Origin of the sequence: Sedimentibacter sp. MB35-C1 (assembly GCF_030913635.1) — a bacterium.
Taxonomy (GTDB): Bacteria; Bacillota; Clostridia; order Tissierellales; family Sedimentibacteraceae; genus Sedimentibacter.
This window is the reverse complement of the sequence record NZ_CP133188.1, coordinates 461,371-519,041: the sequence shown is the minus strand read 5'-3', so window position 1 is coordinate 519,041 and position 57,671 is coordinate 461,371. Positions and strand designations below refer to the sequence as shown.

The following is a 57,671-nucleotide window of genomic DNA, read 5'->3' as shown; positions in this document are numbered from 1 at the left end:
TCACTTGAAACTATTATAAAACCACCGTATTCTTCATTGAGAGATTTTTCAACAATAAATGAAACTTCGTGTATTTTTTCAACATCATCATTATCAGTGGCTTCATCTACATATACGTTAAAAATAGGCCCGCTGCATCCTACTCTATCCAGTCCTATCCTTATATTATAGGATTCAACATTTGCATCATCTAAAAGAGCTTTAAACTCTTTATAAGCTTGTTCATTTATAAATATCATTATAACAATCCTTTCTACATACTTTTAATATAATAATAACATATTGCAAAATTATTGTATATAAAAAGTTAATGTTACAATATGTGACTGTAACATTAACCTATAGCTCGCAACTATTTCATACTTACTATTTCTATATCAGTAAAATAGTGTTTTAATATTTCTCTGTAATCATAGCCTTTGTCGGCCATTCCTTCAGCTCCCCATTGGCTCATTCCAACTCCATGGCCGTAGCCGGTTGTAATTATTTCAAGTTCATTGCCGGATTGTATGAAGCTGAAATTTGTTGAGTTTAAATTAAAAAGAGATCTCATTTCCCTCCCGGTGACCTCAGTATTATCTATGTATATAGATTTTATTTTTCCGCCTTCGCTTATCTCTCCCAATTTAATCTTGTCGTTAAGGTTATCGCGCGAAAGATTTAAATTTCCATATATAGAGTTTAATTTGTTTATGAATTCATCCACAGATATTTTAATAGAATCATGAAGTTTTGGAGCTTCGGATTCATATGGACTTTCAACACTTCTTAGGTATGGAACTGCTGTTGAGAATACATCCTCAGAATTTTCAGTCCTTCCTCCGCTTGTTGAATGAAAAAGCGGTTCAATTATTTTCCCTTCGTAAGTTAATATTTTTCCTTCTGTAGATTCAACGGCTTCTTCAATTTTCCCCCAATATTGTTCATACCAGCCTTCTTCGTGAGATGCAATAAGATTCTCTTTAGACGTCCATACCTGGCAATGAGTGCCGGTGCATACTGGTGCACCCGGGTGATCAGGATGCCCATTAGGATATTTTTTTAATCTATACAGCAAATACGTTCTTGCCGTAACTCCTTGAGCTTTTAGCGCTTCAATATTAAATTCTGCAGGCATTTCAGAAGCAACAACACCTTTAATATACTCCTCAAAATCTATTACCATAATCTCCTGTGTCTTTAAGTTGTATACTTTAATCAGCTCAGGTTCTTTAATATTTACTTCTTTAAATTCTTCCTGATTATCATTGCTTGTTACCTCTTCATATGTGCTTGATTGCTCATTATCTACAATTTCTGCTGCACTTGGCATATTCATTTTTTGTTCTAGAAATGCAAGGCTCAAGTTGGGTATGGTCAACAGCAGTATAAATATAATAAGAGCATAAATCAGACGGTTTAACATTAAACTAACCCCCTTTATCATAAGTTTTACTATTATTTTATGAACAATCAAAAAAAATAGAACATTTTTGTATTAAATAAAAAAAATGGGACACACTATCCTCAGATAATAAAGAAGCATAAAAACAGGAGGATTAAATGAAAAAAAATAGATTTAAAAATGCAAAGATGAAAATGAAAAATTTCTTTATTAGGCTGAAACATAAGGATACAAGTTTCTTTATAATTGCTCTTTGTATTGTTCTCTTAGCAACTGCAATAGTTTGGAGATATACATCAAGTCCTGATCCTGACGGAAACAATATGGCAGGGAATAGTTCAGATAGCGAAAATATAGGAGCTAACGTTGACCCTTACAAGGACAAAGTTGAAGAAATAATAGAGGACTATGAAAATGCACAAAAAGACAATGATGAGGAAAAAGACCAGCCGGGAAATGAAAGCATAGATTTAAAAATGATGAAAACTCCATTGGCAGGGGAAGTATACAGGGAATTTTCAATGGAGGATTTAGTTTATTATGAATCTATAGGAGAATGGAGAGTACATAAGGGCGTTGACATAAAGCCCAAAGATACATTGCTAATTGAATCGGCATTTGCAGGAACGGTAGAATCTGTAAACACATCTGACCTGACAGGAACAGAAATTGTTATAGACCACGGAAACAATATTAAAACATTATATAACAATTTAGTATCAGCAAGTGTTAAGACTGGAGAACAAGTGCAACAGGGTCAGACCATAGGAAATGTAGGGAAAACAGCAAGCATTGAGGCAGCTGACGGAGCACATCTTCACTTTGAAATAATTGTTGATGGAAAAAATGTTAACCCAATGGACTATATTAATTAGTGTATAAAGGTTCTAATAGGACAAAGAAATGCATAAAAATTAAAATAAGACGGTATAATGCCAAAGGGGGTTAAACATGAAAGATTACATAGAACGCAGAGCCATGGAAATCGCGGAATATATTATAAGTACTGAATCCACTGTAAGGCAGACGGCAAAGAGATTTGGCGTCAGCAAAAGCACAGTCCATAAGGACGTTACAGAACGACTTCCCAAACTGAACCCTCCAGCTGCGAGCGAAGTAAAGAAGGTTTTGCTTAAGAACAAGTCCGAAAGACATATTCGGGGAGGTAAAGCTACTCGCTTAAAATATAAAGAAGCACATGACCATGAAAAAGTAAGCAATATGTAATTAACCACTTGATGAGAGGCACTGACTGAAATAGGTTGGTGTCTTTTTAATTTTTTTTTCAAATTGTAATAGCGTTTAAATATGGGGTGCAAAAATGTCACAAAAGAGTGTTGGGACATTTTTGGGACAAAATAATTATTTATGCCTTGAAATTATGTCCCATTAATATGTCCTAATCTTATTATCAATGAAATCCTGAAGCTGATTAACAGAATCCTTTTCCACTTTCTCTATTGAATGCAAATAGGTTTCTGAAACAGTTTCAATTGTGTCTCCAAGTCTTTTGGCTACAACTACAATGTTAACACCCGAATTGATCATCATAGTGGCCTGCAGATGCCTTAAATCATGAAAAGTAATATTATGAAACTCTATTCCTCTGGCCATTTTTAGAAATCTTCTGTAAATAGCATTACGGTCATAAATTAATTGTGTCTTCGGGTTAATAAAAAGAAATTGTTTATCTGGGTTAATATTTAGTATCTTTAACTTGTTTATATATAGCTCTAGGATTTCGCTAACAGCATCAGGCATATATACTTTTCTGATAGAGTTATCAGTTTTTGTTTTGGCTATTTCATGATTTACTTTACCATTCGTATAATGGGAAACATATTGTTTATTCACATCAATATAATTATTCTTTAGATCAATATCTGCAATGGTTAAACCTAATATTTTTCCTTGTCTCAATCCACAATATAAGGCAATAGAAAATATAACATTAAACATCTCAGGTTCGCTTTCTATAGCTTCTATAAGTTTTGGATATAAAGATTTTACAGCTAAAAGCATTATTCTATAATTGGCATAATTAAGAATGGCTTAATTGTTTAATAATATTTTCAATTCTATCCATCAAATCATAAAATGTCATTATATCAATTACATTTTTATGCTGTAGCTTAATAATTTCTAAATCAAATAATTGTTCTTCTGACAAACCTTTACTTCTTCCCATCAGTAGCATACCTTGTGGTCCTGCAATACGTATTTTAATTCCTGTTGGAAGCTCTGATTGTAGACTTCTTTGAAATTTTTGTTCTATCGATTTGCCGTCATGATTTAAACAATGTACATATTTTTCAATTTGTACAATAGCCCCTGAAAAATCTCTATCAGCTACATAATTATTTCTGTACTCAGTTTTTGTCATCAACCGCTGATTGTTAGGTTTTTTAATCTCCAAAACATCTACAAATCCACCAGAATCGATTAGGAGAAAATCAGGTTTTTTTCTATGCCGGCCATCATCACCTACAAACTGCTCACGTTTGGATAATATATATTTTGGATAAATCATGCGAACTATCTCACAAACCGTTTCTTGCCAATGCTGTTCACTATAAGCATCAGCTCTTTTAAGCATCTCTTGCATAATTTCATATGCACTCTGAAATAAGCTGAGTTGGAGCGAAGGAATCAGTAATCCTGGTCATGCATATACCGTATCAAGAGGCAAAACAGGAATGATAGGGGTTTATCGTTTAGAAACACAGGTTCTGCCAGGCAATGGATAATTTAAATGCAAAGGACTTGGTTTAGATAGATAAGCAAAAGAGGCTATTAATACGGCATTTAATTACCTAAAAGCTAATGGCTGCTCAATCAGCAACTCTATCAGTACCACAACAAAGGATTACATAATCAATTATCAGGATTTAAATGGAATCGGGATTATTAAATACTTAACACTTCCTACATTAATTGCGATTGCGTCAGCTGCATTAAATAAACCGACTTTAAGTAGTATAGCTGTTTTAGGCGATATCAGCATCAATGGAACTATTTTAAAATTAGAGGAATTAGACAGTGTGTTGCAAGTATGTCTGGATAGTGGAGCAAAGAAGGTATTAATTCCTATTACATCTGCATAAGAGATGGGAACAGTGCCGGCAGATTTAATGGGTGCTTTTAGTATTATATTTTATTCAACACCACAGGAGGCGATATTTAAAGCATTAGACGTGGAGTGGGGAGAGACAAATAACAGGATATAACAAGACTCTTATATGACTCTTATTAAAGCCAGTGCTTTTACTTTTCGTATGTGACAATGCTATTATGAACAAAAAGATCACTATATGGGTGATAGTATGTATAATAGGGATAATAATCTTTAAATCGATAGATTATATAGACATAATATGTAAAATATGGTATATTTAGAGCAAATTACGTTTGGAGGTGTTTGTATGGGCTCTTCAGTTAGAAAGACTTCTGATAAAATAAAAAAATTATTGAAGGATACAATCGACGTAAATCCATCAATAGAGTGCAAGGAAGTAATTCCTCAAATTGCATTGGAAACCCTACGTTCCAAAAAAACTAAAGGGTATTTTGCAGACAAAGATTTTGCAGTACTTGCTGGAGGCGGTTTTGCGTGCTTTAAAAAAGCCAAAGAAATAGGTATTGATAAGTTTTTACAAGAGTATAATATACAATATGAGAAACTGACGGTCATTGAGGTTCAGAAAATCATAGAATCCATCTTAGATAATATTGTAGATGAAGATGGAGAAATAGATTCAGTATTAATTTTAGCTGCTTTTAAAAGTGCTATGACAAGTATGATTTTGAATAAATTCGAAGACCCTGCAGAATTTTTGAATGTATTTTGCGAGAAATTTATTAGTATGATAATCAGAGAAGATGCAAATGAAGCCCTAATTAGCATGTTTAAAGACACCTCAGCAGAAATTTTAAATAATAATATTGAGAAATTTTCAAAAAATTATGTAAAAAAGAACTTTTCTGAAATAATAATAAAATGTAATAGTGGAGATATTCAGATAAATGAATTGATACAAAAATTACAAGATGTATTAAAAGAGTAAGGAGTAATAAACATGATTATTGCTCATGCTAAAAATGGTGATATTGAACTGAGGTGTAATCAGTTAATCCCAAACGAGTCATATATATTAACGGATAAATCTATTGCTATAGATTTGTTAAACATATTTTTAGAGATTTATGTGGCTGATATATCTATAAAAAGGGTATCGGATAGTCCTAGAAATATACAGATTAATACATATGTTGATGCTAAAAATCATAGTCTGTGGAAAGAAAATCTTGAATTAATAGAAAGATTAGCTAATTTTGTTACAGAAGGTGATGGAGACAGGTGGCAATTAAATATAGAGCCAGTAGAGTATGAAATTGGATCTCAGCAACTGACTTTTATTAATACTCAGGCTGATAATATATCCTTATTATCAGGAGGTTTAGATTCATTTTGCGGGGCTTATCACAATGAAATTGAAAACAGGAATACTTTATATTGTGGATATAAAACTAGTAATGTAGATACATCAGCTATAAATTGTGTATATAGTTTCTTGAAAAAAAGAATTGGTATTGCCGGAATGCGAACTTATTCGAAAGTTGAGAAAAATAAAGTCACATATACACAAAGAACAAGATCATTGCTCTTTTTCTCATTAGCAATTATGACTGCTATAAAAGAAAATATTGACATTGTTAATATTAATGAAAACGGAATTATGACTTTAAATCCTTCTTTTCAGTCCCGTGGAACCACTAAAACGACACATCCTAAAACCATTCATTTATATCAGACTATAATGGATAATGTAGGAATTAAGGTTCAATTAAATCATCCATTTTTATTTACAACAAAAGGTGAAATGGTAAATTCATTAAGCATTGATTATAAAAAAAATATTATTAACACGCGTTCTTGCAGCAGATCAATGCAAGACAAACGATACGATGTAAGTACAAAGGTATCATGTGGTACTTGTGTACCATGTTTATTAAGAAAAATTTCTATGTCAGCATATGATTTAGAAGAATTTGATAATGAATATGAGATACCATATGTAGGAGATATGAATGATGATGAATATAGATCCTCATTAAATTATTATACAACATTTTATCAATATATTAATTCTGACCAAATATTTTCAGAATTAGATATAAAACGTAAATATTATCATGAAACAGATTATTATGAAAGGACATATAAAATGTTGAATAAATTTTCATCAGAATTTGAGGTATTTGCTAGAAAGTATATAAGGTGACAATAATGATAGATGCGCATATCCATATTGATTTTTATGACAAACCGACAAAAATAATTAAAGAAATTATGAGTGAAGATATTTCAGCTATTTTTGTCACCCATTTACCAGAATTGTATGAAAAACAGAAATTAATGATGAAAATCATACCACAAATATTTTTAGCAGTTGGTTTCCATCCTATTTTGATTAATGAATATGAGTTTAATAAAGATTTGTTTGTTAATGCCATAAAAGAAACAAAATTTGTTGGTGAGGTAGGTTTGGATTATTCTATAGCTAAGACAGAAAAAAGTCAAGTCAAACAAAAGAAAATTTTTGAACAGATTTGTAAATCTGTGAATAAGCATATTTTATCAGTGCACAGCAGACAGGCTGAAATAGATGTGTTAACTCTTTTATTAAAGTATAAGGTGGAAAATGCGATTTTCCATTGGTATACGGGACCCAAGGAACTGATTCCAGATATAGTGGGGGCAGGATATTATTTTTCTTTAAACCAAGCGATGCTTAGGACAAACAAAGGAAGAGGAATTTTAAAAGAGATACCATTAAATAGAATTTTAATTGAAACAGATGGACCGTTTTCAAAGTACGAAGGTAGTATTGTTGAGCCATTATGCCTAAAAGAAATATATTCAGCATTTGGAGAGTTCTATAATGTAGGTGATATGGAGGATTTAGTGTTTCAGAACATGTCTTCATTGATTGAATAAAGACTTGTTATTAAATTATATGGAGATTTTGTAATGTGAAACCTGAGGTAATTATAATATTTGTCTAAAGGTAAGTTTTATATTTTTCAGTCAAATGTAACATTATTACTTGCAATGTAACATTTGATGTGTTATATTTAAAATAAAAGTGTTACATTGGGAGACGATACTATGTTATATAAAGTCAATGAGTATTTAAAAGAAAATATTGATGAAAATGTAACTATAAATACTTGGAATGACGAAAATAAGTTACCGCTATTTCTATTAGAAATATACGATTTTTATGATCTTAATATACTTGGGAATCAATGTATTTTAATAAAGTTTATTAATGATGTTCCTAAAATAAATGATATAAAAAAACACATGAAAACTCTTAAAGCGATTAGTAATGATAATTTGGTTTTCTTGTATAACAATATTTCTCCATATAGAAGAAAAGCGTTAATTCAAAATCGCATTCCATTTATAGTTGAAAATGGACAAATGTATCTTCCGTTTTTAGGATTGGATTTAAAGAAGATGATTGATAAAAACTCAAAATCTATTGAAAAATTTTCTTCTACTGCCCAACTTGTATTTTTATATTTTTTATATAATAAGGATTTGACTTTAAACACAACTGAATTGGCTAAAAAATTAAACACAACAGCAATGACAGCATCGAGGGCTTTAAATGACTTATACTCGTTAGGAATATTAAAGTATGATATAGGCGGAAAAACAGGAAAAAGCAAAAATTATAAAAGAATTGCTGATACAAAATATTTTGACATCGGAAACAAATATTTAAAAAATCCAGTTAATAAAGTTGTTTATATGGATCAGTCAGCTTATAATATAGCATATGATTTTCCAATTGCTGGATTAGAGGCGTTGTCAATGAATTCTATGATTAATCCGTCAGCAAGATCTATTAGAGCTATATCAAAACAAAAATTATATGACTTAATGGATTATATTGAAAAGGATATATATAAGATTAAGGACATGAATTTAATGGAACTACAGATTTGGGATTACGATCCAATGATATTTGCTAAAAATAATGTGGTTGATTTAGCTTCATTAGCAGCATCATTTAGTGGAACTTCTGATGAAAGAATTGAGCAAGCAATAGAAGAAAGTTTGAAGGGTGAATTATGGTACAAGGGTTAGATAAATTTAAAGAGTATTTTGGCGATTATGAAGGACAATATGTATTTATAGGCGGAACAGCTTGTGATGTTTTATTGGATGATATAGGTGCTTCTTTTAGAGCAACTAAGGATTTGGATATGGTTCTATTGATTGAGGCATTAGATGAAACCTTTGGTATTGCATTCTGGAAATTTATCGAGGATGGAGGATATCAACATAAACAGAAAAGTACAGATAAAGATCAATTCTATAGATTTTCAAAACCCATACGTACTGATTTCCCAGCAATGATAGAACTATTTAGTAGAAAGTCAGAAAGAATGAAACTACACTTTGATTCTTTGCTTACTCCAATACATATAAGTGATAATATTACTAGCTTATCAGCTATTTTACTTAATGATGCATATTATGAACTATTGGTACAAGGAAAGACAGTTATTGATGGCGTATCAGTTTTATCAATTGAATATATTCTGCTATTTAAAATGAAAGCGTGGATGGATCTTTTTGAGAGAAAGAAAAACGGTGAGTACATAGACTCAAAGGATGTAACTAAGCATAAGAATGATATTTTTAGATTATTGATATATATTTCACCTTCTGTTGAAGTCAAAATAAATGATGAGGTTCAAGAAGATTTGATTAAATTTATGGATATGATTTTAAAAGAAAAAGTTGATTTGAAAAATCTTGGTATTAGTAATGTAAGTTTTAATGAATTGATAAACAGAATAAAAAATATATATTATCATGATACAGTGGAAGAAACTATATAAAACGGTGTTAGTAAATTAGGTGCATTTTTAAAACAATGAGATAACGTAACAATGAAGTATGAGATTAAAAGAAAAATAATTGAGTTGTAATAGGTAAAGGTCAAGGGCATGGTGTCAAAATCATGTTCTTTTTTGTTAAAATGGTGTAATAGTATTATGTTCTATTAGAGTTAAGACGGGTTGTAATACGTCTCATAATTGCTTTTAATAGTTATATGGGACGGTTAAATTGTAATTTTTATTATGCCAATGAAGTATACTTTATTGACATATATTAATATTACTTTTTAAAAAGACAAAATGTATAAAATGTTTGTAAATGGTAATGACAAATCATTAAATGACTTTTCAATAGCTTTTCTGACTAATATATATATGATTTAAACTATTAATATATTTTTCATAAATCAACATTTATATAAAAACATATGGAATTTTTTGTAATAATAAGTTATGATTGTTTTAATAAGCCAAAAATAATTTTGTTATACATTTGTAGTTAATCGGTTGTATGAATGATATAAATTACTTGATAGTTAGGGTTTTGACAATAAAGGAAAGATTAGGAGAACAGGAGGTATGGAATATGGAGATTAGTCAATATGAATTTGAACGTATTGTACATGAGGTTGCAAAAGAACGCTTTTGGGATGTTGAAATTATTGGAACGGATGTTTATCTGACATATCACACGCACAAGCATACTTATAGGAGGTATTTTGATTATAATAATCGTGTTGAAATCACTGGAAATTGTATAACAGATATGGGAATCCAACCTAATGATGTAACACCGCGTATTTTTGCTAGTATGGTTGGAAGCAGAGTTGAAAAATTTCTCAATGAATAAAGGCTGAGGCAACTTAAAACTTGTTTATTTGCGACAATATTAAAAGGTTCTGAGTATGATGTTATACTCATAGGTGCTAAGGATATTAAGGACTTGTTATTAAACCTAGGTTTAAATACGAACGAAGAACATAAAATAGTCTATGTTAGAATGAGCAGAGCTGAAAGAAATTTTTTTATACATATTAATGAGCTTACAGTGATTAGAAAAAAGAAATGTTAGAGAAATATGAATGCTAAAATACCCAAAGATTGTAGTGTTATACCAGAGATATTTGAAAATGTAATGTTTTTATTATGGCAATGGAGGAAGATTATGAATAACTTAGTACAAGCAGTAATGAATTTTAAAAATAAAGAACTAAAGAGTTACGAAAAAAAGTATAAGATTTGTGAGAAAGAAAGATTAAAATTCATTCAGCTCTTTCCTAAAAATCAGATTATAAATATGGAACTCGATGATTATGTAGTTGGAAAAGGCAAAGAGTCTTTCTGTTATTGGCTTGAAACCAAATTAAGTGAGCTCGGAAGTATTAAAGGTGGGTCTACAGCGGATAAGAAATTTGGATTATATTATAACAAAGTGGAACAAGCTTATAAAACAATTCAAAAATGGGATGAGACTTTAAATGTCGAGGGTGCTTTTGATAACATTAAAGTGTCAATTAATGAGTTATTAAAAGCCGGGGAAATAGTTGACGTAGAATCTATATCCAAAAACTCTCTATCCCCTATGTTTAAGAGCAAAATTTTAGCTACATATTACCCAGAAAAATATCTTAATGTATTTGCTCCTGAGCATGTAGATTATTTCATTCACAAGCTAAATCTTCCAACAAGTGAAAATAGTACTGAGGACAAACGTCAGTTGTTAATAGAATTTAAAAACGAACATAAACTCTTCAAAGATTTTAATAACTATATATTTATGACGTTTCTCTATAATTGGAGCAATCCAAAGTTTAAGGAAATTCGGATATTACCTATGAGTGCAAAATATGAATTCCCTAATATGACCTATCAGGAAATACAAAAGAAGTTCTTTTTAAATGAGTTGGCTAATAAAAAACATGGTGAATATCTTTTTAGGACTTCTGGGATGGCTGCATCAAAAGGTACGTTAGTCCTATTTCAAATTGATAACCAAATAATAGCAAGTGCAAACTTGATACAAGTTAAAAAATTCAAAGAGCCAATACAAGGCATCTATATGGGTGCATATTATTTTAATGTCAACACAATTAAAGTATTTGAACCAATTAGTGCAAAAGAACTCTCTGAAATAGATGAAAATTTCACTGCATTTTCCCAATCAAAGCAAAAGATCGATAGTTCAAAACAGGATCTAGTTATATCATTAATCAATTCTAAAGAGCAAGTGAGAATACCTGAAGAAGTTATTGAATCTGAATCAGGTAAATATGTTGAAGGATGTAAAAAGCAAATTGTTGTAAACGCATATGAACGCAACTCAAAAGCAAGAGAAGAATGTATTAAAATACACGGAATAAAATGTAAAATTTGTGGCTTGGATTTTGGAGAATTCTACGGTCAGGCTTTTGAAGGTAAAATTCATGTTCATCATATCAAACCATTAAACGAAATAGATGATGAGTATGAGGTAGACCCAGAAAAAGATTTGATACCGGTTTGTCCCAATTGCCATATGATTTTGCATTCAAAGGTTGGTGGAACCTATACTGTTAAAGAGGTAAAACAGTTTATTATGCATGGAATTTAGATGGATGCTACAAAATGTGGAGAAAGAACAGCCTAGTTATAAGGACGTGCGAAAAACACAGTGGTTTTCTATATGATTGCGAGAGTATATGGCAGATAAAAGAGATGATTTTTAATTACTACGGTGCATGACGACATGTTTTATAGAATTTTAACAGATTTTTATGTGGAATTTTGTGGAAGATTGCTGTATAATGATTTATTATATAGTGCCATTGTTTGGTTTTAAGTAAATCTTTTAATTATATGCAGAAACGCAGGAGGAAGTTATGAATAAGAATAAATTGTATAAATTTTCACTCGAAATAAAGCAATTATTAAATAATCAAAACACATCAGAGGCTGAACGAAAAATAAAAGAAGCTGACTTGACCCAAGAAGAATTAGATTTTCTATTTATGTGTTTACACTCGGATGGCTATGACCCTAAAACAGATAGATTTCTTCTCTTTGAATCGGACAACTCAGCTTTTTTACAGTTGGTGAATTTGGTTCAAAGTAGGATTAAGGATAAAAAGTAGGTGACTTGATGGATATGGCGATGGTGATATTAACTTCACTTACGGTAATTGTTAGCGTTATAGCTCTGACAGTAAGCTATAACGCTGCTCAAAAAGGAAACGCTTTAGCTGGCACCGCAAATGATTTGACCAAAATGGCTAATGAAATGCAAAAAGGTCAAGTCGAAATGCAAATACGAGAGATGATTTCATCTGCAAGAAGCCGTTATCAAGATAAAGTAATACAGGCGATAGGTAACGAAGATGACCAAGTATACGCTGCACTGATTGCATCTGCACACGAAGATGTACTCAATGCTTATGATGAAGCTTGCGCGAAATATATTGATGAAAAAGTTGATAAGAAACGATTCAAAAAACTATATCATGACGAAATCAGACAGTTAGTAAATAACTCAGCAAATATAGAAAAATACCGTGAACCGCATACAAAATTTCACGCAACCAACAAAGTATATACCGAGTGGAATAACCTTGAGAATTGATTCTCGAAATAAATATCTAAGAAGTATATCTCGATACCTAGATCTTAGCGATTTTGACGAAATAATGATAATTCAATAAACACACTAACCCTAGTTGGATATGCAGGATGCTTTAAGATTAATCCATTTGATGAGAACAATCTTGATTTCTATAATAAATTGAAACAAATTGATATTGATAAATTATTAATAGATACGACAAAAATTTATATTAAATCTAAATAGTCGAGTGGTTGTGAAATTCTAATTGATGCTGGATAGAATAGTACAAAAAAATGAATTAAAGACAAAAGAAGAATATAAGGAATTTAGATTATTGTATTTAGAAGATGTTTCAAAGGTTGAGAAGATTATATAAATAGAATTATAATAACGATAAAGGGCAAAAAGTTTTATTTTTGAATATAGTAATACATATAAGGGTGGTGAGAGATAAATGAGTTATTGTTCTGAAAATAAGTTGCCACTTTCAACTTCAATTAAAAGACTCTTTGAGGTCATTGAATTGCTTGGTTTTCAGAAAGCAAGAGATTCTCTAAAAATAGATAATCAAATAGGGAGTTATATATGGCTTGGAAGCGACGACTGCATTACATTCGTAGAACTTGAGCTATTTGTGTTTAGAGAGGCTGATTGTATTTCTGTTCAGACACGTACAAGAGCAGGGCGTAGTTATTGGGACTTGAGTTGGCAGAATAAAACTATCAGCCTTTTAAAAAGCTTGTTTGGGGGATCATTTATAACAGATGAAGGTACAAATAGATATATTAAGGTTGATGTATTAGAACCATCAAAAGTTGCCTGTTCATTATATGTAGATAGATGGAAATTTAATAATGCAATGATTAAACCTAAAATATATCTTGAATCACGGAAATTGACTGGAGACATTGCTCGCGAGAAATCTAGTGGACTTGCTTGGTTAGATGATATAAATCCAAGAATACTTTCGGATAATATGATTGTTCCGTACTTAATTGGATGTTGGGAATCTTATTTTCGAAATTCATATATTTCTATACTGAAATATTCAGACTGTATATCAGAAAAAGCACTGAAAAATTGCAGAATTTCATCAACAGACTATTTAAAGGTTATTAAACATGAGGCTTGTTTGGAAAGATTACTTGTAGATAGTCTTTCGTTTCAAAGACCAAATGTTATTGCAGAAAACTTTCGTATGATTAATCCGAATATTGATATAAGTGCATGGTTAAGAAAGCCGTATAATAGAAGGAAAAAAACATTATTTGATTCAATTATAGAAATAGTAGATATTAGGGACGAAATCGTTCATACGGGAAATATGAATTTAAGCATATTGGATGACCAGATTTTCAAAATAATAAAAGATTTAACGATAGCGGTAGATCGTTCTTATCAAGGCTTTGGAAAAGTCTTTGGTTTTGAACCAAAGTATGATTATTAAATTATCGAAAACCATATGTAGTATGAATTTAGAAAATTACTTAATTATGCTTTAATATCTTAAGTAATTCTTATAATTAATATAAAAAAGTGAGCAATATTTAAATTAGATAATTGTTTTTGCGATTAAAATATGGTAGGTGAAAATATTGGGATATGATGATTTTAAAAACAAAATTTGCATGTACTATAATTCCTTTGAAAATACAAAAAATAAGGTAGAGTCACTTAAATCTACTCTTAATAATATTGTTACCAATATACTTCCTCAGAGAGACAGTGAGTGCCTTTTCTTAATTCGAGATTTTAAAAACACATCAAACCTAAATATAAATTTTATTTATCACAATATGATGTGCTATTATTCAGATGAGGAGAATGCTCTCGTGGTAGGAGTAGTTTGTCCTAATTGGAGTAATGGATGGAAAAATATTTCAAAGAACAATTTTATTTCCAAACAAATAGATATTCTTTTCCATTTTATATCACAATATATTTATAGAAGTTATCAAATTAATATGATTGGAGCCATAGCATTGTCTACTGATATACCTACAGATTTTAGAGGAAATACATTAAAAAGTACATGTGATGAATACGCGATACAAGAAATAGAAAAGTTTAAAACTTTCATAGAAGAAAATACTTCAGAATTAAGCCTAAAAACCTTAGGATATTTGAGATTGATTAATGCACTTGATCCTTTTATAAATAAATCCATATTCTATTATACAAGGTCTTTGGAATTATACAGTTCAGAATTTACAGAAGAAGCATTGACCGCAGCTGACAATATGGTTGATGTGATATTTCAATCTATAAAAAATCGAATAAATGCTCCTACACAAGAGCGAAAAGAAATGTGCAAATATGTTTATAAAGAACTTAAATTTTATGATGAAACTGATAAGCATAACTTGGAACGTCTTTACTTACTAAGGTGTAGATTTACAGCGCATCCTTCAAAATCAAAATGGTGGGATTTTTATGAAATATACGAAGATGATATCGAACAAATAAAATTATCAGTGAGGAAATTATTAATAAAGTATTTGAAATACGAAAATAAGAATCGACTAATAGATGCACATCCTACTTTGTGGAGTCAATGGTTCATAGAAAACTGTGATATTGTTTATGATGCAGTATGGTTTCACGAGATACCTTGATTTCATTCTAACTTGTACTTTATTAAATGAAGGAAATCTATAGATAATGTATAATTATAAAATATCAGTTTATATGTTGTAATTTTTGCCCCGGGCAAATCTCGGGCAAATTTTTATACTTTAAGATTAACTAAAATTAATCAAAACAAAATCATTACAGATAAAACTCGTTGAAAATATAGTAAAATTGCTTAAAAGTAATCAAAACACTATTCACTGACTTGATACGCCGCATGTGGAAACAGTACTTCTGATAACCAGTAATTCCAATGGGTGTAGGGTTTAGGAGGTGTGACCTGGGCAAACCTGGGTCAAAATATTTTTTAACATTCGTTTACAACTATTTTTTTGATCCTTATATATAATTTGAATTTTATACTTATGCAATTATATTTACAACATGCGTAAAATTCAATAACTTTACGGATTTGATTTTTTTAATAGATATATAAGAGTAGCTTTGGCAAATTTTTAGCATAAATTTCAGCTATCTGATTTTCCGGTTTGCCGATTTATTATTTAACTATAATATCATTAAATTAATATGTAGAAGTTAAAAAAACGATGTTTATTTAGTATGAGTGTAAACCTGATTGTGAATACTCAAAATTAACATCTACAGCCCATTATTTAACGGAATTTGTTAAATAATGGGCTGTAGATGTTAATTATAATTTATCTAATTGTAAATTATTGCATTCAGACCAGTAAGTAATTCTTATCTGAACGCAATATTTTTATAGATGTTCTAAGGTTTCTAATTTATTAAACTATTAAAAAAATATAATTTTGTAATATGTTTTAATTCTTAATTATTTTATGATTTTTGAAATTTTATAAAAAAGCATTAAATTTTTTATTATTGTTTATCTACATTAGACACTATACTATTTTTAGTTTTGCGAAATTAGTTTAATATTAAAGGCTTAAAGGCTTATTTCAACTACTGCATAACTTGAACCTAAAACACTTAAAAAGCCATCTTCCCTTAATCTTATTAAACATCTTTCAACAATATTTTCAATTTTGATTGTAATTTCTTCGAACATATCACCTAATTTTTTAATTATGTCATTATAGGTGAATTTTTCTGTTTGAGATAGTATCAGATTTGATATTATTAAATTATAGTTCCTCTCATTAATTTGAATCGAATTTTCATACATAATATTTGCCTCCATTAAATTTTCATTAATTTAGTTAATTCTCCTATAATCACTGATGCTACATCATCACCAATCATAGTACCTAATTCAATTTTTATTTTATTAAAATCCATATATTCATGTCCATTATTTTTAAATACATATAGATAAAACAATGGCATTAAATTCATTTCCATAGTAATACTTTTTCCAACATTAGATAAATCTAAGAAACTTTTCACTTCAAAGTACTCACCAACTGAGGTATAAACTCCTAGTCCACCTTGCTTTGCATTTTTTCCGCCATTAATTCCAACTTTTACCTTTTTTATTACCACAAATGCATCTTTTATATTATAAGTAGTATCTTTTTTCATCTTATTTACACAATTTAAAATTATATCTGACAACCAGTCATCATTAAATAAATTGGAATATACTTTATCGATTTTCCTTAATATGAATCCATCATTTGGTAAAGGAGATTCATATGAGGCATTTTTAATTGTTTCTTCTAATTCTGACGCATATTTCAATATTTTGTCTAAAGGGACTTTAATATTTTTATCTTCTTTTTGTTTTTTATCAATTTCATTAATTAATCTATTTATTTTATGATATTCCTTTTGCATTGATATGGCTACAGCCTTATCTATATTTATAAAATCTTCGGTTCTTTTTATAAGTGAGTAATAATATTTTTTATTAGAAAGTAATTCTTCCAATTTATAAGATATATTATTTTCGAAATTTTCTGAATATTCATCAAAATAATGTTTTTTTAAAATGGCCATTAACCAACCATCATCCCATTGTATTAATCTATTAAAAAAGTAGAAATATGAAGGCTTATCTTCTATAGCTTTCCATATACTTGAAATATTATAATCTAAAATCTTAACATTCTCACATGGACTGTTTTCATCTTTGGATTTAGAATCATCTACATTTAAATATGATTTAGCAAGTTCCTTAATACAATCCTGTAATAAAAAGTCTGTTTTTATTACTCTGTGATGATAAACAATCTGTTTGTATAATTTCCATCTTCTATTAAAAAAATCTTCAATAGTATCAATGCTTTTAGTTGAAGGTGAAAATAAATAGTTATCCCCTTCTTTAACTAATTTCATACTTTCTATTATTCTATCATATTCAATACAACCAACATTTAATCCTGAATTTAATGGATCTCTACTAACATAATCTAATCTGTCCCCATCAAGAGTGCCATCAATTATTCTATGTAAATCAGAAAAAATTGGTTTCTTTTCTTCTAATATTGCAGAAGTTATTTCAGCTACTATTACTTTAAACAATTGTTGTTCAAGTAATGTAGTGTCTTTTGATTGTTCCTCGGTTAAGTTTTCAATAATATCATTAATAACCTTACTTGTAATTTTATTCCCAATTTGTTCATGTAAATCTTGTCGTGTATCAAAATATTTTTTCATTATTGAAACATATTCTTTTTGTCTTTTATTTCTAGTCTCTTCATCAATTTCGATGATATCATTCCAAACATCTTTTAATGCAAATTCTGTAATATGGCTAAATGGAGGATGACCAACATCATGAAGTAATGCGCTTAATCTAATAGCTTGAAATAAAATTATATATAAATTTTTATGGGTATCTTTAACGTTAATAGGGATGTATTTATTATATTCTTCATTAATTTTTGCTTTTTTATATTTTATAATTTTTGACTTATCAAAATTTCTATCGCCTATTTTAATTTTATAGTTTGTATATTTATCTAATGATGTGTTAATCTGTTCATCAATTATACTTTCGATAGTAACAAAAAAATTATCTATAATTTCTTCTTTTGTGTTAGCAACACTAGACATAAACATATTACCACAAAGTTGCATAGTCCCTATTGAATGTTCAAATCGTTTTGTTCTATTAGTAGGATAAGTTAAATAAGCAGTAGAATTTTGAGATATATTGTGCAGTCTGTTAAATATTGGTGTAGATATAACCTGTTTCTCGAGTGAATTGAGTTTAACAGAACCATGAATAGTATCCGCTATTTGAATTGTTTTATTCCCCATAATACCAACCTCATATAATATTAAAATATTAATAATAAATAATATTATATACCAAAAAAAGTAAAATGTAAACATTTGCTAAACAATATATTTTCATTTTACAAATGTCTTTATGATTAGCAATAAAAGATTTTTTATTAATTTTATACTATAGTTCATTAAAAGTAAATAATAAAGGATAATTTCTGTACTTAAACTATACCTTTTATAATAATTTAAGTAATCAACAAGTATTCAATTAGTATTTTTATTAACCAAAAAACAGTAAATAAAATACATTGCAGATAAACCCCGTTCTTGAAAAGTAGATAAAATAAAAACATATCAGGAAAGAAAAATAGCAAGTTTATTTGAAAATTGTTTTCCTTGTGGATAAACTGTGAAAAGCTATGTGGAAATTTATTTCATTATGGGAATATATTGTAAGTATGAAAAGAACGTGATATACTTAAAAACGAGCAAATGTTTGGATGATGATGTGGATATTTAATTAAGGAATAAATTATCAGTAATGTAAACAGAGTGGAAGTGTTTGATTTAAAAAGATAGGCCGCATACTGAAAACGTTAGAAGTTGGATTTAGATAAAGGAATTCATATATAGTATTATTAGAAGGTATATTGTTAAAATAAAGTATATGATAAATTTTTAATTGCAGAAAAAATATATTGAGGAGTGATATATTAATGATTAATAGGTTCAATAGAAAGGGTAAAATTATTAGAGATGTTGTTCATGGGGATATATTTATTCCGAATGAGTTTTTAGAGGTAATAGATACTCTAGAATTCCAAAGATTGAGAAGAATTAAGCAATTATCAATTGCAAATATGGTTTTTCCTAGTGCTGACCATACTAGATTTTCACATTCTATAGGTACATTTTACATTATGACACAAATGATTATTCACTTTAGAGAGAACTTTGAAACTTTACATATTAATATTACGAAAAATGAAGAAAATATCATTCTATTAGCTGCATTATTACATGATTTAGGGCATGGCCCCTTCTCACATGCTTTTGAGGGTATTTTGCCTCAAATACACGATAATATAAAACATGAGGAATGGACGAAAAGAATCATAGAATCAAAAGATAGCAATGTAAATAAAGCTATAGTAAAGAACTTCGGAGAAGATATTCCTGAGAAAGTCATAGAATTGATTAGCAACCAAAAGAAAATAAAAAAAGAAGAAGATGTTTATATACTAGAAAAAGTAGATATGTTTAATGTTTTATCATCTTTAATTAGCAGCCAGTTAGATGCAGATAGAATGGATTATTTATTAAGGGATAGTATGCAGTGTGGTGTTACCTTTGGTAATATTGATATTCAAAGAATTATTACTTCGTTAGAAATAACTGTGCAAGATGATAAATATTATGTTTGCGTGCCAGAAAAATATGTACAAGATATAGAAACGTATATTCTAGCTAGATATCAAATGCAAAAAGTTGTATATTACCATGACTTTAAAATCCAAATGGAACAGCTTATTAAAAAGATATTAAGTAGGGCATATGAATTATTTGGCCAGAAAAAATTGAATTATTGCCCTGAACTGATAAGAAAATTATTTAAATGTGAAATTACGGTTAAGGACTACGTAGAAATGGATGATTCACTTTTTCAATATGCTTTTTCTGTATGGAGGAATGAAGATGATGTAATTTTGAAACAATTATGCAATTCGCTTATGACACGGAGTAAAGCAAAGAAGGTAGACGCATTAGATAATAGTGATAAATATTTACAAATGTTGAAAACGGATATAATGAAATTATTTAAGCAATATGGGTATAATATTATAGATTTAAGAGAAGAATATTTTTGGATTGAGAATAAACCAGGATTTTCTGCATATAAAAAAAACAAAGAAAATATTTGGATTCGTCAAAGCAACGGTATTATTAGCGATTTATCTCAAGTATCAATTATTTTTAATAAGTTGGAAGGGGATTCTATAATTTGGAAAGATGATAAAAATATTATTTTTATTAATTATAATATTTTAAGGAAAATGCCGATTGAAAATATGTGTGAACTTATAGAAGATTTAAAAATGATTCTAAATAATTATGATTTACGAAATACGATTGAAATAGAGAAAAAATATATTTTAAATTCCAAGTCTGTTTTTAAAGAAGTTGATAAATTTATTAATAATCAAGAATTTTATGTGGTAAAAAAATTGGATGAGAAAAATCAAATTGATTATTACTATGATACGGAAGACTTGCAACTGAAAAGAAATGATTATACATTAAGAATTCGCGAAAAGAATGAAAAATATGAGTTAACAATTAAAATACCAGTACCAATGAATAGTGATACAGATTCTTCTCAGAGCGAAAGGTTTGAATTTAAGAAAATAGTTAAGGGAAAAGACGATTTAGATGTTGACTTTATAAAAGAACATATAATTGAATTGAGTTCAATTAGTGATTTGAAACCAAGCATTATAATCAAAAATTTTAGAGTACCAATAATAATGGAGCATGATGACATTAAATTTGAAATGGTTTATGATAACGTCAGATATTGTGAAAACATGAATGATGAAGGAGTAGAAGATTTTCAAATAGAAATAGAATTGAAATCTGAATATCAACATCGAGTTAATTTAAAGATATTAACTGATGAAATGGAGAGAGAAATCAAAGAGCTAAAAATTTCTGATATTTCTAAATATAAAAGAGGAATGTCATTATTAGAGAGTATATGAGTTGAAAAAATTATAGAAATTGATGAAATGGCTTTCTATGATTAAATAAGGAATCATAGAAGGCTATTTTTATGGCAAAGAGAAAAACAAAATTAGTAGAATGAAATAAGTTAAAGTTTATTTTTCATTTTTAAGACTAAAGAATTTTTTAGGTCTGCGTTCTATAAAAGGTTAGGATATTTTTGGGACATTTTTTATTATAAAATGGTATAAAATGTAGTTATTCAATAAAGATGCATTGCCTTAAACACATTGAAATAACAATAAAGTGTTAATTACATATTACATCCTATTATTTGGGGAGGTAAAGCTACTCGCTTAAAATATAAAGAAGCACATGACCATGAAAAAGTAAGCAATATGTAATTAACCACTTGATGAGAGGCACTGACTGAAATAGGTTAGTGTCTTTTGTATTTTTTGACTTCAACACAAATATAAGTTAAATACACTAAATTTTTTTTATTTATAATATGCGTTTTTATCCTGTCTGGGCAAATTTTAAAAAAAGTATTTTTAAATAGATGTCGAAAATTGCATATTGTATACATTATAGTATTTAATTTTATCTATATAATTAATTTATCCCTTGTTTGTTATAATTGTTTGTTAAGTTGACCAAGTTGTATAATTAAATTATAATTGAATGTAGTATTATCTTTTGGAATTTATATAGGGGAGGGAAATATTGAATTACTATAGGATAGGGATATGTGATGATGAAGAGTTTTTTTTGGAAAAGATATACCATTTAGTTGAGAGAAATCTTATAGACTTAAACTGCAATTTTGAAATATATAGATTTAATAAGTTATCAAAATATTATTAACGCATTGGAGGATGGAGAGTGAAATATGTGAAAAAACTGCTGTTTTTTATTATAATTTTAACTTGTGTATGCTCTGCTTGTGGGACTGAAACTAATATTACTGAAGAAGAGTATCTTTCTTTTATTGAACACTATACTTTCCCACCCAACGAAGAAGAGCTTTTGATGGTAATGCAAAAGGTGAACTTGAATTGGGGGATTGGAGGACTTGTGTCGAGTTTTTCATCACAAAAAGAAGATAATGATATAATAGCTATTCATCACATTAACTACCATAGGAATTTAATTGTATGTACATTAAATCTTAACTACAGTACAGGCAAATATGGCGATTTTACATTTGGATACAAATTTTTACCAATAGAAGATGCTATAACTCAAGAGCAATATGATAGGTTCCGAAATGAAGACTTACCATTAATATGGTCATTGGCAGGAGAACTTCTTCTTGAGCAAGAGGCAATTGAAAGTTTGAGAGAAGAATGTATGACATATTTTAATAAATACAAAAAAAATGGTCAACATTTAAATCATATTAATTGGTGGGGAAGACAAAATGATATTTTTTGTCATGTGGAGTTTACGTGGCATTCTGCTTTTAATCAATATATACCTTATAGTGTGACTTTCTTTGATCCGGTGGCACTGGCATTTGATTATAAAACTCAAGGAAAAATTAAATTATATAAGAAAGAAGAGGCAGTATATACTGTATCTGAAGTTGATATTTTAAATTCTACACCATCTGGTGATTTTCTCATATCAGGATATCTTGAAAACCTATGCATCAATGATGATGATATAAATCCAAGTGCATTTTATCACGGATATCCAGCTAATGTAGATTTATATCAAAAAGGATGGTTAGTGGATGAAACAGGCAAATTACCAGTTTATATTATGCCTACGCCTTTGTCAGAAAGTGAATTATCAAAGTGTAGGTTTCATATTGTTAGAATAATAGATGCACCAGAACCATACTGTGTTATTATCCAAAGTGAAATTAAGACAAGTAATTATTAGTACATTGTTTATGAGATATATAATTATGGTTATAGGAGTTACTTTTTTAAATAGGAGGTCTGGTATTTACGGAAATGTAAATTTCCACTTTATAAGTACATATATAGAAGCCTGGAACTCCTTTAATCAAAGGAATTGGCAGTTTATTATTCTGAATATATTATTATTTGTTCCACTAGGAATTTTTTTGCCTATTATTCATAAGAAATTTAATAATATACTATGGACCTTATTTGTGGGTCTTATCATTACATTAATAATTGAATGCTTACAGTATTTAACTGAATTTGGTATTTTTGATATAGATGATATTTTTAATAACATTTTAGGAACAGCCATTGGATATATTATTAAAATGAGCGCTACTGAAATGTTGCGCAAACAAAAGAACAATAGGTTAAGCATATTTCATCAGATGCAGGAAGTTATGAGTGGACTGTGGATTTGGAAAGTAGAGATGATTCTTTGGTCGATGGAATTTAGTCTTGTACATATTACAGCGATGGCGATATTAAGTATATATCTAATAATTTAGTTACTTATAAAAAAGAAAAAGATATAGAAATTATTAGTGAAGTAGAAGCTTATGATAAATTAAAAACTGGAAAATTTAAGTTAAGTAATTCATCCATTAATATTAAGAAAATTGATATAACTAAAGTAATATTAGATTACATGATTGATTCTAAAGGATTCTTACAACCGGTATATTTATTTCATACTTTATTAAATGGTGAGGAAACTACAATCGTTATTCTGGCAATGTTAAAGGAAGACCTTTTAATGAACTAATTGAGGAATTAAGATAAAGGTTTAACAAGTAAGAATATGTTCTAAGCTTTTAAAAAATATAATTGAGGAATAATATTACAATATTTGTATATATTCTAAAATAGCTTCGGGCAAATTCTGGGCAAATTTTTGTAGAGAACAGTATAAAACGGTATTAATAAAAATGTATGGAATTCTATGAAAATATTGAAATTTACACATAGTATTAATACCATTTTACCCCCTAAGATTCGGGGAGGTAAAGCTACTCGCTTAAAATATAAAGAAGCACATGACCATGAAAAAGTAAGCAATATGTAATTAACCACTTGATGAGAGGCACTGACTGTAAAGGGTTGGTGTCTTTTGTGTTTTTAATTCTAATTTAAATTAATATCAGAAAGAGGCGTACCAATTGTGCAAGATTGTTGAATAGCATATTCTCCTTTTTGCCAATTTCGTTTCTTATAATTGATACTTCAAAATCTTTATGTAGTCTCTCGTGGAGAATTTGAAAAAAATATGCTGCTTAAAATTTGCTTTTAAATTGTAAAAAAGTTACAATTATGGTATGTTGTATTACGACGGATAAGTAATATTATATCCAACTGTAAAATATTACGGTATTCTTGTATATGCAGAAGCACAGGATTTAGTTGAATTAGCTAAAAACGAACAAATAAAATTAGTAGAATTTAATGAAGCTTTGGTATCTAAAAAATATTAAATAAAGTATCCAAAATAGTGAGGGGGAAGCAATGAATATAAACAATAATATTTTTAAGAAGGTATCATTTTGGGTTGTAGCCGTAATTGTTATTGTAGTAGGTATAGTTATTGCCTTCGGAACAAATCCCATAAATGATTATCAATATCAATTTCCTTTGAAAACTGAAGATATAGAAAAGGTATTGGCTGAACAGGGAATAGATATGGTTATAGTAGATAGCAATACTATTGATGATTCAATAAATGTTCCAGCATTAAATAATGTTACAATAAATATAGCAACTTTAAGAAATGATGATAATATAACATTTGGAATTAGTTCTCAAGATAGAGATAATCATAAGGTTCTAAACTTGTCTTGGTATTTACCAAAAACATTATCATCAGAACAAGTTAATGATTTTTTTTATAATGAGCTATCAAAACAATTTGAACTCGCTGGTATATTCTATGGAAATAAAAAAGAATTAGATAAAGAATTAGATAAATTGCTTGATTATTATCTTGATGAAAAAAATTATAATAATAGCTTTTTTTGGAACAAAAGGGTAGGTAATGACCATTTAAGAGTAAGTAAAAATAATCAAACTATATCCATGCTAATTATTCCTGATGAAGGATATGAAACTTATTTAAATTCGAGAAATGAAGCTTGGAAAAATACTGCCGAAATTGATAATATTAATATATATAACAGTACTATAGTAGAAATGAAAGAGTCAGTAAAAGAAGACATACCGGTTGAAAATAAATCAGATATTGTATCACAACACTTTGTTATTAAAGGTCAATTGAAAAATATTAAAGAAAATAAAAAAGTACCAACAGCATTAATGAATATTAACTCAAACTATTTAATGCCAAACAAGGATAAGTACTTAAGCGCTAAATTAGTTGATAATACGGGTAGTGTTGATGTGTTTTTACAAATGACTTCGCTTAAACCAAATCAATTAAGTATGGAACGCAATCACAATGTTGTTGTGTTTTATAACAACAATGAACCGGTATATGTTGTTCGTTTTAGTACATTGAATTAAGTGAACAGCTACTTGATTTATATTTATATTTGTATTCTGTATTGTATTCAATATTAAATTCCAATCTGTATTTGAATTATTAGGCATAATTCAAATTATACGAACTAATTTAACGCAAAAAAGCATGTAAATTTTTAATAAATTACATGCTTTTTTGTTACAAATATTATACAAAACTCGTTACAAAAGTGACTGTAAAAATTGAATTTGCGAGATATATGTTAGAAGATATTATTAAAAATATTGTTATAGTGAATACTATTCATACAGTTAAATTAATAGCAGCATAATCACTATTAAAGTAATCAAATGTATTGATTTTAAAACAACATATTTATCATTGTCAAAAGAAGCAATTAAAGAGGATAGAAATGATGAAAAAGTTGATGAAATAATTAGTATTTTATAAAAAATAATATAAAAATAGAAAGGAGTGGTTTTAATGTTTAAATTCATTAAAAATTGGCTTGACAGATTGGCAGAAGAGAATAAAAAAACTTTTGGAACAGGTAGAATGGATTGCTGTGATTTAAATAAACCGAAAAATACAACACAAGCTAATACTAGTAATAAGAAATGAGGTGAAAAAAATATCACATATTAAAAAATTCTAATAAGTTATTAAAGAAAAATCTTAATATGGACAATTTAACAGGACTTACTTTATGTAAAACTGTATCCGCTACTTGATGTCCAAATCTTACAAATCTTTAGAACAAGATAGTAGCTTCCTCCTATTATGATGATGTAATGATGCTTATGTTGTTAGGTGATTGAAATAGTCAAGATTAGTGAGAAGGTAAATAAAATATACTTGTGAATATCTTAAATTAGATAAATCGTAAGTATAAAAACCAAAGAATTTCAAATAATACTTTTATATTAAAAATATAAAAGAAAGGATAAATATCGATGGGTATAGTAACAAATAATCATATGCAGTCATGCATAGATGCATGTAATAAATGTGCACAAGCATGCTTTGAATGCTTTAATGCATGTTTAAATGAACCGGATTTAAATGCAAGAAAGAACTGTGTTAAAATTCTGGTAGAATGCGCTATGATGTGTCAAATGTCTGCTGCAACAATGTCAATGGTGGGTAGCTTTACATCAGAACATTGTAATGTGTGTGCTAAAATTTGTGATAAATGCGCTGAAGAATGCGCTATGTTTAAAGATGATCATTGCAAGAAGTGTGCAGATATTTGCCGTATGTGTGCAGATGAATGCAGAAAAATGGCTGGTGCATTAGTTTAATCAGTAAAAAAGAGGTTATATCAAAAACAGTATTCAATAATTATTTACCGAATACTGTTTTTATATTTCATAACTTCTTAAGGGGTATTTATATTTGACAATATTTAAAATTTAATTTTTGAATAATCTTAACTGTTTATTGAAATTATATATAAAGTTATTGAATTTAGAAATTTAAAAATTAATGATAATAAATAGTAACAAAAAAGCACTTTATATAAATAATAACTTTGCTTCACAAGTTCTTCGAGGTTACTAATCTAAAAAGTGATATTTTGAAGAAAATAGTTATTCATAATTTTTAAAATTGGTGTTAAGTATAAAAATAATAATCAAATGGAGTTGGTACTATGATGGGATATGGATATGGAATGATGGGCTATGGGTGGGGCTGGTTCATAATGATAGGCGCAGTTGTATTAACGGTATTAGGAATTGTAGCTCTGATTAATTATTTTCAGCTATCAACTAAGACTAATGGCCGTTCAAATAACAATGCTTTAAATATTTTAAATGAAAGATATGCCAGAGGAGAAATAACTGAAGAAGAATACAATCAGAAAAAAACACAATTAAGAAAATAATATAATTAGTTTATAAAAAATTAATGCCACCGTAAAGGCATTAATTTTTTGTTGAATTAAAATGGAAGAGGTGCTTTATTATGAAAAAAATTTTATCTAACAGATATAATATTTTGTTTTTAATATTTGTTTTGTTAATAGGGGCTTTAGGGTACAGGTTTGCTTTAACTGTGGCAAAAGCTCTTGCTACTAAATCTGCATCTTTATTTCGGCCAGCACTATAACCAATTATTTTACGATTAAAAAGGTCATAAGCACACATATATAGTTCCAGCTTTTGCCGACTCTAATATCATATTCACTTATTATATCGCATTTTCTTTTACCGTTTTGATATAACAGTACTATTTGGCTTTTAAATTCTGTAGTAAAAGTACGACGTTGTTTTCTGTTTTTTGATTCTGGCATGGTCATGCTCCTTGTTTATTATATTCTGATTGTACATGACCTTAAAATTTCTGTCCAGTTTATTATAGCCGATCCAAAACTCGAAAATTATAGTATTTGTAAATTATAATTTGAAAATGTATAATTTATATAGTATCCTTAATTATAAGGCTTAACTGCAATACTATGGCATTATAATGCAAAGACTCAATGTTACTGACTGGTATTTAATTTTCTAATTTTGTAAGGAGGTATTATGTATAAAAAATATACACAATTAATTTTTGGTTTAATGATAATTATAATTTTTACTTCTTGCAATGATTCAAAAAAATCATTAATGTTTAATGAAATACAAACCCCTAGTAACTACTTTGATACTACCGAAGAAAATGATAAAATTTATATAGTAGATGAAAATGCAGTAAATATATTTAAGACATTTTTTCAAATAGAAAATATTGATAACAGCCTTTGTTATCTCGTTGACGATAAATTGAATATTAATGTTTACTTTAACGATAATTTAAATGCTAATGATATAAAAAATATAGAACTTTATTTTACAAAAATTTTAGTATTAAAGCAATATGGTTCCTATCCAATTCCATATGGAGATTTATATAATAAAAGGGTGAAATATGACTCGTGTGTCCTAAGGATTTTTACTATCGATAAGCTTTTAATCTACGACGAATATGATTTTAACTCGAATAATTTTGAATATTATGAAAATATGTCAATTAATATAGATTCTAGAAATTATAATGATGACTATTCATTAAATGTCATGAATAAAATTAGTAAAGAATTAAATAGAAATCTCAATATAGTTACAGTAAAACCTTTTAAGGGATATGCCATAATGTTTAAAATTATAACTAATGAAAAATTAGGCAAAGACGATATAGATTTAATAAAAGAAATTATTGAAACAAATTTAACAGATCGGGCAGATATAAACTCATATGTAGGTATTATAGTTGAATTATCGATAGATTCTGAAAAGTATGAAGAGTTTACCTATATAAATGGCATAAACAAAAGATGGACAGAAGAAAACTGGGTGACTATTGATTTTGTTAAAGAAGCTATGACCTTAGAATAATGATAAGAAAACTTGGTAAAATTTGTAAATACGCAAAAGTTCCTAAGTAATTGGGAGCTATATTGGTAAAACAATGCTGTTATAAAAATTAGAGTTCTGTGGCATTATTTTTTTAGCAAATAAATATAATCAAGTTAAGTTTACAGGTGAAATATGATTAAAAAAAATTTAGATAATTTCATTCTAGGCAATACAGATAAAATTCCGATTGTGGAATTTAATGATAACAATTTTGTACATTTGACCGAACTAAATGATATTAAAGGTATTATTAAGAAACGTTGCAGAAATTCTCACAAGGGAACATATGGCAAAGTGGGATTCATCTCCGGTTCTAAGGGAATGGCAGGTGCGGCGGTTCTTAATCTTAATGCTGCACTTAAATGCGGCTCAGGCTTGGTTAAAGCTTTTATACCGGATGAAATATATTGTGTAGTTGAGTCCATGGCATTAGAAGCAATAACATGTACTTATAATGCACACGATTTTTCTTTTGAAAAGCTTAAACAAGAGATAATTGCTTATTCTGATGTAGTGGCAACAGGTTCGGGTTGCAGTAATATAATTAATTATGACGGAATACTGAATTATCTTTTGAGTAATTGCTTAAAGCCGTTGGTTATTGACGCCGAGGGAATAAATAAGCTTGACTTAAATAAACTGTTAGGTCACGAGCAGCTTGTTGTTTTGACGCCGCACTACGGGGAAATGGCAAGATTGTTAAAAAATGATATTAGCTATTTAAGTAATGATATAATCGAAAAATCTTCCGAGTTTTCACAAAAATATAATGTATTTCTTGTGTTAAAGGGCGCACGTACAGTAATTGCATGTCCAGATGGTGAAGCATTTATTAATACTACTGGAAACCCTGGAATGGCAACAGCCGGCAGCGGAGATGTACTGACGGGAATAATTGCTTCATTAATAGGACAGCAAATAGAGATAAAAAATGCACTCAGAGCTGCTGTTTACTTGCATGGTATGGCCGGAGATATGGGAGCAGAGTGCTTGGGGGAATATTCGTTAACTGCAGGTGATATTATTAAATACTTACCTGAAGCTATAATAAAAATAATTCAATAGTATCATTAAGGAAAATGCCAGTTAACTAAGTTGGCATTTTTAAATCCTTGCAACTATCAGGTAAATTATGGTATAATGAAACGCTTTTATACTCTGCTTTGCTATTAAAAACTGAAGTAAAGCACGCAATAAAAATATGCAGGGGGTGAGAATTAGTGAGTACAGCTTCTTGCTGATACCTTACTAAGAAATATTATGAACCAAGATTTGCAAGAATTGAGTAAATGGACGGGTATTATAGGCGTAATATACATTATTTTTGGTATTATTGCTGCAATTGCAGGCTTATTTGCATTCCTTATAGGATCTGTGCCCGGTATTATACAAATAATTTTGGGCTCTAAATTATTAAAAGTTAAAAAGCATGCTGATGAAGCAATATTTTCAAATGTTGATGATTCTTCGGTTCAAGTAAGTTATATGATTTCAAAGCTGGCATCATATTTCAAGCTTCAGGGACTGCTAATGGTGGTTAGTTTTATAGTTGAGATTATATTAAGAGTGTACTAATGGATGTTTTTGCTTTGTTTGGAACAGTGCTTTAATCAATTAATGAAATTGGTATAATTGCTATGAAATGATAGTATAAATAAATGAGGTAAACAGCTCATTGAAGGAATATTATTGATCTATTTCTTAATGAGCTGTTTTATTTTACAATGCAAATTTACTTAACATATTATGCAGCTTTTGAGATCTTAGGGACAGTTCACTGCTGTCAGCGTAAGACTGCTCAGCTGCATTGGAATTTGCCAGAACTATGGTTGAAATATGGTCTATTCCTGATTTTATTTCTTTTATGGCTGACAGCTGTTCTTCGGAAGCTTTTGTAATCTCTGATATCTTAATTGTTGCTTCGTTTGAGCTTGTTACAATTTTTGACAGAGATGAAGCTGTTTCGTTTGCAAGTTTGTTTCCGTTATGTACAGCCTGTGAGGTTTCTTCAATAATATAGGCAATGTTTTTAGCAGCCTCGGAGCTGTTTAGTGCCAGACTTCTTACTTCACCAGCTACAACGGCAAACCCTTTGCCGGCATCGCCTGCGCGTGCTGCTTCAACTGCAGCGTTTAGTGCTAAAATGTTTGTTTGAAAAGTTATATTATCAATGACTTTAATAAATTTTTCTACATCACTGGATTTTTTGCTTATTTCAGACATAGTGTCCAGCATTTCATTCATACTTTTGCTGCAGCTGGTAATTTCATCATCAATTTTATACAATGTATTTCTTGCATCATGGGTGTTTTCTGTATTAGCTTTTGCATATTCAGATATTTCATCAATTGCTGTTTGTGATTCCTCTATTGAACTTGACTGATCAGCCGCTCCTTTTGAGATGGTTTGAGAATTTGTTAATAATTGGCCTGACCTTAAAGAGACTTCTGATGACAGCTGGCTTATTCCCTTGAGAGTATCTGATAAAAGGCTTACTGATGCATCAATGGATTGTCCTATTTTTTTGAAATCACCTTTAAAATTTCCGCTTGTCGTTATATCTAAATTACCTTCTGATAATTGCTTCATGGCATAATCAATTTCATTTATATATAATGCCAGGGAACATGAGGATTTTCTTAAGTCTTCAGCTAATCGGCCTATTTCATTATCTGATTCATACTCTATTTCACAGTCTAGGTTTCCCTCTGACAATGACATTGCAAAATCTTCTATTTGCATTATAGGTTTTACAATGCTGCCTGCTATGGATTTTGAAATTATCCATCCAAGAACTACTACTGCTGTTGTTGTGGCTATTGTCAGTATTAAGGTAAACTTTGATGCTTTGTCAGATTCTTCGGCGTTCTCCTGCAGTTCAGCATTTATTTTTTCAGTTATCAAATCAAGGTTTGAGTTTATTTTAATGATAATTGGATCATAAGAATTAAAAATCATTCTAGATGCGTCACTTTTGTACTTACTTGTCATTACGGCATCTCTTATTTTAGCCTCTTCTTCCAAAGCTTTAAGTATATCATTTATATTTTTTGTATCACTGTTTAAAAAAACTTTGAGGTTTTCAAGATTTTTTACGGCTTCGTCGTACAAATCTTGGCTTTCTTTTATGTAATCATCCTTTTTTGCCTTGTTGTCTGTCAGTGTTGATGCATATAAATTTTTTTCAATTATTTTTAGATTATTAGATACAGAAGATGCGTAATATACCTCGGGAATAGTAACATCATTAGCTTTTTTTAATAGTTTAACAGTTTCATTATATTTTAACATACTTACGGAAATTGGAATTATAAATAGGATTATAATTACTGCAAAGGAAACCTCCAGCTTAGTTCCCAGTTTCATATTGGCAAAAGAATTTTTTCCGTACTGTATTTTTTTCCTAGAGATTAAGCTGTCTGTCTTAAATTTAAAAAAATTTGAAACGGAAGAAAGAGCATTTATTATTTTTTTATTGATTATCTTAAATACCTTTTTGAACATAATTGTCTCCTTTATAATATTATAAAAACACTTTCAATATAATTTGCTTAGGTAATCAGTACATAAAAATTTTGTAAACGGTTTGTATTATTTACAATGTTCTATATAAATTATTTTTGAGAAATTTACTTTTAATTTACAAAGAAATTTCAATTATTTATCAAAATTATGATTTCAATAGAGTAGCATTAAGTTCATCCGAAACAATTGCTAGGAGTTGACAAGATGTCACAGAAAATTCAGGAAGATTTGAATTACATAATTGATAATAAGCTAATAAAAACAGTATTCCAGCCTATAGTATCGCTAAGGGACGGCAGTATTTTTGGGCATGAGGCGTTGAGCAGAATAACTTGCAAGGATTCAATAAAAAATCCGGATCAACTCTTTACCGAAGCAGCAAAACATAACTGTTTGTGGCAGCTGGAACTGTTATGCAGGACAAAAGCTCTGGAGGCTGCATTTGTCCACATGGTTCCACCGTACAACAAAAAACTATTTATTAATGTAAACCCATACACAATGAATGATGAGAGTTTTAAGAGAGGTTTTACAAGGGAATTTTTGATGCAATACAGTATAGATCCCATTAAATTTCGCAAACTAAATAATACGTTAAGATTTTTGATAATGAATATTTTGAAAGTTTATTAAAAACTTACAAATCATTTACATTGCGCTGATTACTTTTTTACTAACCGGCGATATAGTGAATAAAGAAAATTTATGAAGGAGAAAATATTAAATGAACGTAAAAAAAATATTATCGATAGTTTCAGCAGTATTAGTGATGTCTTTGGCATTTGTAGGATGCGCTAAGACTGAGACACAGGTACCTAACAATGAGCAGCCTGCAGGACAACAAGAAGAAGAGCAGGCACCGAGTTTTGATACTGATAAGGATATAACAGTAATTGCAAGAGATGCTGCTTCCGGAACAAGAGGTGCATTTCATGAACTTATGAAAATTAAAGTTAAAGAAGGAGACACAGAGATAGACAAACTGGTTGTTGGAGCTCTGGAATTTGACGGAACAGATAAAGTAATAACAGCTGTAGAGGGAGACGAATACGGTATCGGATATATTTCATTAGGATCTGTAAGTGAAAGAATTAAAGCATTAAATGTTGATGGAGTTGAACCTACCATTGATAACATTAAAAACGGTGAATATGCAGTAGCAAGACCATTTTTACTTGTTACAAAGGGAGAAGAGAGTGATTTAGTTAAAGATTTTATAAGCTTTACTGAATCTGTTCAAGGTCAGCAGATAGTTGAAGAAAAACACTACATTTCATCAGTTTCAGACCCTGTTGAATACACTGCTTCAAATATGTCAGGAACAATCAAAATTGCTGGTTCGACTTCAGTTACACCACTTATGGAAAAACTTCAAGAAGTTTACAAAGAACTTAACCCAAATGTTTCATTCGAAATGCAGTCAAACGGATCATCTCAGGGAATCAAGGCAGCTATTGACGGAAGCTATGATATAGGAATGAGTTCAAGAGAACTTAAAGATGAAGAAAAATCTCAACTTAACGAGCATGTACTTGCAATGGACGGTATAGCAGTTATAGTTAACAATGAAAACCCAATTTCTGATTTATCATCAGAAGATATTACAAAAGTATATACAGGCGAAATAACGAAATGGTCAGAGGTAGAATAATAAAATCCCTCCAAGAGCAAAAAAGCAATCAGCTATAGGCTGGTTGCTTTTTTATATGCTGAAAAATTTTCTTCTAGCATGTAAAAAGGAGGATGACAGTTGCGTATGTAACTATTTATATAAAAATCCATAAAATAAAGTACTAAATAGATTGGAGGTCAAAATGGATTGTTATAATAATAGATACGTTTGCTCGAAGAACTATGGATATTTAAACAATAGCCAGTACAGCAGTGCGATAGCATATGTATCCGGAAGCCAAGAGGCACCAAATATTCATGGGATGATAATTTTTACAGATGTTCCCGGCGGTACAGAAGTGTTCGCTGAATTTGTAGGGTTACCGATATATAAACCTGCTTCAGGAAATGATGCTCCTGTAGGGCCGTTTGGATTTCATATCCATGAATATGGAATGTGTCAACCAGGCGAATCAGGTGAACCGTTTGGCGCGGCCGGAGGACATTGGAATCCTACAAATCAACCACATGGAAATCATGCAGGTGATTTCCCGGTTATATTTTCAAATAATGGATATGCAAGAATGGCTTTTTTTACGGATAAGTTTAAAGTCCAGGATGTTATAGGAAAGTCAGTTATAGTTCACAAGAATCCGGATGATTACAGAACTCAGCCTTCAGGGGCATCCGGAAACAGGATAGCCTGCGGAGTGATTCACCCTCTGCTGTAATTATAATGCTTTATTTACAATTCGAAAGAAGGCACCCTAGGTGCCTTTTGTTTTATTAAATGGACGTTCTATAGAGCTTTTATCATCAGATCGAGGTATTTTTCTGCTCTTTTATATATATCAAAGCTGCCGTTGTAAAGACACCAATGAAAAATTAAGCCTCTCATACCTTGATACAGATATTCATTAATTTCATTTACCTTCATTGGAACAGTAATTTCTCCGGCATCAATTGCTTCCTCAATAATTGGGTTGAGAAGGGTCTGCATTGCTCTTCCTTCTTTTATAAATAAAGTGTTACTGTTGTTATAAAGAATTTTGATAAAATCGAATGGTTGTTCTTCAACAAATTCTATATAAAAAAGCATATAGTTTTTAATTTTTTCCTTGCTTGTACATCCTTTAATTCCATTGCTCACAAATTCGTTAAATATCTCATCAGCCTTTACGTATTGCTGAAGAAGAATATCATTTTTTGATTTATAATAATTATAGAATAATCCTACAGAAACATTTGCAGCTTTAGCAATATCTTGAATAGTTACATTGTCAAAGCCCTTGCTTTTAAATAATTTAATGCTGATATTATAAATTTTTTCTTTTGTTTTTTTCGCTTGAATTGAACGGCTGTTCACTTTGAACCTCCTGAAATTAGTAAAAGATATCAGTAGATATTATAACATAATTAAATAAATATAACAAAAAATATAAATAAAAAATTGCTTGATAAATAACAAACTATATATTATAATGAATGCATTCAATGAATGCATTTAATGAAATTTTTAATCAGGAGGGAAATATGAAATTTAAAAAAGTAATAAGTATTATCTTAGCATTATCTATGATTTTAAGTTTAGTGGCATGTGCATCGGGTACGATTGATAAAGACGATGCAGATAAGAGTGAAGCTGTTTTCACTCCCGGAACTTACGAGGGGGAAGCAGAAGGCTTCCATGGAACAATAAAGGCATCTGTAACAGTAACGGAAACAGAAATAACAGATATAACGGTAGATCATACAGAAACCTCCGGATTAGGAGATAAAGCGGTAGAAAAGATTGTGATGGAAGTAAAAGGAAACACATCTCTTAACATACCAATGGTATCCGGTGCAACTTATTCAAGCAAAGGAATACTGTCTGCAATAGCAGCTGCTCTTGAAAAAGCAGGGGCCGATATTGAAATGTTAAAGAGCAAAGAGTTAGAAAAAAACGAAACAGCAGAGGATATAGATAAGACAGCCGATGTTATCGTTATTGGCGGAGGTGGTGCAGGGCTTGCTGCTGCAGTGTCAGCCCATCAGAACGGTGCCTCTGTAATTGTTATCGAAAAAATGCCTCAGGTAGGTGGAAATACAATTATTTCAGGATCAGCTTATAATGGAGCAGATCCCAACAGGCAAGCATCATTAACGATGACTGACCTTGAGAAACAAACTGTTGAAGGCATAATAAATGCAGATCAAACAGACCTTGAAGTAAAACAATGGCAAGAAACATTAAAGAAAGAATGGGAAGAATATAAAGACTCCGGTAGTACACAGCTGTTTGACTCACCTACATTGCACAAGCTTCAGACATATAATGGAGGAGATAAGCTGGGAAGTACCAAGTTGATAGGCATACTTGCGGACAACTCTCTTCCTGCTGTTGAATGGCTTGAAAGTCTTGGAATGAAATTCAAGGATTATGTATTTACTGTCTTGGGAGGGCTCTGGTCACGTGCACATAAGCCTGAAAAACCATTGGGAACAGGATATATTGAGACCTATATGAATTATATTGAAGAAAACAGTAACGACATTGAAATTCTCGTTGAAACAAAGGCAGAAGAATTTATAGTTGAGGGTGGAGTAGTTAAAGGCGTATATGCTGACAGGAATGGAGGAAAAGTAACACTTCATGCAAATAAAGGAGTTGTCCTTGCAGCAGGAGGATTTGGTGCAAATGTTGAGATGCGTGAGCAGTATAATACTTTATGGCCTTCTTTAAAAGATATTAAAACTACAAACCATACAGGAGCAACCGGAGACGGAATCATTATGGCTGAAGAAATTAACGCTTCGATATTGGGAATGGAACATATTCAGCTTCTTCCGATGGGAGATCCTGTTACAGGAAGCTTAAGCGGAAATATTGAACAGGGAGTTCAAAACCGTATATTTGTAAATAAAGAAGGAAACAGATTTGTAGATGAAGGTGAAAGAAGAGACGTTATGACTAAGGCTCTTATGGAGCAGACAGATGCTAATATGTGGGTAATAGTTGACAAGCACTCGTATCCTACAGGAGATACAATAAATAATTTCAATGAAAGCATAGACAGCTTGGTTGAGGCAGGCAGGGCATACAAATCAGATACATTAGAAGGGCTTGCTGAGCTTATAGGAGTTGATGAAAAAAATCTTACTGCTGCAGTAGAGACTTTCAATCAGGCAGTAGATGGTACAACTGAAGATCCGTTCGGTAGAACATTATATGCTGATAAGATTGATACTGCCCCATACTATGCCGGTGCAAGAGTTCCGACTGTTCACCATACAATGGGCGGAGTAGAAATAAATGAACTGTCACAAGTTATAGGTTCTGACGGACAGATAATTAAAGGATTGTATGCTGCCGGTGAAGTTACAGGCGGTATTCACGGAAGCAACAGGCTTGGCGGAAATGCATTGGCAGATATTACCGTATTTGGTAAAATTGCAGGAGAAAGTGCTGCTTTGGCAAAATAACAATTAAAAAATATAATAGAAATCTTGATTGATTTTCATCCTATAAAGCTCTCTCACATTGCGAGAGAGCTTTTATATTTATCGGTTTATATATTAATGATTATGTAATAAACACTTAACATATTATATGATATAATGTAGAAAAATGAAAAAAGAGGTGAACAAATGAAGAAAAAGATATTTAATTGGAAAGCAGTCATTTTAATTTTAATGATTGCAACGCTCGCTAATATTAACCCCAATGTGTATGCCCAGAGTCCAATTAAGTTTATGATTGACGGGAAAGAAATTAAGGCCGAACCGGAAGCCTTTATAAAAAATGACAGAACACTGGTTCCTCTAAGAGTTATAGCGGAAGAATTAGATGCAGTGGTGACATGGGACAATGACAGCAGAACGGTACATATATCAAAAGATGACATGCAAGTTGAACTTACTATAGACAGCCACTTAATTGAATACGTTAATGATACAGAAAAAATTTATAAATTAAGTGATGTTGCGCCAATAATAAAAGATGACCGCACCTTCGTGCCTATAAGACTTGTAAGCAATGCTTTGGGGGTAGGCATTGAATGGAACGATGAAAAAAGGACGGTTGTAATTGATTCTTCTGAAAAATCTGAAATAGAATCTTTTTTTGATGTTAACATATCATCTGTTAAAGCGGGACAAGTTATAAGCGGGACAACAAGCCTTAAAGCAGACGTTGGAAGCAGTTTGGTAAGCGGATCTTCAGAGATAAGGTACTTGCTTTTGGATGCGGATACGAAAAAGGGATTCATTGTTGCGAAAGGAAGCGAATTAAATTCATCATACCAATGGATTCCTTCAATGGAAGATGAAGGAGATAAAATTCTTGTAGCAGCTATTTATGATAAAAACGGAAATTTTCTTGCGGGAGATGCAATTAATGTAAATGTAAACATATCTCCTAAAATAAAATTAACAGGTCTTGCTGAGGGAGAATTGGTTACAGCTGATAGTGTACCACTTAATGCAGAACTGAATTTCTCTGCTGCATATGTTCAATATGAAATAATTAATCCGGATACAGGAGCGTACTATATTTCACCTCAATTGGATCCTTTAGGAGGATTTACAATGATTCCCGTTATGGAAGATAACGGAAATATGTCTTTGAGAGTAATTGCTTATGATATGGACAAAACGCCATATTACGGGGATTATGTCAATGTAAAGGTTGATGTTGACAGGTATTTGTATCTTGGAGGAGTTACCTCAGGCCAGTCTGTTGATGGTTCGGTTACTCTTAGGGCCTCAAGAAACTTTAATGTTTCAGAGACAGAGTACATATTGGTGGATTCTGTTACGGGAGAAGAGACGGTTCTTTATAAAGCCGGATACGGAAGCTATACATGGTTTCCTGGACCTGAAATGGCTGGAGCCAAGGAACTTTACGTAAGAGTTAAGGATACTGCAGGCAACGTATATGAAAGCAGCAAGGTTAAGGTAAATGTTGCAGGTACACCTAAACTGTTTTTACAAAGTGTAGGACCGGGTCAGGTTGTTACCGATACTTTCAATCTCAATGTAAAAAGTAATGTAGCTTTAAGTGATGTTAAGTATATTTTAACTAACTTGAAGACAGGTGTGAGCAAGGTGCTTTCGGGACAATCATATACTCCAGGAGTTACGGACTCAGGATCTTGGAGTCTGAGGGCTGAAGCGGTTTATAACGGAGCAGTTTTGAAAACAGAAGATGTAAAATTTACAATCTATACGGAAAAAATATATACGGCACTTCCGATTGTGGCAAAAGATCAATTCCTTGATTTTGCTTCAGACTTAGCTGTAGAAACCAAAAATAATACAGGTATGTCAGCTGCACTGCAAACCGCTCAGGCTATTCTTGAAACAGGATGGGGACAGAGCGTTCCGGTAGACAAATATACCGGACAGTTGTCAAACAATCTTTTTGGTGTAAAAGGAACAGCTTCAGCCGGTTCTGTAACGTCAAACACGTGGGAGGAATACAACGGCGTTTCATTTAGAGTAGATGCTGAATTCAGAGCATACAATAATGTTAAAGAAAGCTGGAATGATCATAATGAACTTCTTTTAACAAAAGAAAGGTATGCGCCTTTCAGAGCGGTTATGTTTGACAGCACCGAGGGCGCCTGGGCGCTGAGAAGGTGTGGTTATGCTACAGATTCATCCTATGCGATTAAGCTTATTGACATAATAAACAGATATAATCTGAAAGAACTTGATAAAGTAGGTATATAAATAATTTGATAATTAATAGACAGATAAAAACTCTCCAGGAGTTTTTATCTGTTATTTTTTTAAATCATATTTATTGATTTTATTGAACAGCTGTCTTGAGCTTATACTTAATTGCCTTGAAGCTTCCGCTACATTGCCGCCTGTCTGATCTAAAACCCACTGCAGATATTCCGACTCAGCTTTATTTTTGAAATCCTGCAAGGTAATTACTTTATCATAGCTTGTAAAATCTTGAATATCATCAGTTAATTTATTAGATTTTTTACGTATATCGAACATAATAGGAATTCCATCCTTGGTTATAACACCGTCGTTGGACAGCACAACCATTCTGTCTATGATACTCTTTAACTCTCTTATATTTCCGGGATAATCATAAGAATGCAAAAATTTTTCTGCTTCGGGCTCAATATAATTTATTACAATTTCATTTTCTTTTTGAGATTTTTTCAACAAGAATTTTATTAATTCATTTAAATCTTCTTTCCGCTCTCTCAGAGAAGGGACTCTTATAACAATTGAACTTATCCTGTAAAAAAAATCTTCTCTGAAATTATTAGCCAAAACCTCGTTTGTTAAGTCTTTATTTGTTGCGGATATAAGTCTGAAGTCTATAAGCTTTTCTTTATTGCTTCCCAGACGTTCAACTTTTTTTGTTTCAAGTACTCTCAAAAGCTTTACCTGAGTGGACAAATTTATTTCGCCCACCTCATCTAAAAATAAGGTACCATTATCAGCCAGTTCAAATTTACCTTGCTTGGATTTTACAGCACCTGTAAAGGAACCCTGCTCATAACCGAACAGTTCTGATTCCAAAAGCGATTCTGTAAAAGAACTGCAGTTTACCGCTGTAAAGTTATTTGCTGATCGGTTGCTGCAGAGGTGTATATACCTGGCTGCAACCTCTTTTCCGGTTCCCGATTCACCTATTAACAGTACATTTGCCTTAGATTTTGCCACTTTTTCACATTGCAGAAGCATTTTATTATAACTGTCGTTATTGCTGGCCATCATATATGTATTTAACAAATTTTCTTTTAATTTTTCTTTGTCTTTCTTGTTTTTATGTAAATCTGCGAGTGTTTTATGGAGAGTTTCAATACCGTTTTTTATATCTATATATTCTTTAGCTCCGCCTTTTAAGGCATAGCTTTCCTCAATGTATGACGGAGTAGAAGAAACTATAATTAAATCTGTTTGAGAAAAAGCATCTGTAAAGCAGCTGATTGTATATTCTTTATTAAATGGCGATAAATCAGTAATAAAAAAATCATATGACAGGTTTGACAGTTCAATGAATGCGTTTTCCGCATTGTCAGCAAAATTAATATTATTAGTTAATTTTGCAACTGATGAAATGATGGCATCAATATAGTGCTTGTTTTTTCCCATTATCAAAATTTTAATATCCTTCATCGGAATCCCTCCTATATACATGCTTATTTTAATAATATAAGAAAATACTTTCGTAGTCAAGAACAAAACTTCACTGTTGTTTTAAAATTGTTAAAATCATAGCAAACAATATTCTGTCATGATATTTATCTATATTGAAATTTCAATACCAAAAAAATATTTATACCTAACAGAAGAGTTGGTACGTATATTGCTTAACAATATTGTAGAAGTAAATATAAGAGGAGAAGGCACATGAATAAAATTATAATAACAAACAATTCTAAGGTGTTCAAAAAATATTATAGTTTTTGTGAAGTAATTTACATGGAAAATGGAAATTACATGGATGTTCTAGAAATGACACGGGATTTAATACATACCGGATGCAAGCTTCTAACCCATCCCATGTCAGGAAGCCTAAAGCCAAACCAAACGCCATACAAATCCATAATTGTGAGCGGTAATAAAAAAACCGATTATGAATCTGTCGTCCTGATTGAAAACAGTATTGAAGCGTCCAAAAAATTTTTAAAATTCAAACAGACGCCTCTTTGGAATGAAAAAATAAAAGATGATTTTAAAACAGTTGATTTGTCTTTAATTGAAAACGTGGTAAAAAACCCTATGTTTAATGTTATATAAATGAACAGAAAGGGCTTATATAAAAAAGGAGGTAGAAAGTTTTGAAATTAGAATTAGGGAAAATTAGAATCAGCGATGTTCAGTTCGGTGAAAAGACTGAGGTTTTGCAAGGAACGCTTTATGTAAACAAAGATGAGATAATAAAGCTTGTACTTGAAGATGACAGAATAGCGTCTGCCGATGTTGAGCTGGCCAGGCCAGGAGAATCAGTGCGCATAGCTCCGGTTAAGGATGTTATTGAACCAAGAGTTAAGGTTTCGGGAAGCGGAGGAATATTCCCAGGCACGATCAATAAAGTAAAACAGGTAGGAAGCGGAAGGACAAATGCACTTGTAGGAGCAACGGTAATAACATGCGGCAGGATAGTAGGATTTCAAGAAGGCTTAATTGATATGTCAGGCCCCGCTGCAAAATATACTCCGTTTTCTGAGACAAACAATGTATGTATAGTTATCGAGCCAGTAGAAGACATTGAAACCCATGATTATGAAGCAGCAGGGAGAATGGCAGGCTTGAAGGTTGCTACTTATATCGGGGAAGCAGGAAGAAATATAGAGCCCGATGAAGTAGTTACTTATGAAACCAAGCCTATATTAGAACAGGCAAAAGAATACCCAGATCTTCCTAAGATAGGTTATGTTCATATGCTTCAATCGCAGGGGTTGCTGCATGATACGTACTATTACGGAGTAGATGCTAAGGTTATGGTGCCAACGTTTATGTACCCGACAGAAATTATGGATGGAGCCATAGTGAGTGGAAATTGTGTTGCGCCTTGTGACAAGGTTACAACTTTCCATCATCTTAATAATCCGGTAATAGAGGATTTGTATAAAAGGCATGGAAAAGATTTAAACTTTATCGGAGTTATACTTACAAATGAAAATGTATTTCTGGCAGATAAAGAAAGGTCATCAGATATGACTGCAAAGTTGTGTGAATTTTTAGGATTTGACGGCGTTTTGATAACTGAGGAAGGGTACGGAAACCCAGATACCGATTTGATGATGAATTGTAAAAAGGTTAGCCAAAAAGGTGTTAAAGTAGTTCTCATTACCGATGAGTTCCCCGGCAGAGACGGAAAATCGCAGTCATTGGCAGACGCAGTTGAAGAAGGAGATGCTCTGGTATCCTGTGGGAACGGAAATGTAATTATTGACTTTCCGCCGATGGAAAAGGTCATCGGTACTCTCGATTTCATAGAAACTATGATAGGCGGCTATGAAGGAAGCTTAAAGCCTGACGGAAGTATAGAGGCCGAATTGCAAATTGTAATAGCCTCCACAATTGCTAACGGATATAACAAGCTAGCCGCTAAAGGATATTAAGGAGGGATATTATGGAAAAGATAAAAGTCGTTCATTATATAAATCAATTTTTTGCAAGTATAGGAGGAGAAGAAAAGGCAGATATTAAGCCGGAAATAAGAGAAGGCGTAGTTGGACCGGGCCTTGCATTGAAGTCAGGGCTGGGAGATGGATACGAGGTTGTGGCAACGGTGATATGTGGCGATACTTATTTTGGAGGACATATCGATGAAGCCACAAATACAATACTAAGTTTGATAAGGCCTTATGAACCGGATTTATTTATAGCAGGTCCGGCATTTAATGCAGGCAGATATGGTGTGGCATGCGGTGCTGTTGCAAAAGCTGTTGAAGAAGAATTTAAAATTCCGGTAGTTACGGGTATGTACAAGGAAAATCCCGGAGTAGATATGTTTAAGAGTGATCTATACATTATAGAAACAGCAAACTCGGCAGCCGACATGAGAAAAGCAATGCCAAAAATCTGCAAGCTGGCAAAGAAAATGATTAATAAAAAAGAAATATTATCACCTGCAGAGGAAGGATATATTGAAAGAGGAATTCGTGTTAACTATTTTAATGAAAGAAGAGGATCAGAAAGAGCAATTGATTTGATACTAAAGAAAGTTGCAGGCGAACCATATGGAACAGAATACCCTATGCCTGTATTTGATAGAGTTGCTCCAAATCCTGCCGTAAAAGATATATCAAAAGTTAAAGTAGCCGTTGTAACATCAGGAGGAATAGTTCCTCAAGGAAATCCTGATAGGATTGAATCATCAAGTGCAACAAAGTATGGAACTTATGATATAACCGGGCTGGAAAGCTTGACAAAAGATAAATTCATGACCGTTCACGGTGGATATGACAGAGCATATGTGCTTGAAAACCCAAATCTAGTAGTTCCGCTGGATGTATTGAGAGAAATGGAAAAGGAAGGCATTATTGGAGAACTTGCAAATTACTTTATTGCCACAACAGGTACTGGTACATCCGTTGGCAATGCAAAAGGGTTTGGAGAAGATTTCAGCAAAAAATTAGTTTCGGACGGAGTGGGAGCAGTTATCCTAACATCTACCTGAGGCACCTGTACACGTTGCGGTGCAACGATGGTAAAAGAAATTGAAAGAGTTGGAATTCCAGTTGTTCATATGTGTACTGTAGTGCCTATATCACTTACCATAGGAGCGAATAGGATAATACCAGCCATAGGAATCCCGTACCCATTGGGAGATCCAAACCTTGGAGAAGAAAAAAGCAAGAATTTGCGAAGAAAGCTTGTAGAAAGAGCTTTAAGAGCTTTACAGACAGAAGTGACTGAACAAACAGTATTTGAAGAATAATACAATAGTCAGGTAATACGGACTTATTGTATTATCTGACTATTTCTTCCGTAATAGTTGTTAATAAAAAAACAAATCAGGAGGATATTATGGTTAGCAATACGGTAAGTATGAAAAAAGTCATTTCTTTTGCAGGTTCATTTATTGCTTTTTTAATAGGGTCAGGCTTTGCAACAGGACAGGAAGTAATGCAGTACTTTTCCTCTTATGGATTTAAAGGTATTGCAGGAGTAGTTGTTATATTCCTTTTGTTTTTATATGTGGGCGTAAGCTTCATAACAACAGGCTATGAACATAAGTTTCCGAAAGGAAGTGATATTTTTGAATATTACTGCGGGAAAAGAATAGGAAAGTTTTATGACTATTTTTCTATTGTGTTCATTTATATGTCATTTTTCGTTATGATTGCAGGTGCGGGAGCTACATTAAACCAGCAATATGGAATCTCTAATTCGGTAGGTGGAATTATTATGGCCGTATTAGCAGCTGTGACTGTCGTGTTTGGACTTGGAAAGATAGTTGATATTATAGGCAAGATAGGCCCTGTGATAGTAGTTATGTCTATTGTTCTGGGATTTGTAGCTATATTTCAAAACATAGATGGATTGCGACGAGCAAGCGAAATAATTCCTAAATTAAATTTGATGAAAGCATCTACTAATTGGCTGTATGCCGCAGGTTCATATGTGGGGTTTTGCATGTTATGGCTTGCTGCATTTATGTCATCCATGGGTGCAAGCGCCAATAGCAAAAAAGAAGCGGCAATGGGAGCCGTGTTTGGTGCGGCTGCATTTTCAGCTGCGGTTTTAATTGTAGCATTAGGACTTATTGCAAACATTGAGAAGGTAGCAGGATCACAAATACCATCTTTGGTTATTGCTTCGGGCATTCATCCATCAGTGGCAATAGTGTACTCATTAACAGTTGTGGCCGGAATCTATACAACTGCGGTTCCCTTACTGTGGACGGTATCAGTTAGAATTGCTCAAGAAAAAACAGTAAAATTCAAAACCGTCACTGCTATCTTGGCAGTAATAGGCGCAGTAATTGGATTAAAGGTGCCATTTGACAGACTTGTTAATATTGTTTACGTAATAAACGGATATGTGGGAATATTTTTGCTGATAATGATGATCTTTACAAGTGTAAAAAACAGATACCAATTTAAATAATAGATAAAAGCAACTGAAACCCCGCGAGGGTTTCAATTGCTTTATTTTTTTAGATCATATTCATTAATTTTATTAAATAGTTGTCTTGAACTTATTTCCAGCAATTTTGCAGCTTCAGTGACATTTCCTTGGGTTTGGTTTAAAACCCATTGAAGATAAGTTGCTTCAGTTTCTCTTTTGTATTCCTTAAAAGGAATAATGCTTTTGTAACTTTCAGAATCAGGCATAGTGATTTCTTTTTTTATATTAAACAAAAGAGGTATTCCATCTTTGGTAACTCTCCCATCTATAGAGAGTACTACCATTCTATCTACAACTGTCTTAAGTTCTCTTAAATTTCCCGGGTAATCATAAGTGTATAAAAATTTCTTGGCTTCAGGATCTATAGACTTAATTACAATTCCATACTCCTCCTGAGATTTTCTGAGAAAATATTGAATAAGATCATCCAAATCTTCGGGACGCTCGCGAAGGGGAGGCACATTAATTACAATTGAACTAATTCTGTAGAAAAAATCATCCCTGTAGCTTCCGTCTTGAATTTCTTTGTAAAGGTCTTTGCTTGTTGATGATACAAGTTTGCAGTCAATCAATCTTTCCTGATTGCTTCCGATACGAGAAACCGTATTAGTGTCAAAAACTTTAAGTAGTTTTGTTTGAGTGGATTCTTTAATAGCACCCACTTCATTTAAAAATAAAGTGCCGTTGCTTGCAAGTTCAAACCTTCCTTCTGCTTCTTTTCCGAAAAGCTCCGATTCAAGGAGTTCCTCGGGATATGAATTGCAGTGCAGTGCTATAAACTTGTTTGACACTCTTGGACTGCAAGCATGTATATATTTAGCAAGCACTTCCTTGCCGGTTCCAGGTTCTCCAATCAGAAGAATACTGAGATTTGTTTTCGCAACTTTTTCACAGTGAGAAAGAACTTTCAAATATTTTTCATTCTTGCTGCTTAGATGATAATTCTTAAACAAGTCCTCTTTTAATCTGTCATTGTTTTTTTTATCAGTATAATGTTCGAGAATCTTTATAGGCAGCTTTAGAAGATCACTTTCAAAATCCATATAATCAAGAGCACCTTGAAAGAGATCAGTGTTTCCGCATGCATATAAAAGACCTTCGGATACAATTATCAAATCAGTTTTGTGATATGTTTCAGTGAAGGTTTTAATAGTAAAAACTTCATTGAAAATATTTAGATCCGATATTACATAATCAACACTTTCGTTTTGCAATATTGCCTCAGCCTCATCAAAATCGCTGCAGTTAATGGTGTTCACAGATATTTTGTTAAGAACGTTATTTATTTTTTCAATATAATGTTTATTTTTATTTATAATGATAGCTGTTATCTCGTATATAATAAACACCTCCTGCATGTCATAATCGGAATGAGCAATAAAATAAATAAAATTTAAAACATTAATTATTATACAGTTCTAAAAAATTTAAGTCAAGTGGATGAGAAGGGCAAAGCATTAATTTTTTAATAAAAAACGAAAAACATTTTTCTGTTTATTGTTAATTTAATAATATTAGGTTATAATATTTCCAATATATATAAATGGGAGTAAAAATGGAAAGAACTAACGGAAGATCTAATGATGAATTAAGACGAATAAAAATAACAAGGGACTATATAATGCATCCTGGCGGCTCAGTATTAATAGAAGCAGGAAATACAAAAGTTATATGTACAGCAATGGCAGAGGACAAGGTTCCTCCATTTTTGAAAGGTACAGGAAAAGGATGGGTGTCTGCGGAGTATTCAATGATACCAGGTTCAACAAAGACAAGAAAGACAAGAGATATCAATAAAGGAAAGATAGATGGAAGAACGCAGGAAATACAAAGACTTATAGGAAGAAGCCTTAGGGCTGTAGTTGATTTAGAAGCAATAGGTGAAAGAACTTTGTGGATAGATTGCGATGTTATACAAGCGGACGGAGGGACAAGAACTGCCTCAATTACAGGAGCATTTGTAGCTATGGCAGATGCTTTTTACAAGCTGTTGCAAAAACACGAAATAAAAAAAATGCCTGTAAAGTCATTTGTATCAGCAGTAAGTGTAGGAATCAAAGACAAAGAGACAATATTGGACTTATGCTATGAGGAAGATTCAGGTGCTGATGTGGATATGAATATTGTAATGACAGACAAAGGTGAATTCATTGAAGTTCAGGGTACCGGAGAGGAAGCTACATTTACTAAAAGTGATTTGATCAACTTAATTTCCCTTGCAGAAAAAGGATGCTTGGAGTTATATAATCTGCAAAGGGAAGCTTTGGGAGTTGAAATTAGCAGGGAGATTGGAAGATGATTAGAAAAATAGTATTGTCTAGCGGTAATAAGCACAAGATAAATGAAATTAAAAATATATTAAAAGATATGCCATTTGAAGTCATCTCAAAAAATGACATAGGTTTTTCCGATTTTGATGTTGAGGAAGACGGTAAAACACTGGAGGAAAATGCATTTAAAAAAGCGGAAGAACTCCATAAACTGGTTAAAGAAATAGTGGTAGCAGATGATACGGGATTATTTGTCGACGCTTTAAACGGAGAGCCAGGAGTATATTCAGCAAGATATGCTGGAGAATCAGTTTCATATGAAGAGAACAATAAATTGCTTTTAAAAAACCTGAAAAACATACCCATGGAAAAAAGGACGGCACATTTTAAAACAGTAATTGCCGTAGTGTTTGAGGATGGAAGTAAAATGCATGCTGAAGGCATACTTAACGGTAAAATTGCATTAGAAGAAAGAGGAAGCAACGGCTTTGGCTATGATCCTTTGTTTATAGTTGAAAATACCGGAAAGACATTTGCTGAAATGCCAGAAGAAGAAAAAAATAAAATAAGCCACAGAGCAAGAGCGCTGATGAATTTAAAGGAAAAACTGGAGGAGCTAAGTGAGAATATTAGTGATAAGCGACAGTCATAATTTTATTCCTGATGCTCAAATAGAAACCATAAAAAAATACGGTGAATTCAATATGTTAATTCATTGCGGAGATAAATACAAAGATGCTGAAAAGTTTGCAGAAAAGCTTAAAATAGATAAGGTTGTTCAAGTATCCGGGAACTGTGACTTTATTTCAGGTAAGCCGCTATTAGTAGATAAGGTTATTGAAGGGAAAAAGTTCATTATAACTCACGGCCATTTATATAATGTAAAGTCAGGTATCAGCAAGTTGAAAGAATATGCAAGAGAAAAAGGTGCGGATGCGGTAATTTACGGGCACACACATTGTGCACAAAATGAAGTGATTGATCAAATTTTATTTTTTAATCCGGGAAGCACAGTATTGCCAAAATGCGGGAAAGAAAGTTTTGGAATATTGGAGGTATCATTAGACAAAATAGACGGAAAAATTGTTATATTGGAAGGTTGATTAGTATAAAAATTGCCTAAATAATAGTATTAATTTAAAACCGGGAAATTGTATTTTAATTCCCGGTTTTTTATATGCCAATTTTCATAAATTATAATTTTATTGGAAAATAATAATGTTGACTTAAATAATCAAAAATTATATAATTAAGCGAACATACGTTTAGATGAAGCTGAGGTGAAATAATGGGCGAATTTAAAATAAAGTCGGATTTTAAACCTACCGGAGATCAGCCGGAGGCAATAAAAAAAATTGTGTCAGGATTAGAAAACAATTTAAAATATCAGACTGTTTTAGGGGTAACAGGCTCAGGAAAGACCTTTACCATGGCAAATATAATTGAAAAAATTCAGAAGCCGACTCTTGTTCTTGCTCATAACAAGACATTGGCTGCTCAGCTGTGCTCTGAATTTAAAGAGTTTTTTCCTGACAATGCGGTAGAATATTTTGTTAGCTACTATGATTATTACCAGCCTGAAGCATATGTGCCAAGCAGTGATACCTTTATAGAAAAAGATGCATCCATAAATGATGAAATTGATAAACTGAGACACTCTGCTACTGCATCACTTTTTGAAAGAAAAGATGTTATTATAGTAGCCAGTGTATCATGCATATATGGATTGGGAAGTCCTATTGACTATGAAAATCTGGTCATATCATTAAGACCCGGCATGCAGAAGGATAGAGACCAAACAATTAGAAAGCTTATTGAAATTCAGTATAAAAGAAATGATATAAGCTTTACAAGAGGAACCTTCAGAGTAAGAGGAGATACGCTTGAAATATTTCCCGCATCCTCGTCAGAGAATGCAATAAGAGTGGAATTTTTCGGCGATGAAATAGACAGAATAACTGAAATAAATACTGTAACTGGAGAAATTTTAGGAAGACGAAATCACATATCTATATTTCCTGCAACCCACTATGCCACTACAGAAGAAAATGTAAACAGAGCTGTTGTCAGTATACGAAAAGAACTACAGGAGCAGCTCAAATATTTTGAAAGCGAGAACAAGCTTTTGGAGATGCAAAGGCTTGAGCAGAGAACTAACTATGACCTGGAAATGCTTCAGGAAATGGGATATTGCAACGGAATAGAAAATTATTCAAGGCATATAAATAATCTGGAGCCGGGAACAAGGCCTTATACACTTCTTGATTATTTTCCAAAAGATTTTTTAATGATTATAGATGAATCGCATGTTTCTGTTCCTCAAGTAAGAGGAATGTACAACGGAGACAGGGCGAGAAAAACAACACTTGTTAATTACGGGTTCAGGCTTCCCTCGGCATTAGATAACAGGCCGCTGAAGTTTGACGAATTTGAAAATATAATAAATCAAGTTGTATTTGTCAGTGCGACACCGGGACCGTATGAGGCCGAGCATTCGCAGAATACAGCCGAACAAATAATACGTCCTACAGGACTGCTTGATCCTCCTATTTCTGTCCGACCTGTTGAAAATCAAATTGATGATTTGATGAATGAAATCAAAAAATCAACAGATAAAAATCAAAGGGTGCTTGTTACGACTCTCACTAAGAAAATGGCTGAGGATTTGACGCTTTACTTTAAAAATGCGGGAATACGTGTAAGATATCTTCACTCTGATATAGATACTATGGAGAGGATGCAGATTATCAGAGACCTGCGCATAGGAGAGTTTGATGTTCTCGTGGGCATAAACCTGCTGAGAGAAGGATTGGACCTTCCGGAGGTATCTCTTGTGGCGATTCTTGATGCTGACAAGGAAGGTTTCCTTCGATCTGAAACATCGCTCATACAGACAGTGGGAAGAGCTGCAAGAAATTCGGACGGCAGAGTTATAATGTACGCCGATAATATGACCGGTTCAATGGAAAGAGCCATAAGTGAAACAAACAGAAGAAGAAAAATCCAGGATAAATATAATAAAGACAATAATATTACTCCTATGTCGGTCAAAAAAGGAGTAAGAAATGTGATTGAAGCGACAAAGGTGGCTGAGGATGAAGCGAAGTACACGCCTAAGAGCAAAAAAATCACAGATATGGCTTCTTATATTATTGAGCTTGAAAAGGAAATGAGAATTGCTGCAGAAAACCTTGAATTTGAAAAAGCTGCCAAGCTGAGAGATGAAATTAAGGAACTAAAGACTATAATATAAATTGTTCCAAAAAGGCATAGTCTCATGCAACTGAGAGGTATGCCCTAAGGATCATCATGAAAGGATGACTAATGGATAAAATCATAATAAGAGGAGCAAAGGAGAATAACCTGAAAAATATTAACGTGGAGCTTCCCAGAGACAAGCTGATAGTGTTTACTGGAGTAAGCGGCTCAGGGAAAACCTCTCTTGCTTTTGATACTATATATGCAGAAGGGCAGAGACGTTATGTGGAAAGCCTTTCATCATATGCCCGAATGTTTTTGGGACAAATGGACAAACCAGATGTCGAATCTATCGACGGTTTATCACCTGCAATATCCATAGACCAGAAAACAACAAACAAGAATCCACGTTCAACAGTCGGTACCGTCACAGAGATATATGATTATTACAGACTGCTGTTTGCAAGAGTGGGAATTCCACACTGCCCAAATTGCGGCAAGCCTATTCAAACACAAACCATAGACCAGATAACAGACAAGGTTCTCGAGTACGAAGAAAGAACAAAAATTCAAATTCTTGCTCCTATGGTCAGAAGGGCAAAAGGGACGCATAAAAGGCTCCTAGAAAATATCAAAAAAGATGGATATGTAAGAGTCAGAGTGGACGGAGAGATTTATGATTTGGAAGAAGAAATAAATCTTGAAAAGAACAAAAAACACAGCATTGAGGTTGTGGTTGACAGAATTATCATAAAGGATGGAATACAAAAAAGGCTTGTTGATTCCGTGGAAACAGCACTTGAACTTTCAGGAGGAATGGTGCTCATTGATGTTATGGGAAGCGAAGAGCTTCTTATGAGCACAAAGTTTGCATGTACAGACTGCGGCATAGGATTTGGAGAGATTTCACCGAGGATGTTTTCTTTTAATAATCCAATAGGTGCCTGCGATGCATGCAATGGCTTGGGCGTAAAAAAGGAAATAGATATAGATTTAATAATACCGGACTATACAAAGACCATAGGTGAAAGAGCAATTGCACCGTATGGTGCCGATGAGGACGGATATTATTACCAGATATTTAAAGCTATTGCGGATTATCATAATTTTGATATATCAAAGCCTCTGGCAGAAGCTCCGAAGGAGTTAATAGAGGAGCTTCTTTACGGGACAAACGGCAGAGAGGTTAAAGTTGAATTTATAAGTAAATTCCAAGGACTTAAGGAATATACAAAAGAATTTGAGGGAGTGGTAAACAATCTTCAAAGAAGGTACATGGAAACAAAATCCCCTGAAATGCGGGAATGGATAGAGGATTACATGTATGAAAGCCCATGCCCGAAATGCCATGGAGCAAGGTTAAATCCTATAAGTCTTGCAGTAAAAGTTGGAAATAAAAATATATATGAAATAACAAAACTTTCCGTTACAAAAAGCTTGGAGTTTTTTAAAACACTAGAGTTAAGCCCTGTAAATAAGATTATAGGAGAGCAGATAATAAATGAAATTAATTCAAGGCTTCAATTTCTATCTGATGTGGGTTTGAATTATCTTACTCTCGAAAGAAATGCAAGCACTTTGTCCGGAGGAGAATCTCAGCGAATAAGGCTTGCAACGCAGATAGGCTCCAGCTTGGTGGGAGTTTTGTATGTATTGGATGAACCAAGCATAGGACTGCACCAAAGAGATAACAGCATGCTGATAAAAACCCTGAGAAATTTAACTGATTTAGGAAATACGCTCATAGTGGTGGAGCATGATGAGGAAACAATGGAAAATGCTGACTATATTCTGGATATAGGACCTGGAGCCGGAACTCACGGAGGAGAAGTAGTTGCGTCAGGAACCTTCGAAGATATTAAAAACAATAAAAATTCTATTACCGGTCAGTACCTGAGCGGAATAAAGAAAATTGATGTTCCCGAAACAAGAAGAAAAGCTGAGAAATATATAGAGATTAAAGGGGCAAAAGAAAACAACCTGAAAAATCTGGATGTGAAAATACCACTTGGAGTGCTGTGCTGTGTGACAGGTGTATCAGGCTCCGGTAAAAGCTCATTGATAAATGAAATACTGTCTAAAGGGCTTCATCAGAAGTTGTTCAAGAACTCAAACAGGCCGGGAAAATATGACGAAATGCTTGGAGTAGAAAATATCGATAAGATAATTACAATAGACCAGTCACCTATAGGCAGGACTCCCCGCTCAAATCCGGCTACGTATACAGGAGTGTTCGACTATATAAGAGATGTGTTTGCAATGACTCTCGAGGCAAAGGAAAGGGGATATAAAAAGGGAAGGTTCAGTTTTAATGTCAAAGGCGGTCGATGTGAAGCATGCCGAGGTGATGGTATACTGAAAATAGAAATGCACTTCTTGCCTGATGTATATGTACCATGCGATATATGCAAAGGAAAAAGGTACAATAGAGAAACTCTTGAAGTTAAATACAAAGGAAAAAACATTTCTGATGTGTTGGATATGACAATAGATGAAGCTATGGAATTCTTTGAAAACATACCTAAAATATATAACAAAATAAAGACAATGCAGGAGGTAGGGCTGGGTTACATTAAGCTGGGACAGCCGTCTCCGGAACTGTCGGGAGGCGAGGCTCAGCGTATCAAGCTGGCTTACGAACTCAGTAAAAGAGGAACAGGAAAGACGTTGTACGTACTTGACGAGCCGACAACGGGACTGCATATAGCAGATATACACATGCTTACAGACGTTCTTAACAAACTTGTTGAAGCAGGAAATTCAGTGATTGTAATAGAGCATAACCTAGATGTGATTAAGACGGCAGATTATATATTGGACTTGGGCCCCGAAGGAGGGGACGGAGGCGGAATGATAGTTGCGAAAGGAACTCCTGAAGAAATTGCAAAAGTAAAAAAATCATATACCGGACAATATTTAAAAAAGGTTTTGAATAAAAAATAATGCATGCAACTTTTGTATTTATTATAAGAAAAAGACTGATTTTTTAGTTCAGTCTTTTTTTATACTCCAAATAGAACAAATATAATATATTTACGCAGTGTGTGAAGAATTCTCTTCTCTGAGTTTTAAGATAGATACCATATTTCTTAAGGATTCCGCATAGCTTGCAAGTTCCTCACTTGAGGCGCTGTTTTCCTCTGCTGTGGCTGAATTTGTCTGAATAACATCAGATATCTGTTCTATGCTTATGGTAATTTGTTTTACGGACTCTGCTTGCTCTTGCGCTTTGGCAGATATACTGTTCATGCTTTCTGTAATTACATTTCTATCCTTAGCTACCTCTGCAAGTACCTTTGATGTATTGTCTGCGGCGGATGTGCCTTCCTTTACAGATCTTAAAGTATCTTCAAGCAGTGTAGTGGTATTTTTTGCGGCATCTGCGCTTTTTACGGCCAGATTTCGCACTTCGTCTGCAACAACGGCAAAACCCTTGCCTGCTTCACCTGCTCTTGCTGCTTCAACTGCTGCATTCAGCGCCAGTATGTTGGTCTGAAAAGCAATATCTTCTATTATTTTGATTATCTTCATTATTTCATCTGATTTTCCGTCTATGAGAGTCATTGTTTCAACGGTGTCTTTCATTTGTGCAATTCCCTTGTCCAGCTCATTGCCCAAGGTTGTGACTTTGTTGCTGGCATCTACTGCATTTTCGGCAGTTATATTAATCTCATTAGATATTTTCTGTATCGTAGCTGTGAATTCCTCAACAGTGCTTGCCTGTTCAGCCGAGCTTTGAGATAAAAGCTGTGATGAGTCTGCAATTTGCTCTGAACCGGAAGCAATCTCGTCTGAGGTTATGTTTATATTTGTAAAGGTTCTGTTTAATGAATCAATTATGTTGCTTAAAGAAGAACTTATAGATTTAAAATCTCCAATATATTCTTTTTCAATAACAATGTTGAAATCTCCGTTTTCAATTCGGTTTAAGACATTATAAATGTCTGAAAAGTGGCTTTTAATTAAGGCTGCTGCTTCGTGATAAGCTTTGTTAAGTTGCCCAATTTCGTCATTTGAATAATTTTTAAAATCAGAATCCGAATCTAATATGCCCTTTTTCATGTTATCTGCAAGAGACAATGCATTATTGACAGGCATAAAAGCCCTTTTAAGCAAGAAATAAATTATAAAATATAGAACCGCAATTTCTGCTATTAATGATATAAATACTGCAGTTATTATATTGTTTGAATTAATAATTATGCCCCTTGAAAATCCAAGCCACATTAGGGCACCAAGTATAACTGTTACTAACAACACAGCTGTAATTATTTTTAAGGTTGTTTTTTTAGCTGAAATATGTTTAGATAAAAATTTTGTCATTTAAGAATAGCCTCCATTTACACATATGTTTACTACATAAATATCGGCAGAATGTTAACAAAATATATTAGTATATTATTCCAATAAATAGAAAAAATCCCCATTTATGATAATAAGGAAGAAAAGTTCTCCCTTATTATCACAATATTATTAATGCTACTAAAATTGCTGAAGCTATACCGCACAAAACTGGAATTAAATTCTTTCTGGCTAAAACTTGAGGGTCAATATTGCATATTGCAGCAACAGGTATTACTGCCCAAGGAATTATTGTTCCTCCGCCTACCCATATGGTGATTATCTGGCCTAGGGAAGCTAAGCCCTCCATATTTATATCTATTATATTTGAAAAAGTATATGCGAGAGAACCTACAATTGGGAGACCCGAAAAACCTGAGCCGTCCAAGCCTGTAATAACTGCTACAGATGTCTGCGCTAAAATTGTAGAGAATTTATTCATATGAATATTTTGAGAGAGAAATATACTTATATCGTTAAGTATTCCCGGAGCGCCTTCGCCAAGCACTGCTGTTGCGCCCCCCTGATTTCCCAGAAAAAAGAATCCACCTATAAAAATAACGGGAGCAAATACAGTTATTCCAAATTTAAATCCTTCCTTTATATGATCCACAACTTTGTCAAAGGCGTTTTTAATGTTATATGTTGTCAATACTGCAATGAGCATTATTAAAATGGCCGTACCTCCAACAAGAGCAGTTGCATCGCCGCCAGCCAGATTAAATTTCAGCATAGCAACAATGTCCGATAAAAATGCTATGGGAGTCACTACAGCCATAAGTTTAGTTGCTCTTCCTGTCTTTACTTTTACTTCCTTTTTAACTTCAATATTTTTAGAATAAGATGAAATATTTTTTTTCATGTCTTTTTTCATCATCAAAAATGCGACAGTCACTGTTACAACAGACATAGTAATCCATATAGGAATTGATGACCTCATAATTTCTGTGACATCTAACCCTGCTCCTGCAGCTGTAATTGTAGGTGCACCTTGAATAAAAAAGTCGCTTGAAAGAGCGATGCCATGCCCAAACAAGTTCATAGCCACAGCAGCATATATCACAGGCAGGCCTGCTGCAAGTGCCGCAGGCAAAAGAACGGCCCCGATTAGAGGAACAGCCGGAGACGGCCAAACCAGCCATGATATGACCATCATTGTCAGACCTACACTCCAGAAAGCCAATGTGGGGCTGATCATAACCTTTCTTATGGGAGACATTATAATAACATCTGACCCAATTTCTTGAAGAGATTTTGACATAGCCACAACAAGGGAAATAATTACTACAATGCTCCAAAATTCGTTACCTGCATAAATAATGGTGTTAAATATGGATTGAGTTGCTCCGATAATACTTCCAGAATAAAGATAACCCATTGCAAAAGTACCTACTATACACGGAATAACAATATCCTTTTTCATGAGCATTATCGTCAAAATGATCACAACCATTACAATGTAAAGGTAGTGAAGCGAAGTTAAAATCATAATATACCTCCTTGGAAATTTTATGTATATTCGCGAAGGATGTTATTAAATAATTCATCAACTCCCTTAAAATTCATGCTGTTAATATAAAATATTTCAAGAATTTCATGGTATTTCTTTCCTTCAGATAGTTTTTTAAGTGCATTTTTTATAAGAAGCTCATGCATATGAAGATTGCTTTCTATTTCAGAAATGTGTTTTTTCAAATTATCAGCATCCATAATTTGATGGATGTCAAAAATTTCTTCAAAATTATCTGATACACAGTTTTCAGAACTTGTAATAAAGATATTCTTTTCAGGAATATACACGTGTTGCAGCTTATCCGGCGTCAATGGATGTAAATAAATTTCAACGTCAAAACCTCTTTTTACGGCTTCATCCGATATCCTTTTCATGAAGTCTGATATATATGCTGTGCTTTCACTGATTATAGCCCATACTTTTTTACCTTCGT

General features: G+C 32.1%; 52 protein-coding genes and 2 pseudogenes (2 of these 54 only partly in view). 40 read left to right on the top strand and 14 right to left on the bottom strand.

Going from position 1 to position 57,671, the window contains the following annotated elements:
- Both RBQ61_RS02445 and spoIID read right to left on the bottom strand, forming a co-directional pair.
- Positions 1-239: the 5' portion of a HesB-like protein gene (locus RBQ61_RS02445; protein ID WP_308138951.1), read on the bottom strand. The gene continues 88 nt to the left of window position 1, outside the view; the window shows 239 of its 327 coding nt (coding positions 1-239); its start codon is at positions 237-239; its stop codon lies beyond the left edge, outside the window.
- A gap of 113 nt (positions 240-352) precedes the next feature.
- A complete protein-coding gene (gene spoIID, locus RBQ61_RS02440) occupies positions 353-1,405 on the bottom strand; it encodes a stage II sporulation protein D (RefSeq protein ID WP_308138950.1) in 1,053 nt (350 codons plus the stop codon).
- Positions 1,406-1,542: 137 nt separating this feature from the next.
- Between spoIID and RBQ61_RS02435 the strand changes: the two genes are divergently transcribed.
- Positions 1,543-2,259: a M23 family metallopeptidase gene (locus RBQ61_RS02435; RefSeq protein WP_308138949.1), complete on the top strand. Its 717-nt coding sequence runs from the start codon at positions 1,543-1,545 to the stop codon at positions 2,257-2,259.
- Positions 2,260-2,335: 76 nt separating this feature from the next.
- Positions 2,336-2,611 (top strand): sporulation transcriptional regulator SpoIIID, encoded by a 276-nt coding sequence (gene spoIIID, locus RBQ61_RS02430; protein ID WP_213925930.1) that lies wholly within the window; start codon positions 2,336-2,338, stop codon positions 2,609-2,611.
- Positions 2,612-2,773: 162 nt separating this feature from the next.
- On the opposite strand, the gene RBQ61_RS02425 is transcribed toward spoIIID, so the two are convergent.
- Together RBQ61_RS02425 and RBQ61_RS02420 are read right to left on the bottom strand one after the other, a co-directional pair.
- Positions 2,774-3,406, bottom strand: a complete 633-nt coding sequence (locus RBQ61_RS02425; protein ID WP_308138948.1) for a site-specific integrase — start codon at positions 3,404-3,406, stop codon at positions 2,774-2,776.
- A gap of 19 nt (positions 3,407-3,425) precedes the next feature.
- Positions 3,426-3,980: a Shedu immune nuclease family protein gene (locus tag RBQ61_RS02420; protein ID WP_308138947.1), complete on the bottom strand. Its 555-nt coding sequence runs from the start codon at positions 3,978-3,980 to the stop codon at positions 3,426-3,428.
- A 46-nt stretch (positions 3,981-4,026) separates the two neighbouring features.
- Here RBQ61_RS02420 and RBQ61_RS02415 point away from each other — a divergent pair.
- The 12 genes and pseudogenes from RBQ61_RS02415 to RBQ61_RS02360 all read left to right on the top strand — a co-directional run.
- Positions 4,027-4,611: pseudogene (locus RBQ61_RS02415) on the top strand (S16 family serine protease); the annotation flags it as partial.
- Between the two features lie 156 nt (positions 4,612-4,767).
- Positions 4,768-5,448, top strand: a complete 681-nt coding sequence (locus tag RBQ61_RS02410; RefSeq protein WP_308138946.1) for a hypothetical protein — start codon at positions 4,768-4,770, stop codon at positions 5,446-5,448.
- 12 nt (positions 5,449-5,460) lie between these two features.
- A complete protein-coding gene (locus tag RBQ61_RS02405; protein WP_308138945.1) occupies positions 5,461-6,666 on the top strand; it encodes a hypothetical protein in 1,206 nt (401 codons plus the stop codon).
- Between the two features lie 5 nt (positions 6,667-6,671).
- Complete coding sequence (locus RBQ61_RS02400) at positions 6,672-7,382, top strand: TatD family hydrolase (RefSeq protein WP_308138944.1); 711 nt, start codon at positions 6,672-6,674, stop codon at positions 7,380-7,382.
- Positions 7,383-7,553: 171 nt separating this feature from the next.
- Positions 7,554-8,543: a helix-turn-helix domain-containing protein gene (locus tag RBQ61_RS02395; protein ID WP_308138943.1), complete on the top strand. Its 990-nt coding sequence runs from the start codon at positions 7,554-7,556 to the stop codon at positions 8,541-8,543.
- The gene (locus tag RBQ61_RS02390; RefSeq protein WP_308138942.1) at positions 8,528-9,304 is read left to right on the top strand and encodes a hypothetical protein; all 777 of its coding nucleotides are present in this window, start codon (positions 8,528-8,530) and stop codon (positions 9,302-9,304) included. The genes RBQ61_RS02395 and RBQ61_RS02390 overlap by 16 nt, the downstream gene beginning before the upstream one ends.
- 586 nt (positions 9,305-9,890) lie before the next feature.
- The gene (locus RBQ61_RS02385) at positions 9,891-10,154 is read left to right on the top strand and encodes a hypothetical protein (RefSeq protein ID WP_308138941.1); all 264 of its coding nucleotides are present in this window, start codon (positions 9,891-9,893) and stop codon (positions 10,152-10,154) included.
- 315 nt (positions 10,155-10,469) lie between these two features.
- Positions 10,470-11,894 carry an HNH endonuclease gene (locus RBQ61_RS02380; protein WP_308138940.1) on the top strand — a complete coding sequence of 475 codons (1,425 nt, stop codon included), beginning with the start codon at positions 10,470-10,472 and terminating at the stop codon, positions 11,892-11,894.
- A gap of 268 nt (positions 11,895-12,162) precedes the next feature.
- Positions 12,163-12,414: a hypothetical protein gene (locus RBQ61_RS02375; RefSeq protein ID WP_308138939.1), complete on the top strand. Its 252-nt coding sequence runs from the start codon at positions 12,163-12,165 to the stop codon at positions 12,412-12,414.
- Between the two features lie 8 nt (positions 12,415-12,422).
- The gene (locus RBQ61_RS02370; RefSeq protein WP_308138938.1) at positions 12,423-12,899 is read left to right on the top strand and encodes a hypothetical protein; all 477 of its coding nucleotides are present in this window, start codon (positions 12,423-12,425) and stop codon (positions 12,897-12,899) included.
- 505 nt (positions 12,900-13,404) lie between these two features.
- Positions 13,405-14,328, top strand: coding sequence for a hypothetical protein (locus RBQ61_RS02365; protein ID WP_308138937.1), 924 nt, complete (start codon positions 13,405-13,407; stop codon positions 14,326-14,328).
- Positions 14,329-14,476: 148 nt separating this feature from the next.
- Positions 14,477-15,496 carry a hypothetical protein gene (locus RBQ61_RS02360; RefSeq protein WP_308138936.1) on the top strand — a complete coding sequence of 340 codons (1,020 nt, stop codon included), beginning with the start codon at positions 14,477-14,479 and terminating at the stop codon, positions 15,494-15,496.
- Between the two features lie 926 nt (positions 15,497-16,422).
- Here RBQ61_RS02360 and RBQ61_RS02355 read toward each other — a convergent pair.
- Together RBQ61_RS02355 and RBQ61_RS02350 are read right to left on the bottom strand one after the other, a co-directional pair.
- Positions 16,423-16,662 carry a hypothetical protein gene (locus RBQ61_RS02355; RefSeq protein ID WP_308138935.1) on the bottom strand — a complete coding sequence of 80 codons (240 nt, stop codon included), beginning with the start codon at positions 16,660-16,662 and terminating at the stop codon, positions 16,423-16,425.
- A 14-nt stretch (positions 16,663-16,676) separates the two neighbouring features.
- Positions 16,677-18,701, bottom strand: a complete 2,025-nt coding sequence (locus RBQ61_RS02350) for a hypothetical protein (protein WP_308138934.1) — start codon at positions 18,699-18,701, stop codon at positions 16,677-16,679.
- A 686-nt stretch (positions 18,702-19,387) separates the two neighbouring features.
- Between RBQ61_RS02350 and RBQ61_RS02345 the strand changes: the two genes are divergently transcribed.
- The 9 genes from RBQ61_RS02345 (at position 19,388) to RBQ61_RS17620 (ending at position 27,890) form a co-directional block, all read left to right on the top strand.
- The gene (locus tag RBQ61_RS02345; RefSeq protein WP_308138933.1) at positions 19,388-21,430 is read left to right on the top strand and encodes a CYTH domain-containing protein; all 2,043 of its coding nucleotides are present in this window, start codon (positions 19,388-19,390) and stop codon (positions 21,428-21,430) included.
- Between the two features lie 688 nt (positions 21,431-22,118).
- Entirely contained in the window at positions 22,119-22,259 is a 141-nt protein-coding gene (locus RBQ61_RS02340; protein ID WP_308138932.1) for a hypothetical protein, read from the top strand.
- An 18-nt stretch (positions 22,260-22,277) separates the two neighbouring features.
- The gene (locus RBQ61_RS02335) at positions 22,278-23,282 is read left to right on the top strand and encodes a hypothetical protein (protein ID WP_308138931.1); all 1,005 of its coding nucleotides are present in this window, start codon (positions 22,278-22,280) and stop codon (positions 23,280-23,282) included.
- Positions 23,224-23,817, top strand: coding sequence for a VanZ family protein (locus RBQ61_RS02330; RefSeq protein ID WP_308138930.1), 594 nt, complete (start codon positions 23,224-23,226; stop codon positions 23,815-23,817). Before RBQ61_RS02335 ends, RBQ61_RS02330 begins: the two co-directional genes overlap by 59 nt.
- Before the next feature lie 994 nt (positions 23,818-24,811).
- Positions 24,812-25,822, top strand: coding sequence for a hypothetical protein (locus tag RBQ61_RS02325; protein ID WP_308138929.1), 1,011 nt, complete (start codon positions 24,812-24,814; stop codon positions 25,820-25,822).
- A 442-nt stretch (positions 25,823-26,264) separates the two neighbouring features.
- Positions 26,265-26,402, top strand: coding sequence for an LDCC motif putative metal-binding protein (locus tag RBQ61_RS02320; RefSeq protein WP_308138928.1), 138 nt, complete (start codon positions 26,265-26,267; stop codon positions 26,400-26,402).
- Positions 26,403-26,734: 332 nt separating this feature from the next.
- Positions 26,735-27,082: a four-helix bundle copper-binding protein gene (locus RBQ61_RS02315; RefSeq protein ID WP_308138927.1), complete on the top strand. Its 348-nt coding sequence runs from the start codon at positions 26,735-26,737 to the stop codon at positions 27,080-27,082.
- A 350-nt stretch (positions 27,083-27,432) separates the two neighbouring features.
- The gene (locus tag RBQ61_RS02310) at positions 27,433-27,666 is read left to right on the top strand and encodes an SHOCT domain-containing protein (protein WP_308138926.1); all 234 of its coding nucleotides are present in this window, start codon (positions 27,433-27,435) and stop codon (positions 27,664-27,666) included.
- A gap of 80 nt (positions 27,667-27,746) precedes the next feature.
- Positions 27,747-27,890, top strand: coding sequence for a hypothetical protein (locus RBQ61_RS17620; RefSeq protein ID WP_374049924.1), 144 nt, complete (start codon positions 27,747-27,749; stop codon positions 27,888-27,890).
- On the opposite strand, the pseudogene RBQ61_RS02305 reads toward RBQ61_RS17620, so the two are convergent.
- Positions 27,835-27,957 (bottom strand): annotated as a pseudogene (locus RBQ61_RS02305) (IS3 family transposase); the annotation flags it as partial. The gene RBQ61_RS17620 and the pseudogene RBQ61_RS02305 overlap by 56 nt on opposite strands.
- A gap of 352 nt (positions 27,958-28,309) precedes the next feature.
- Between RBQ61_RS02305 and RBQ61_RS02300 the strand changes: the two are divergent.
- The 3 genes from RBQ61_RS02300 (at position 28,310) to RBQ61_RS02290 (ending at position 30,757) form a co-directional block, all read left to right on the top strand.
- Positions 28,310-29,161, top strand: a complete 852-nt coding sequence (locus RBQ61_RS02300; protein ID WP_308138925.1) for a hypothetical protein — start codon at positions 28,310-28,312, stop codon at positions 29,159-29,161.
- Positions 29,162-29,314: 153 nt separating this feature from the next.
- The gene (locus RBQ61_RS02295) at positions 29,315-30,247 is read left to right on the top strand and encodes an NAD(P)H-hydrate dehydratase (RefSeq protein WP_308138924.1); all 933 of its coding nucleotides are present in this window, start codon (positions 29,315-29,317) and stop codon (positions 30,245-30,247) included.
- Positions 30,248-30,442: 195 nt separating this feature from the next.
- A complete protein-coding gene (locus tag RBQ61_RS02290; protein WP_308138923.1) occupies positions 30,443-30,757 on the top strand; it encodes a DUF5362 family protein in 315 nt (104 codons plus the stop codon).
- A gap of 144 nt (positions 30,758-30,901) precedes the next feature.
- On the opposite strand, the gene RBQ61_RS02285 is transcribed toward RBQ61_RS02290, so the two are convergent.
- The gene (locus RBQ61_RS02285) at positions 30,902-32,686 is read right to left on the bottom strand and encodes a methyl-accepting chemotaxis protein (protein WP_308138922.1); all 1,785 of its coding nucleotides are present in this window, start codon (positions 32,684-32,686) and stop codon (positions 30,902-30,904) included.
- 225 nt (positions 32,687-32,911) lie between these two features.
- On the opposite strand from RBQ61_RS02285, the gene RBQ61_RS02280 reads away from it, so the two are divergent.
- From RBQ61_RS02280 to RBQ61_RS02270, 3 genes are all read left to right on the top strand, one after another.
- Positions 32,912-33,340 (top strand): EAL domain-containing protein, encoded by a 429-nt coding sequence (locus RBQ61_RS02280; protein WP_308138921.1) that lies wholly within the window; start codon positions 32,912-32,914, stop codon positions 33,338-33,340.
- 91 nt (positions 33,341-33,431) lie between these two features.
- Positions 33,432-34,358, top strand: a complete 927-nt coding sequence (locus tag RBQ61_RS02275; RefSeq protein WP_308138920.1) for a substrate-binding domain-containing protein — start codon at positions 33,432-33,434, stop codon at positions 34,356-34,358.
- A gap of 163 nt (positions 34,359-34,521) precedes the next feature.
- Entirely contained in the window at positions 34,522-35,049 is a 528-nt protein-coding gene (locus RBQ61_RS02270) for a superoxide dismutase family protein (protein ID WP_374049896.1), read from the top strand.
- Between the two features lie 68 nt (positions 35,050-35,117).
- Here the strand turns inward: RBQ61_RS02270 and RBQ61_RS02265 are convergent, their stop codons facing one another.
- Positions 35,118-35,684 carry a TetR/AcrR family transcriptional regulator gene (locus tag RBQ61_RS02265; protein WP_308138919.1) on the bottom strand — a complete coding sequence of 189 codons (567 nt, stop codon included), beginning with the start codon at positions 35,682-35,684 and terminating at the stop codon, positions 35,118-35,120.
- A gap of 167 nt (positions 35,685-35,851) precedes the next feature.
- On the opposite strand from RBQ61_RS02265, the gene RBQ61_RS02260 reads away from it, so the two are divergent.
- Positions 35,852-37,783, top strand: a complete 1,932-nt coding sequence (locus RBQ61_RS02260; RefSeq protein WP_308138918.1) for a flavocytochrome c — start codon at positions 35,852-35,854, stop codon at positions 37,781-37,783.
- Between the two features lie 165 nt (positions 37,784-37,948).
- Entirely contained in the window at positions 37,949-40,033 is a 2,085-nt protein-coding gene (locus RBQ61_RS02255; protein WP_308138917.1) for a stalk domain-containing protein, read from the top strand.
- 51 nt (positions 40,034-40,084) lie between these two features.
- On the opposite strand, the gene RBQ61_RS02250 is transcribed toward RBQ61_RS02255, so the two are convergent.
- Positions 40,085-41,449 (bottom strand): sigma-54-dependent Fis family transcriptional regulator, encoded by a 1,365-nt coding sequence (locus RBQ61_RS02250; protein ID WP_308138916.1) that lies wholly within the window; start codon positions 41,447-41,449, stop codon positions 40,085-40,087.
- A gap of 234 nt (positions 41,450-41,683) precedes the next feature.
- Between RBQ61_RS02250 and RBQ61_RS02245 the strand changes: the two genes are divergently transcribed.
- The 4 genes from RBQ61_RS02245 to RBQ61_RS02230 all read left to right on the top strand — a co-directional run bounded on the left by RBQ61_RS02245 (position 41,684) and on the right by RBQ61_RS02230 (position 45,895).
- Entirely contained in the window at positions 41,684-42,073 is a 390-nt protein-coding gene (locus RBQ61_RS02245; protein ID WP_308138915.1) for a GrdX family protein, read from the top strand.
- Positions 42,074-42,114: 41 nt separating this feature from the next.
- Positions 42,115-43,401, top strand: coding sequence for a sarcosine reductase complex component B subunit alpha (gene grdG, locus RBQ61_RS02240; RefSeq protein ID WP_308138914.1), 1,287 nt, complete (start codon positions 42,115-42,117; stop codon positions 43,399-43,401).
- Positions 43,402-43,412: 11 nt separating this feature from the next.
- Positions 43,413-44,723 (top strand): sarcosine reductase complex component B subunit beta, encoded by a 1,311-nt coding sequence (gene grdF, locus RBQ61_RS02235; RefSeq protein ID WP_308138913.1) that lies wholly within the window; start codon positions 43,413-43,415, stop codon positions 44,721-44,723.
- A gap of 89 nt (positions 44,724-44,812) precedes the next feature.
- The gene (locus tag RBQ61_RS02230) at positions 44,813-45,895 is read left to right on the top strand and encodes a hypothetical protein (RefSeq protein WP_308138912.1); all 1,083 of its coding nucleotides are present in this window, start codon (positions 44,813-44,815) and stop codon (positions 45,893-45,895) included.
- 41 nt (positions 45,896-45,936) lie between these two features.
- Here the strand turns inward: RBQ61_RS02230 and RBQ61_RS02225 are convergent, their stop codons facing one another.
- Positions 45,937-47,175, bottom strand: coding sequence for a sigma 54-interacting transcriptional regulator (locus RBQ61_RS02225; protein ID WP_308138911.1), 1,239 nt, complete (start codon positions 47,173-47,175; stop codon positions 45,937-45,939).
- Positions 47,176-47,471: 296 nt separating this feature from the next.
- On the opposite strand from RBQ61_RS02225, the gene rph reads away from it, so the two are divergent.
- The 5 genes from rph (at position 47,472) to uvrA (ending at position 54,327) form a co-directional block, all read left to right on the top strand.
- The gene (gene rph, locus RBQ61_RS02220; protein WP_308138910.1) at positions 47,472-48,215 is read left to right on the top strand and encodes a ribonuclease PH; all 744 of its coding nucleotides are present in this window, start codon (positions 47,472-47,474) and stop codon (positions 48,213-48,215) included.
- Positions 48,212-48,838, top strand: a complete 627-nt coding sequence (locus RBQ61_RS02215; protein WP_308138909.1) for an XTP/dITP diphosphatase — start codon at positions 48,212-48,214, stop codon at positions 48,836-48,838. Before rph ends, RBQ61_RS02215 begins: the two co-directional genes overlap by 4 nt.
- On the top strand, positions 48,807-49,289 hold the full coding sequence (locus tag RBQ61_RS02210; RefSeq protein ID WP_308138908.1) for a metallophosphoesterase: 483 nt from the start codon (positions 48,807-48,809) through the stop codon (positions 49,287-49,289). Before RBQ61_RS02215 ends, RBQ61_RS02210 begins: the two co-directional genes overlap by 32 nt.
- Positions 49,290-49,474: 185 nt before the next feature.
- Positions 49,475-51,439, top strand: coding sequence for an excinuclease ABC subunit UvrB (gene uvrB / locus RBQ61_RS02205; protein WP_308138907.1), 1,965 nt, complete (start codon positions 49,475-49,477; stop codon positions 51,437-51,439).
- A gap of 71 nt (positions 51,440-51,510) precedes the next feature.
- Positions 51,511-54,327 carry an excinuclease ABC subunit UvrA gene (gene uvrA, locus RBQ61_RS02200; protein WP_308138906.1) on the top strand — a complete coding sequence of 939 codons (2,817 nt, stop codon included), beginning with the start codon at positions 51,511-51,513 and terminating at the stop codon, positions 54,325-54,327.
- A gap of 90 nt (positions 54,328-54,417) precedes the next feature.
- Here uvrA and RBQ61_RS02195 read toward each other — a convergent pair whose 3' ends face one another.
- From RBQ61_RS02195 to RBQ61_RS02185, 3 genes are all read right to left on the bottom strand, one after another.
- Positions 54,418-55,707 (bottom strand): methyl-accepting chemotaxis protein, encoded by a 1,290-nt coding sequence (locus RBQ61_RS02195; protein ID WP_308138905.1) that lies wholly within the window; start codon positions 55,705-55,707, stop codon positions 54,418-54,420.
- A 139-nt stretch (positions 55,708-55,846) separates the two neighbouring features.
- A complete protein-coding gene (locus RBQ61_RS02190; RefSeq protein ID WP_308138904.1) occupies positions 55,847-57,214 on the bottom strand; it encodes a hypothetical protein in 1,368 nt (455 codons plus the stop codon).
- A gap of 20 nt (positions 57,215-57,234) precedes the next feature.
- Positions 57,235-57,671, bottom strand: partial view of a hypothetical protein gene (locus RBQ61_RS02185; RefSeq protein WP_308138903.1) — the final stretch only. The gene runs 628 nt beyond the window's last position; the window shows 437 of its 1,065 coding nt (coding positions 629-1,065); its start codon lies beyond the right edge, outside the window; it ends in the stop codon at positions 57,235-57,237.

What these genes read in the sequence shown, in the direction of transcription:
- RBQ61_RS17620 (WP_374049924.1), top strand. Translation starts at nt 27,747, where the DNA reads ATGAAAAAAATTTTATCTAACAGATATAATATTTTGTTTTTAATATTT.
- RBQ61_RS02325 (WP_308138929.1), top strand. Translation starts at nt 24,812, where the DNA reads ATGAATATAAACAATAATATTTTTAAGAAGGTATCATTTTGGGTTGTA.
- uvrB (WP_308138907.1), top strand. Translation starts at nt 49,475, where the DNA reads ATGGGCGAATTTAAAATAAAGTCGGATTTTAAACCTACCGGAGATCAG.
- RBQ61_RS02295 (WP_308138924.1), top strand. Translation starts at nt 29,315, where the DNA reads ATGATTAAAAAAAATTTAGATAATTTCATTCTAGGCAATACAGATAAA.
- RBQ61_RS02425 (WP_308138948.1), bottom strand. Translation starts at nt 3,406, where the DNA reads ATGCTTTTAGCTGTAAAATCTTTATATCCAAAACTTATAGAAGCTATA.
- RBQ61_RS02400 (WP_308138944.1), top strand. Translation starts at nt 6,672, where the DNA reads ATGATAGATGCGCATATCCATATTGATTTTTATGACAAACCGACAAAA.
- RBQ61_RS02290 (WP_308138923.1), top strand. Translation starts at nt 30,443, where the DNA reads ATGAACCAAGATTTGCAAGAATTGAGTAAATGGACGGGTATTATAGGC.
- RBQ61_RS02420 (WP_308138947.1), bottom strand. Translation starts at nt 3,980, where the DNA reads ATGCTTAAAAGAGCTGATGCTTATAGTGAACAGCATTGGCAAGAAACG.
- RBQ61_RS02320 (WP_308138928.1), top strand. Translation starts at nt 26,265, where the DNA reads ATGTTTAAATTCATTAAAAATTGGCTTGACAGATTGGCAGAAGAGAAT.
- RBQ61_RS02270 (WP_374049896.1), top strand. Translation starts at nt 34,522, where the DNA reads ATGGATTGTTATAATAATAGATACGTTTGCTCGAAGAACTATGGATAT.
- RBQ61_RS02190 (WP_308138904.1), bottom strand. Translation starts at nt 57,214, where the DNA reads ATGATTTTAACTTCGCTTCACTACCTTTACATTGTAATGGTTGTGATC.
- RBQ61_RS02355 (WP_308138935.1), bottom strand. Translation starts at nt 16,662, where the DNA reads ATGTATGAAAATTCGATTCAAATTAATGAGAGGAACTATAATTTAATA.
- RBQ61_RS02390 (WP_308138942.1), top strand. Translation starts at nt 8,528, where the DNA reads ATGGTACAAGGGTTAGATAAATTTAAAGAGTATTTTGGCGATTATGAA.
- RBQ61_RS02230 (WP_308138912.1), top strand. Translation starts at nt 44,813, where the DNA reads ATGGTTAGCAATACGGTAAGTATGAAAAAAGTCATTTCTTTTGCAGGT.
- RBQ61_RS02410 (WP_308138946.1), top strand. Translation starts at nt 4,768, where the DNA reads ATGGTATATTTAGAGCAAATTACGTTTGGAGGTGTTTGTATGGGCTCT.
- spoIIID (WP_213925930.1), top strand. Translation starts at nt 2,336, where the DNA reads ATGAAAGATTACATAGAACGCAGAGCCATGGAAATCGCGGAATATATT.
- RBQ61_RS02250 (WP_308138916.1), bottom strand. Translation starts at nt 41,449, where the DNA reads ATGAAGGATATTAAAATTTTGATAATGGGAAAAAACAAGCACTATATT.
- RBQ61_RS02280 (WP_308138921.1), top strand. Translation starts at nt 32,912, where the DNA reads ATGTCACAGAAAATTCAGGAAGATTTGAATTACATAATTGATAATAAG.
- spoIID (WP_308138950.1), bottom strand. Translation starts at nt 1,405, where the DNA reads ATGTTAAACCGTCTGATTTATGCTCTTATTATATTTATACTGCTGTTG.
- RBQ61_RS02380 (WP_308138940.1), top strand. Translation starts at nt 10,470, where the DNA reads ATGAATAACTTAGTACAAGCAGTAATGAATTTTAAAAATAAAGAACTA.
- RBQ61_RS02195 (WP_308138905.1), bottom strand. Translation starts at nt 55,707, where the DNA reads ATGACAAAATTTTTATCTAAACATATTTCAGCTAAAAAAACAACCTTA.
- RBQ61_RS02385 (WP_308138941.1), top strand. Translation starts at nt 9,891, where the DNA reads ATGGAGATTAGTCAATATGAATTTGAACGTATTGTACATGAGGTTGCA.
- RBQ61_RS02300 (WP_308138925.1), top strand. Translation starts at nt 28,310, where the DNA reads ATGTATAAAAAATATACACAATTAATTTTTGGTTTAATGATAATTATA.
- RBQ61_RS02375 (WP_308138939.1), top strand. Translation starts at nt 12,163, where the DNA reads ATGAATAAGAATAAATTGTATAAATTTTCACTCGAAATAAAGCAATTA.
- uvrA (WP_308138906.1), top strand. Translation starts at nt 51,511, where the DNA reads ATGGATAAAATCATAATAAGAGGAGCAAAGGAGAATAACCTGAAAAAT.
- RBQ61_RS02315 (WP_308138927.1), top strand. Translation starts at nt 26,735, where the DNA reads ATGGGTATAGTAACAAATAATCATATGCAGTCATGCATAGATGCATGT.
- RBQ61_RS02350 (WP_308138934.1), bottom strand. Translation starts at nt 18,701, where the DNA reads ATGGGGAATAAAACAATTCAAATAGCGGATACTATTCATGGTTCTGTT.
- RBQ61_RS02405 (WP_308138945.1), top strand. Translation starts at nt 5,461, where the DNA reads ATGATTATTGCTCATGCTAAAAATGGTGATATTGAACTGAGGTGTAAT.
- RBQ61_RS02275 (WP_308138920.1), top strand. Translation starts at nt 33,432, where the DNA reads ATGAACGTAAAAAAAATATTATCGATAGTTTCAGCAGTATTAGTGATG.
- RBQ61_RS02310 (WP_308138926.1), top strand. Translation starts at nt 27,433, where the DNA reads ATGATGGGATATGGATATGGAATGATGGGCTATGGGTGGGGCTGGTTC.
- RBQ61_RS02285 (WP_308138922.1), bottom strand. Translation starts at nt 32,686, where the DNA reads ATGTTCAAAAAGGTATTTAAGATAATCAATAAAAAAATAATAAATGCT.
- RBQ61_RS02215 (WP_308138909.1), top strand. Translation starts at nt 48,212, where the DNA reads ATGATTAGAAAAATAGTATTGTCTAGCGGTAATAAGCACAAGATAAAT.
- RBQ61_RS02255 (WP_308138917.1), top strand. Translation starts at nt 37,949, where the DNA reads ATGAAGAAAAAGATATTTAATTGGAAAGCAGTCATTTTAATTTTAATG.
- RBQ61_RS02260 (WP_308138918.1), top strand. Translation starts at nt 35,852, where the DNA reads ATGAAATTTAAAAAAGTAATAAGTATTATCTTAGCATTATCTATGATT.
- RBQ61_RS02435 (WP_308138949.1), top strand. Translation starts at nt 1,543, where the DNA reads ATGAAAAAAAATAGATTTAAAAATGCAAAGATGAAAATGAAAAATTTC.
- RBQ61_RS02245 (WP_308138915.1), top strand. Translation starts at nt 41,684, where the DNA reads ATGAATAAAATTATAATAACAAACAATTCTAAGGTGTTCAAAAAATAT.
- RBQ61_RS02395 (WP_308138943.1), top strand. Translation starts at nt 7,554, where the DNA reads ATGTTATATAAAGTCAATGAGTATTTAAAAGAAAATATTGATGAAAAT.
- RBQ61_RS02330 (WP_308138930.1), top strand. Translation starts at nt 23,224, where the DNA reads ATGCACCAGAACCATACTGTGTTATTATCCAAAGTGAAATTAAGACAA.
- RBQ61_RS02345 (WP_308138933.1), top strand. Translation starts at nt 19,388, where the DNA reads ATGATTAATAGGTTCAATAGAAAGGGTAAAATTATTAGAGATGTTGTT.
- RBQ61_RS02370 (WP_308138938.1), top strand. Translation starts at nt 12,423, where the DNA reads ATGGATATGGCGATGGTGATATTAACTTCACTTACGGTAATTGTTAGC.
- rph (WP_308138910.1), top strand. Translation starts at nt 47,472, where the DNA reads ATGGAAAGAACTAACGGAAGATCTAATGATGAATTAAGACGAATAAAA.